Here is a 54969-nt window from a genome sequence, read left to right as displayed (position 1 = left end):
ACTTCCTTCTCTTGGTTGGTCAAGGCGGTTTGGCTGACGTGTTCAGCCACCCGCTGCTTCAGCGCTGCAAGGCGCTCCTCGACTTCTGAACCGTCGTCGTAGCTGATCTCATCCTGAATCGAGGTCAGCAGTTCGGAGCGCAAGTACGTAATTTCAAAGAAGAGGTCGGAATAGTTCCGCTCACGCTTGCCGCCGAAGCGAACTCCGGGACTTCCCAACTCAGGGCGTTGCTTTAAACAGAACTCAATGGGGGAGTAGAACGCATGGAGTACGCGCGCGCGGTTATAAATCAGCGCGGTTTTGACGATTTCCAGCAGGTCTTCGTGATCATTAGGAGCTGCAGGTAAGGGGTACTGAGCCTCCACCAGCTGCTTGGCCCGCTTCTCACGCGCCTCCCGGCGACGCTGGGCTTCCTTCTCGGTGCGTTGGCGCTTTTCTTTGGCATGAACGACGTTGTTGCCGACCGAGTCGATGAGGTGCGCAGCATCCAGCAGGAGGTGCCGTTGATCTGCGGTCAGATGCTCCCCAAGTCTGCCCAGTAGACCGGCACCCGAGGTCCAGCGTTGACCGATCTTGCGAAGTTCACTAGCCGCAGAGGTCAGCTTGGTCTGGACGTTACGGAGGTCCTTGGCGCTGTACAGCTTGCCCAGCTCGAGCACCACTTCGGCGGTGATCCCGCTCGCATGAGTGATATCGACAGGTTTTTTGGCCATCTCAGCGGCCTCCCTTGACGATCTGGGCGACCTTCTCCTCAGTCATCGCCTCGAAGCGGTCGCTCCACTCGGGGAAAACCTCGATAGCAAGGCTGCGGATGACGCTCAGCGCGGACGGTGCCTGGCGATTGGAAGGCTGGCTGTACTCCAGACGGTGGGCAGGAACGCCCTGGGAGGCGGCCTTTCTGAAGACGACTGCCTGGGGGATGGTGGTCTCCAGCACGGAGACATCTGCGTTGCCATCGAACACTTCGCGGACGGTTTTGTGGATCTCGCGGGCGTCGGCCGTTTGATCGAGGCCGTTGATGATGATGCGTATGTGGGGGATGTTCAGCCCCAGGCGGCTGTAAGAGTGGAGGCCCGCCATCATGTGCATGGTGCCGCGGTTGAATTCGCGGGCAGCCAGCATGTTCGGTGGCAGAGGGGAGAGGGCGACATCGGAGGCAAGCACGACCATTTCCAGCATGGCCGAGCGCGCGCCCTGGGTGTCGAACAGCACCAGATCATACTGGTCAGCGAAAGCTGGCATCAGATTGGCGAGTCGCAGCCGTCCGTCGGGAGCCTGGAGTAGGAGGTTGTTCAGCTGGTTGTTGCTGTCGTTCGAGACAACCACATCCAGGTTGGGGATGTTGGTGCGGGAAATTACCCGTTCCGGATCAGTGATATTGAAGGCTAGGAGGTCGTACAGACCACCAGGTGCCTCGTGTGTCAGGGGATAGTACGAAGAGCCGGAGGGTTGGACCGGATCGAGGTCGATCAGGAGCGTGCGCAGTCCAGCATCTGCGACAAAAGCGCCCAGGTTGGTCGAGCTGGTGGTTTTGCCGGTGCCGCCTTTGGTGGAAATAATCCCTGCTTTTTTCATTACAAATGCCTCTAATGTGGGTTGCATTAGAGGCTGCGTGCCTAGAGCTCTGGGCATTCACAGGGCCGGAGAACCCCTTCCTAGACGCTCCTAGTCCAATTGTCTTTTAACCAATTGGTCGTAGGTTCGAATCCTACACGACCCACCATCAAATCCTGTGAAAGCCCCGTGATCGAAAGGTCACGGGGCTTTTGCCATGTGCCGGAAAAAGTCCGCCGCGCGGCACTCCTCGGCCCGCCGCGACGAGGGATGGTGGTGATAAAATCGCCGGCATAATCAGACCGTGCCTGTTGAGGTTTCCACACGATGTCCCAGATTTCCGAACGCCTTCTGGTCCAGGCCCATCTGGCGGCGAAACAGCCGCGGGTGCTGAGCGCAGAGGAAGAGGCCGACTACCGTGCGGCCATCGCTGCCGAATTGAAGGCGCAGAACGCTGTGCTCGTCGCGCACTATTACTGCGATCCGGTGATCCAGGCGCTGGCTGAAGAGACCGGCGGTTGCGTTTCCGATTCGCTGGAAATGGCCCGCTTCGGCAACCAGCACTCGGCGCAGACCGTGGTGGTGGCTGGTGTCCGCTTCATGGGCGAGACCGCGAAGATCCTCAACCCGGAAAAGCGCGTGTTGATGCCCACGCTGGAGGCGACCTGCTCGCTGGACCTGGGGTGCCCGGTGGAAGAGTTCTCGGCGTTCTGCGACAAGCATCCGGAGCGCACCGTGGTCGTCTACGCGAACACCTCGGCGGCGGTGAAGGCTCGCGCGGACTGGGTGGTGACCTCCAGCTGCGCCGTGGAGATCGTTGAGCACCTGATGGACAACGGCGAGCCGATCCTCTGGGCGCCGGACCAGCACCTGGGGCGCTACATCCAGCGCGAAACCGGTGCGGACATGCTGCTCTGGGACGGTGCCTGCATCGTTCACGAGGAGTTCAAGGCCAAGCAGCTGGAAGACCTCAAAGCGGTCTATCCGGACGCCGCGATCCTGGTGCACCCGGAGTCACCGGAAGCGGTGGTTGAGCTGGCCGATGCGGTGGGCTCCACCAGCCAATTGATCAAGGCCGCGCAGACGATGCCGAACAAGCGCTTCATCGTCGCCACCGACCGCGGCATCTTCTACAAGATGCAGCAGCTGTGTCCGGATAAGGAGTTCATCGAGGCGCCCACCGCCGGCAATGGCGCGGCTTGCCGCAGCTGTGCACACTGCCCGTGGATGGCCATGAACACCCTGGAGCGCACCCTGGCATGCCTGAAGGAAGGCTCGGGCGAAATCTTCGTCGACCCGGCGCTGATTCCCAAGGCGATCAAGCCGCTCAAGCGCATGCTCGACTTCACCCAGGCGGCGAAGCTGAAACTGGCGGGCAACGCCTGACGCGCTCGGCACCATGAAAAAGCCCGGCAGATGCCGGGCTTTTTCTTTGAGGCTTTTGTCGGAGCGAGCTTGCTCGCGAACCTACCACGGGAATCAGTGGCATCAGGCTGTTCGCGAGCACAGGTAAGGGCTGCGTGGTTGCTCAGCGCCCCATCATCTCCTTGAGGATGCGTTCCTGGTCGCGGAACTCCTGCTGGCGTGCATCCAGGCGCGCAGCCAGGGTGAAGTTGCCGCCGGCGCGACGCTTGGCAAAGTCCAGTTGCTCGATCGCCTGCTTGTAGTCGCCGGTGAGCGCGTAGTACTCCGCGCGGGCCTGGTATACGCCGATGGCGTTGCCGCTCAGGGTGCAGGCATCGGCCAGGCGGTTCCACACGTCCGGGTCCAGCGGGCGGCGCTGGGACAGCTTGAACAGCGTCTTCTCGGCGTCGGCGGCGCGGTTGGTCTTCATCATCAGGTCGGCGTTGGCCTGGATCAGCGGATAGCTGTCCGGGTACTGGGTGAGCATCTTCTGCACGCGCGCCTGGGCATCGGGTAGCTTGTTGGCGGTGATGTCCAGGTCGGACATCGCCAGGTTGTAGCTGATGTCGTTGGGTGCCTTGGCCAGCAGTTGCTGAAGGTTGCTGCGGGCGTCGTTGAGCTGGCCGATCTTGGTCTGCGACAGCGCCAGGCCATAGCGGGCGGCATCGTTCTTCGGGTCTTCGTCGAGCTGCGCGCGGAACTGTTTGCTGGCCATGCCCGGGGTGTCCTCGAACATCTGCTGGACGCGGGCGCGCATCAGTTCGTAGCGCAGCGAGTCTTCCTTGCCGCCCTTGGGGTATTGCTCGGCGCGGTTGCGGGTATCGGCGATACGCGATTCGGTCACCGGGTGAGTCAGCAGGAATTCCGGCGGCTTGCCCTCGTAGCGGTACTGGCGCGCCAGGCGCTCGAACATGTTGGGCATGGAGCGCGGGTCGTAGCCGGCGCGGACCATGGTGGCGACGCCGACGCGGTCGGCCTCCTGCTCGTTCTGCCGGGAGAAGCGCAACTGGTTCTGGATCGCTGCGGCCTGGGTGCCGGCGATGGCAGCGATACCGGCGTCACCGGCACCCGCTGCGGCGGCAATAATGCCGGCCAGCATGGCGGCCATCACCGGTACCTGCATGCGCTGTTGCGCCTCGATGCCACGGGCGAAGTGGCGCTGGCTCAGGTGGCCGAGTTCGTGTGCCAGTACTGCGATGTATTCGCCTTCGGTCTGGGCATAGATGAACAGGCCGCCATTGACGCCGACCACGCCGCCAGGGGCGGCAAAGGCGTTGATCTGTTTGTCGCGGATCAGGATGAAGGCCAGGCGGTGGTCCTGCAGTTCACTGGACTCCGCCAGGCGGTAAACGCTGGACTCGACGTAATCCTTGAGTTGCGGGTCGTTGAGCGTATCGACCTGGTTGCGCAGCATGCTCAGCCAGGCGCGGCCAAGCTGGAACTCCTGCTCCGGAGAGACGATGGACGAGCTGGCATCGCCCAGGGACGGCAAGTCGTCCGCCAGGGCCGGCGTGGCGAGGGCGACAGCGAGCGACAGCAGGGCAGGGCGGAGTACTTTCATGTACACGAGGCTCGTTCCGAGAAAGGCTCTACTTTAGCCGCACGCTAACGCCTATGCCTAGTTTGCAGGGCGGAAGTGCGGCGCAATTCGAAATGGGTATTTTCGCTTGGTCTTCCTTTTAGGCCCTGATGCTGACGGCTTGATTAATGAACACCGTCTTGCCTGGGCCTGGTTACTTTTCCAAGGCTTTCGGTATTCTTGGGCGCCCTGACCGGAGTTCGTTTCAATGTCCGATTCCACGCCGTCCGTCCCCGCCTGTGACGCGGAGCTGGACGCCAGCGGTCTCAATTGTCCGTTGCCGCTGCTCAAGGCCAAGCTCGAGCTGAACAAGCTGCCCAGCGGGGCGGTGCTCAAGGTGATAGCCACCGACGCTGGCTCCCAGCGCGACTTCCGCGTTTTTGCCGATCTTGCCGGGCACTCGCTGCTGCATGAAGAGGTCGAAGGCGGCGTCTATCGCTACTGGCTTCGCAAGAAGTAGCTCTGAAGTTTCCGGGTAACCGGGACGTTACCCTTTGTCGTTTCGTAGGCCCTTACATGCTCAAGGTTTTGCAGGACTGGATGCAGCGCTATTTCTCCGACGAGGAGGCGATAGTGCTGGCGGTCATTCTCGGGCTCGGATTCACCGTCATCCTGGCTTTCGGCGGGATGCTCGCTCCGGTGCTGGCGGCGATGGTCATCGCCTTCCTGATCCAGGGCATGGTTGGTGTACTGGAGCGCCTGCGCGTGCCGCACCTATTCTCGGTGTGGCTGGTGTATTCGCTGTTCCTCGGCCTGCTCGCGGTGTTCCTGCTGGTGCTGGTGCCGCTGCTGTGGAAGCAGCTCTTCACCCTGTTCAACGAGCTGCCTGGCATGCTCGGCGAGTGGCAGGCGACGCTGCTGATGCTGCCTGAGCGCTACCCGGACATGGTGACCGAGGAGCAGGTGCTGCGCACCGTCGAGGCGGCGCGCAACGAGCTGGGGCAGCTTGGCCAGTGGGCGCTGACCTTCTCCCTGTCGGGCCTGCCGGTGGTGGTCAACATCATGATCTACCTGGTGCTGGTACCGATCCTGGTGTTCTTCTTCCTCAAGGATCGTCGGCGCTTCTACCACTGGTTCCGCCGCTACCTGCCGCGCGAGCGCGGGCTGATGAAGCAGGTGTGGAACGAGATGAACCAGCAGATTGCGAACTACATTCGCGGTAAGGTCATCGAGATCTTCATTACCGGCGTGGTGACCTACATCGCCTTCGCCGTGCTCGGCCTGAACTACGCGGCGCTCCTCGCCCTGCTGGTTGGTCTGTCGGTGGTAGTGCCCTACATCGGCGCAGTCGTGGTCACGGTGCCGGTCGCGATGATCGCGCTGTTCCAGTGGGGCTGGAGCGACCAGTTCATCTACCTGATGGCAGCCCACGCGATCATCCAGGCGCTGGATGGCAACGTACTGGTACCGCTGCTGTTCTCCGAGGCAGTGAACCTGCATCCGGTGGCGATCATCTGTGCGGTGCTGTTGTTCGGCGGGCTGTGGGGCTTCTGGGGAGTGTTCTTCGCCATTCCGCTGGCGACCCTGGTGAAGGCTGTCCTGGATGCCTGGCCGCGCCAATCGGCGGTGCAGCCGCAGGTCAGCCCGATGATGTGACGCCGGGAAAGGAAAAAGGCCGCTGATCAGCGGCCTTTTTCATGGAGCTGGCTGAGTGGCTTACTGGTTCAGCGCCTGGGCGGCGGCGAGCACGGCATCCACGTGACCGGGCACTTTCACACCGCGCCACTCCTGACGCAGCACGCCCTTGGCGTCGATCAGGAAGGTGCTGCGGTCAACACCCATGTACTCCTTGCCGTAGAGCTTCTTCAGCTTGATCACGTCGAACAGCTGGCAGACGGCTTCGTCCTTGTCGCTGATCAGCTCGAAGGGGAAGCACTGCTTGGCCTTGAAGTTCTCGTGGGACTTGATGCCATCGCGGGAAACGCCGAACACGAGAGTGTTGGCCTTGGCGAAGTCCTCGATCTTGTCGCGGAAGCCCTGGCCCTCGGTGGTGCAGCCAGGCGTGCTGTCCTTGGGGTAGAAGTACAGGACGACCTGCTTGCCCTTGAGCTCGGACAGGCGGAATTCGACACCGCTGGTGGCCGGGGCGTGGAAATCGGCGACGGGTTTGTTCAGTTCGACTGCCATTGGGCTCTCTCCTTACGGATGCTGCGGACGCCAGGGTTCGATCAGCGCGTCCAGGTTCAGCGCGTCGGCGAAGTCTAGGAACTGATCGCGCAGCCAACTGATCTGGGTGCCGGCCGGCAGCGTCACGGTGAGGGTGGCGTTGAGCATGCTGGTGTTGGTGTGCGGCGCCTGGTAGGTGTCGCAGGTGAGGTTCTCCAGCTCGATGTTGTGATCGATGAAGAACTGGCACAGCTCGTTGAGGATGTCCGGGCGATAGACGGCGCTGACATAGGCCACGTAGGGCAGGGCCTGGGCGCGGGTAACGTGGACATTGCTGCGGGTGACGCTGAGGGTGAAGCCATGGCGCTTGGCCAGCGGCGGCAGGCCGCCCTCCAGGCGGGCCAGGGCGTCCCAGCTGCCAGAGATCTGCAGGATCAGCGCGCTGAACTCGCCATGGCGGGTCAGGCGGCTGCTGACCACCGAGCAACGGTTGTCGACGCAGGTGCGGCACAGCACGCTGGTCAACTCCATCGGGTTCGGGCCCAGAGCGCTGATCAGGAGGAATTGTTCACGAGGGTGAGAGGCGGACATGCAGCTTTCCTGGAGTGGCGGCCAAGCGGGCCGCATCGACAAAGGAGGAAGGGTAGCGAAAAGCGCCGATGAGGGGAATGTCTGGTCGTTCGCGGGTCGCTGCGTCACCTTGTGCGTGGCCGGTGGCGACAGTACCATTACGGCTTTCTTTTTCCGGCAGGAGCGGTTGCATGATTGCGGGCAGTATGGTGGCGCTGGTCACCCCCTTCGATGCTCAGGGTCGACTGGATTGGGACAGCCTCGCTAAGCTGGTGGACTTCCACCTGCAGGAAGGCACCAACGCCATCGTAGCGGTCGGCACCACTGGTGAATCGGCCACCCTGGACGTGAACGAACACCTGGAAGTCATCCGTCGCGTAGTCGACCAGGTCAACGGCCGCATCCCGGTCATCGCCGGCACCGGCGCCAACTCCACCCGTGAAGCCGTCGAGCTGACCGAGGCCGCCAAGTCCGGCGGCGCCGATGCCTGCCTGCTGGTGACTCCGTATTACAACAAGCCGACCCAGGAAGGCCTGTACCAGCATTTCCGCCACATCGCCGAAGCCGTGGCCATCCCGCAGATCCTCTACAACGTGCCGGGCCGTACCGCCTGCGACATGCTGCCCGAGACCGTCGAGCGCCTGTCCAAGGTGCCGAACATCATCGGCATCAAGGAAGCCACCGGCGACCTGCAGCGCGGCAAGGAAGTACTGGACCGCGTCGGCAAGGATTTCCTCGTCTACTCCGGTGACGACGCCACTGCCGTCGAGTTGATGCTGATGGGCGGCAAGGGCAACATCTCGGTGACCGCCAACGTCGCGCCGCGTGCCATGAGCGATCTCTGCGCTGCCGCCATGCGTGGCGATGCCGCCGCTGCCCGCGCCATCAACGATCGCCTGATGCCGCTGCACAAGACCCTGTTCATTGAATCCAACCCCATCCCGGTCAAGTTCGCCCTGCACGAAATGGGGCTGATTCCAGAGGGCATCCGCCTGCCTCTGACCTGGCTCAGCCCGCGTTGCCACGAACCGCTGCGTCAGGCCATGCGCCAGACCGGCGTCCTGGCTTAAGGAGCTCCCTCGCATGAAGCGACTGGCAGGACTGACTGCGCTCGCCCTGGTTATCGGCAACACCTCCGGCTGCGGCTGGTTGTGGGGCCCGGAAGGCTACTTCCGTGACCGTGGCGACGATTATTTGAACGCCCGCGAAACGGCACCGATGAAGGTGCCCGAAGGCATGCAGAGCAAGCCGCTCGACCCGCTGCTGCCGATCCCGATGAACGTCGCCACCAGCACCGAGAAGGAAGGCGAGTTCGAAGTGCCACGTCCGCAGCCGCTGTCCGGTGCTGGTGAAGTCAGCGATTTCAGCCTGCAGAAGAGCGGTGATTCGCGCTGGCTGGTCGCCCAGCGCCCGCCGGCGGAAGTCTGGCCGGTCGCCCACCAGTTCTTCCAGGACAACGGTTTCTCCATCACCAACGAGCGTCCGCAGACTGGCGAGTTCAGCACCAACTGGCAGCCGCTGTCGCAGCTCTCCGCGCCCCTGGCGCGTCGGCTGAGCAGCCGTGTGTCGGGCGTCGAGCCTGACAGCGAAGCGCGCGTTCGCGTACGCATCGAACCGGGCGTGCAGACCAACACCAGTGAAGTCTACGTGCTGAGCGAAACCCGCCCGGCCGGCAGCACCGCCAGCGGTGACTGGCCGACCAAGCCGGCGGTGCCGAGCCTGGATGCTGCGCTGCTCGACGAGATGATCGCCAGCATGGCCACCAGTGCCGAGAAGGGCGGCTCCGTCTCCCTGCTCGCCGCCCACTCGGATTACGACACCCCCGGCGCCGTCCAGCTGAACAAGGACGGTAGCGGCAACCCGGTGCTGACCGTGGATTCCGACTTCGACCGCGCCTGGGTCAGCGTAGGCCGCGCCCTGGATCGTGCCGACATCCGTGTCGACGACCTCAACCGCAGCCTGGGCGTGTACTACGTCAACATCGCCGAAGGCGCGAAGAAGAAGGACGAAGACAAGCCTGGCTTCTTCAGCCGTCTGTTCGGCGGTGGCGAGAAGACCAAAGAAGAGGAAGACGCCAAGGCCCAGCGCTACCAGGTTCGCCTGACCAGCGTGAGCAATACCGTCCAGATCACCGTCGACAAAGACATCAACACCTCCGCACCGGCTGACGTGGCGCAGGGCGTGTTGGAGAAACTCCAGGAGAGTATGCGGAATGCACTTCGCGGTCCTGGGGAGCGGAAGCCGGGGCAATTCGGCCTTGGTGAGCAGTTCTGACACCCGGATACTGATCGATTGCGGTTTCCCGCTGCGTGAAACCATCCGCCGTCTGGCGCGCCTGGGCGTAGAGCCCGGGCAGCTGGACGCGGTGCTGGTCACGCACGAGCATTCCGATCACATCAACGGCGTCGAACTGCTGGCCCGGCACCATCGAATACCCGTGTATCTCAGCGCCGGCACCCTGCAGGGAATGCGCAAGCCGGTGACACCGGCGGGGCTGCTCAGATGCGGCGACCGACTGGTACTGAAAGACCTGGAAGTCACTGCAGTGAGCGTCTCCCACGATGCGCGGGAGCCCCTGCAGTACGTGTTTTCCGATGGCCGGAAGCGCTTTGGCCAGCTCACCGATCTGGGGGCCGCCACGGCGCAGGTGCTGGAATGCTATCGTGGCCTCGATGCGTTGATCATCGAGGCAAATCACGATACCGACATGCTGGCCCGCGGTCCGTATCCCTACCCACTCAAAGCCCGTGTTGGCGGCCAGTGGGGACATTTGAACAACCGGCAGGCTGCTGAACTCGTGGCCCAGCTGGGCTGGGAAAGCTTGCAGCACCTCGTGCTGGCGCATCTCAGCGAAAAGAACAACTCGCCGCAGCTGGCCCGGCAATGTTTCGTCGACACCCTCGGGTGCGACCCGGACTGGCTGCAGGTAGCCGATCAGCATTCTGGACTCGACTGGCGCACCATCGCCTGAGCCCACCCCCTAAGCAAGCGGAGCCCATCATGGAAAAACGCGAAGAACTCTATCGCGGCAAGGCCAAGTCGGTTTACACCACCGATGACGCCGACCGCCTCGTCCTGCTGTTCCGCAACGACACCTCGGCGTTCGACGGCAAGCGCATCGAGCAGCTTGATCGCAAAGGCATGGTGAACAACAAGTTCAACGCCTTCATCATGCAGAAGCTCGAAGCCGCTGGCATCCCGACCCAGTTCGACGCCCTGCTGTCGGACAACGAAGTGCTGGTCAAGAAGCTCGCCATGATCCCGGTCGAGTGCGTGGTGCGTAACTACGCCGCCGGCAGCCTGGTGCGCCGCCTGGGCGTGGAAGAGGGCCTGCAGCTCACCCCGCCGACCTTCGAACTGTTCCTGAAGAACGACGCCCTGGGCGACCCGTTCATCAACGAATCCCACGTCCAGGCCTTCGGCTGGGCGACCCTGGAGCAACTGGCCGAAATGAAGGCCTACTCCTTCAAGGTCAACGAAGTACTGGGCAAGCTGTTCGACGACGCCGGCCTGCTGCTGGTGGACTTCAAGCTCGAGTTCGGCCTGTTCCACGGCAAGATTGTCCTGGGCGACGAATTCAGCCCGGACGGCTGCCGCCTGTGGGACAAGGAAACCCGCAAGAAGATGGACAAGGACCGCTTCCGCCAAGGCTTGGGCGACGTCATCGAAGCCTACGAAGAAGTGGCCCACCGCCTGGGCGTGCCGCTGTAAACCGGCGAAATCACGCAAGCGCCTGATACCACGCAAAAAAATCCGAAAACAAAGCTTCGCGTTCGGACTTCAAGCTGGTATTATGCGCGCCGCACGGAGAGATGCCGGAGTGGTCGAACGGGACGGATTCGAAATCCGTTGAACCAGCAATGGTTCCTAGGGTTCAAATCCCTATCTCTCCGCCATTACATATGGCCAGAACCCCTGAAATGCCTAGCGTTTCAGGGGTTTTGTCTTTTCTACGTCATGAAAATCTCCACCCTGAGCTCCATCACCCGCAATACCTGTAAGCCGGCGCCGGATTTGGCACTTCTTTGTGCGATGTTTGGCACTGCCGGCGCCGACTGAATTTGCGGGTTGATTGGCACCACCCGTTTGCTGATAGCGCCTACTGAATCCAAACGAAGTCCCGTTCGATCAGCACGACTTGCCCCATGGGGGAGCGCGAGCCTTCGCCATCCTCTGCGGTGGCAGTCTGATTGTCGAGGACATAGGCTGTTTTGAGCAAATGGGCTCGGGTGAAGGTCCCATCATTCACCCATTGAAGCGCCTGCTCAACGGGACGCCGCACTCTCACCACCGCACCCCCATCTATCCCATCCGTATTATCTGCGTTCTCGATGGCTGCCCCGACAAAGATCAGGTCAGGCGCCTCTTGGCCTGGAATGCCGAACCCGGTCGCATTGAGCATGACGGCAGTCCCTTGATAAATCACCGCATCTGCCGCGAGGGGGATTACAAGTACATCGGCACCCCATCTTCCACAAGGGCGTTCTTTCGCAATACTGGCCATAAGAGCCTCCTAGTAGGTGTGAGTTGATCCAAATTTAATCGACGACATCCGAAGCGTTTCTTGGAAGGATTTGGCTTCGGCCTTGAAAGGGGGTAGTCGTTTTCCATCTATCGTTAGATGCACGGTTCCGAGAGGCTCGGGCTCACCTCGGCTTGCGGCCTTAAGGGCTCCAGTTGCTGCCGGGATGTTCGGAGCGAGCTGGCTACCGCCAACGAAGCCGCCTGTAGCGAACTTCGGCAAGCGTAGGCTGTTGATCTGCTGTAGCAGCGCTGGCCCGTAGTGCTGAACAGCTGCGGCCCGCATCACGAACTCGCCATTGGAAAGTCGAGCGAAGATTGAGTCAGTAGTGCCCGAGCCTGGCCCCTGGATAAGACCGCCAGTTGCAAAGCCAGGGAAGTTTGGTGTGGGCACCTGGGGAGCTACTGCGCTCATCTCAGGGGTGGGCTCTACGGTGTAGGGCACCATGCGGACAGGGATGGTTAGCGTCTGGCTCAGACTCCCTGCCAATTGCTGCATCTTAGAGATGAGATCGTTTGCCGCTCCGTCATTCATGGTCGGGCTGACCTTCACTTCCTTTAGCTCGTCGGCCTGGGACTTGAGCACCGCGATATTCATGGCGATAGTTGCCAGCTTGTTATCAGCCTCGGTGTTTTCCAGATCGTTGGCGGCTAATTCGATATCCCTTAGCTCTTTGGCGAATCCACTGAAGCCGTATGTGTTCTGACCTGCGGACTGGAGGTCTAGCAGCATCTGGCGAGCTGCTTCAGCTTGTCGCTTTGCTGTCTCGAAATCTCCGTTGCGAAGAGCATCCTTCGCCTGCATCTTTAGGGTGCTGGCGCTGGAGTAGCTGGACTGTTGGTCCGTAACTGGGGAATTCAGCTGCGCGATTGTCTTGGCATACTTTTGCTCGATGGCCAGGCGCTCATCCTTGACCTTCTTGCTCTCGGCAAGCGCTTTCTTTTCGGCAGCCTGCTGGGCTTTTACCGCAGTCTCGGTATCTAGGAGCAGTTGTCCCTGTAGCGACTTCAATTTGCCAACGTACTGAGTTTGAGCAGCCACTTCCCGCTGCCTCGACTCTTCGGAGGCGGCCTGTGCAGCAGCGGCAAGCGCTTTCATTTGAACGTTCATACCGGACTGCTGCTCAACAAGCTGGGCGCGCTCCTTTTGGAGGGTATCCAGCTTTGCCCTCAGTTCCTCGTCGGAATACAGCGCGTCAACCAGAATATCGCCGACACTCCAGCCATTGAGAGTCTTCTCAATCGCCTTGATTTCGTTATCTATTTCGTCCAAGTGGGTGATATTGCCGCTGGCTTGAGCGAGCCAGACGGCGATCTGGTTGCCTAGCGAGCCCAAATCCGAGACAGCGCCAACAGCCACGGAGCCAAGCCGCACAATAGCGGAGGTCACTTGCCCGACGCCCTCTGCGGTTGCCGGATCTTCGACCTGGTTGCGTATGGCGTTCAGTGAATCGATAAGGGGCTGTAGGTCGGCCTTCCCTACGGCATTGTTGATAGAGTCCGACAGCGCAGTCATTGCGCCGCCTACTGTCTCGGGTAGGTTGCTGGCTTCTGTCTTGAGCGTCTCCAACTGACCTGTCAGCGCGTCAGTGACGACATCGGCGGTCAACAATCCTTGGGCGGCCATGTCCTTCAATGCGGCTACCGGCACACCAATGCCTGCCGCCAAAGCCTGCATGAGTCGAGGAGCCTGCTCGGCCACTGAGTTGAATTCATCGCCTCGCAACGCGCCAGAGCCCAACGCTTGGGCGAACTGGATCACCCCGTTTTCTGCCTCCTGCGCACTGGCCCCTGATACACGGAATGCTGTAGCAACTGATTCCGTGAGTTTGATGATGTCGCTCTGGGACCGGCCAGCTTCTTTGAGTGGGCCACTAATTCGTCCATACAGGGTGTAGAGCGACGCCAGCGGCGATTGTGTCGATGTTGCTATACGAGCCAGTTCGCTCTGCGCGATGTTGTATTCATCCTGCGATTTGGTGGCCAGTCGTAACCTGGCATTCATCAGATTGTAGGCATCCGCCGCTCGCGCGATGGCGGCGATGGATTGGACGCCAGCATAGGTTCCGATGGCTGTACCAATACCTGAGCCGACGCTATCCGCTAGGGCGCTTCGTGCTCTTGAGATTTGTGCCTGCCGGCTTACCGCAGAAGTCGTTTGCGTAGTCTCATTGCGCAACTGACGTTGCTCAGAAGACAGTTGGCGTAGGGCGCTACTGGACTTTGTTTGCTGGGCGGCCAGGGCCGACAACGCGGCGTGTTGCCGAGTCACCGCTCCCTCAAGAGTTCGGGTGGCTTGGGCTGCGAGCTGTGTCTCCCCTTCGATCTGCCGCAGGGCGGAAGCTTGGCCCATCGGGCTCTTAAGCTGTTCGATGAGGGATTTGAAGTCTCCACGGAAACCTCGGGTGACACGCTGGGCTTGATCAGCATCAACGGAAATAGAAAGCCGAACGTCTGTCATTGTGTGGCCTCAATAGCCTTCAGCACGGCAAGAAAGAAGGACCATGGATAGTAGGGCGCATGTACATGCCCTAGCCGCACCAGGGCGTGTACAGACTGATCAAGATCCTTTAGGCCTCGACGCTCTTTCTGGCTGTGAGCATGATCTTTAGGCGGCGCAGAAAGTCGAAAAAATCCGGATTCAACTCCTTGCATAGTTGGATGACTTCACGCAGTTGACTTGGTCGAAGCGTGTCGAGCTGCGCGTCCGTCAGGCTGCTCATCCGCTTCAAGTCACTGAAAGCACAATCCTCGAAAAATGCTGTATCGATCAGACCTTCTCCGCCAGGCTCTTCGGAAAGCCAAGTACGAACCTGCATGACCGTCATCTCGCGGACAGTAATATGCAGGTCTCCGAAGACCAGTTCTTTGCTGTTGGTAGTGTGCTGAGTCATGGCGATATCCTGATTGACTTAGTGGTGCGTGCAGAGGTTTGACTAATCGCCGATGGCGCGATTGAGGGCGCGAATCTTGCCTTCCACGTCACGTAGTTGTGGCCTGAGCTGATCCAGTTCTAACTCTGCCTCATCGGCAATTTGCTTGCGGGCACTTGCAGGTGCTAGGTCGTCGTTACCCCAGCTGTCGCCATAGCGCGCTTTGAGCGCGTCCACTAGGCGCTTGTGGATGAGGTCCGGGAAGTAGAAACAGAGCTCACTGCCGCTAACTTCTGCACCTAGGGCTCCAGAGAGAACATTAAGATATCCAGAGTCGATATTCTTCCATTCGACTTTGCTGTGATGCTTGGCCAAACCGTAGTTTGGCGGTGTGTCGCGTATGCTCCACTTATTGGAGAATTCTTCCGCCTTGCGATCGATCTCGCGCTTTAAATAGTCCACGTAGTCATTCAGGCTGATAGGGTTGTGATGTGCCCCATTCTGTCGCGACATGGCTGCTTGGATTTTCAACTCCAACGCCTTTTTCTCTCCTAGCAATGCGTCGCGTTGTTTTCGCACGACTTCCATTGTGGCCTCATAGGACTCGGTGCTTTCTTTTTTCATGGTTTATTCCTTGGCGGGTATTTGTGTCGGTTAGTTTGACCAAGATATAAGCTCTATATATTCGTGGTCGGTCATTCCAAACAAGCGAGCTACCTCTTGCTCCTCAGGGCTAAGCCCTTCGTAACTTTTTGCTGATTCGAAGTTAATTGCCTTGATAGCGAGGTTGGGTTTGTTGACTAGGCCAAAGCTGCTGAATCGCTGAATTCGACCAGAGTTGTCGTAGAGAAAAACTGGGGAGACAAAGCGATACTCGCGGCTTGCTATGAGGCTTCTAGCTCTTGGTGTCCACTCAACCCGGGTCTCGATAGCCCCTCGATGATTTACGCGGTACTCCTTTACCCAGCCAGCGGCTGGTGCTTCCTCGCCGTTTTGAGCCTTGATTTCAGTTGCATGCATGTAGTCAAACGGTAGATCAACGCCATGAGCTAAGGTCGATGCGATGACTTGGCGCGGGTCGCAAGTCCATGACCGACCATCTCGCCCAAGTACTGTAGGTCCTGGAGGAAGAACCTCAACCCATTCTGGCGCTGTCTCTCCAAGCTCAAAACAAAAAGCTGTGTACCCTCGGAAATCAATGCTTTTCATATTGATTAGCCTTGATTTTCTGGTGGGGAGGGCTTTTCATGATTTTCCAGATTACTCTGTCGCATAGGTCGTATCTTCTCGATAAGGAGTCCACGACAGAGCGCATGGTTTTTCCTTCGGAAAGTCCGATTTCTGCTGCTTTATGTATTTCTGTGTCTCTGATCGCTCGGAAGAATTTGTCGCATTTGGAGAAGTAGATACTGTTGTCGCCAAATGTATTTATTAACTTTTCAGCAAGATCTTGGTTATCAAGTTTTTTGAACAGCTCATCTGCGGCACTTCCTTGGGTTTTTTTAGGAATGCGTAGAGATGTTCCAGAGAAGCAGGTGACTATGTGTAAGGCGTTTTCCAGTCCAAAAAAATCCGCAAGCTCTTGCACGCTGTCAGGTAATAGATGCCGAAACTGCTCGGCTAGGTGTTGGCGATTATGTTCTGTAGGAACTTCTTGCTGAGCCACTTCGCTTCTCCCAGTGATGCCTGCATCAGATGCAACTCATTGGAGCACTTGCTGAAATAGCTCACTATATGAAGCACTTCAGCACCTTGGTTAAAGGCTGTTTTGGGACTGAGCAGAAACTTGAGGCAGGAATGCCAATCAACAACGGCGTTAGAGGTGCGTTAGATTTGCGCAGGATCAACGATCTTAAAAAAGTTATGCGATGGTACTGCCTATCCATTAGCGCCCCTTCATGGGGCGCCTGCGTGGATTCTTGATGCTGAGCTTGGCAGGTGCCTAAAGCAGCGGGGGGAGGGATGAGCGTTGCTGAGGGGTGCCATGCTTGTAGGTAAAGGCTTCCATGGCTGCGGACAGCGGATGCTCTATATCAAAGTCACCATATCTCTCTAGAAATGCGTGCCAGCGCTCCAGCAGGACCCCACGCCTTCTCATGCTTGGTATCACCCATATCCAGTCCAGTGACCACCCTCCCTGACGTTTGACGAACGCACATGCGCCAATGATGGTGCCTGGAGGGAAGGTTCCCGTGTGGTCCGAAAATAGGTAGCCATGGACGTTCGATGTGACTTTCTTTGTGCTGCTCCCATTCCATTGTAAGAAGTCGTACCGAAATTCACGTTTGAACCTGATGGCTCGTTCTCTGACTTCATGCTGCATCCACAGCGGAGAGTTCTCGTTGACTTGCTCTGGTGTTGGATGATGCAGCAGGCGTTTAGCGAATTGACTCAGCGGTTTTGGTTCTAGTATCCGCTTAAGCCTAGCGTGCTCGGAGCGGTGTAAGAGGCTGGATTCTAAGTCACCTTTTAAATAGAAGAATCCACAATATTCGCAGGTGATTTCCTGTCGTGGCTTAAGATTTCTATACAGCGGGCCTGTTGCTTCGAGTCGATACGGCTTCTCGTCCACTAGCGTTAATTTGTAGCGATGGCCGTATGCCCCTTTGAATCTCTCTTCCTGCCATGGGCCTGACATAATGTTTATGTCCGACCTGAGTGTTATCTTTCCACGGTTGCGCTGTTTCTCGTAGCACCAGACGCTTAGTTCGCTTTCTGTAAGGATTTCTTTCGTCTTTAGGGTTTTTGCGAGTTTTGTTGCTAAAGGCTTTGGATTTACTCTAAAGCCCAGATCCTCAAGAATGATGATCAGGGCGACTGCATCGAATATAGGCAGTCCGCTGTATCCAGATGATGAACCATTGGCAAAGCGTGGTTTGCTAAAGAAGTTGCGTAGCGGAATGTTGTTGTATTTTGCAAGCTCTTCTAGTAGGTAGCTTAAACGGTAGTCCCCACGTCGCTCAGTAGAAGAAATATGATCTTCTAGGTCGATCATGTAAGCCATTCCGCTATTTATGAATCCTTGCTCCTGCGGTAGAAGTCGCATGGTTTCTATAATTGACTCGGCACTTTCCTTCAGTAGTTCGACCAATTGCGCCAGTGCGTCGGCAGGAAGTCTGTTTGACATAGCATCATCCATGAATTGAAGCGGCGGAGAGCTCAAGACTGCCAAGCAGTTCAGAAATGCGCAAGGAAGCTGCTGAGATGCTTGTTATGCAGGAAGCGTGAAAACGACTTCCCCGAGGTTTGGATCGTAGAGCTTGCCTCCGCGCTGAATCATCGGCGGGCGCGGGCCGCTGTAACGACTGCGGATCAATCGATATCGTGTATTCCGGTCTGCTGGTTTGTCAGCAAGCAACTCGACATAACCTGCGCGTGCCAACCACTTCAAATAGCTGCGAGCGCTCCAAAGGGACACGCTCACGCTGGTTGAGGCGTGTTCTGCTAGTTGCCTGGCACTGAGCGTGCCGAGGATGTGCAGGGTGCGCCACATCGCTTCATTACCTTGGCCTGCTGTACTGGCTTTGCCTTGCCGGGTTACAGCGGGCGCTTCAATGCCCACGTCCTTTATCAGGCGTAGCGTCTGCTCTTCAAAGTGGTCTGCCCCTGCAATACGTTCCAGGTAGCCGGCTTTCTCTAGGGACTGGATGTAACTGCGCACGGTTGCGTCATGGACGTTGGCGCGGCGGGCGACCTGATAGCCGGTAAAGCCTTCGGCATTTTCCCGCATGGCTTCCCACATGCGTTGCCGGTTGCTCTTGCCCCGGATCTGCTCTTTGTGTACGGGCTTTCGTCCTGGTTTAGCCATGGCTCAATTCCTTCTAAGCGGGGCATCGCCTGTGAACCACCCACGTTCACCCCATTGCGCCAGGCCGATGCTATCGAGGCAAAGAGCGGCGGCTTCGGACTGCACATGGTGAAGGTTGACGACGATGCGGCGCAGACAGCCGCGTACTGCTTTGCAGAGGTCTTGCAGTAGATCGTCCTGGATGTGCAGGTTTGGATAGTTCGCGTCAGCTAAGGCGCGCATATCATCAGGCGTGGCAGGTAGAGCGGGCACCCATTCGAGGACGCGATTGTGCAGACGTTCGCGCTTGAGCATGGACTGCGGCACCCGCTCTTCACCAATCAACACAATGGTGCCGTGGCTGGCGTTGTAGATATCGGAGAGAACGTTACCGATGGCCTTATCCAGAAGGTATTGCGCGTCATCTATAAGTAAGGGCCTGCGGCTACGGGAGAGCTGATCGGCAATCTGGTCGACCATCTCTGACATAGTGCGCAGAGGGATGATGGCCATCTCTTTCAGGATAGCGGCAAGGAAGGCCTTCTTTGTCCAGGTGTCCCGACATTCGATGTAGTAACCGCGGTAGATGTTGGCCGCGAAGTTGGCGCCCACCGTTTTTCCGAGGCCGCTGGAACCGTACATAACCACCAGCCCAGGCAGGTTGCTGGGGCGGTTTTGCGCGCGCTCTATGGCACTGGCCAGCAGCCCCACATTGGTCAAAGGTACGATCTTCGATTCGTTCATTGTCTTCTCCGTTTCGACCTGCTCACCGTGCAGGCACGGCGTGTTCGAAGACGCGCCGAATAGCCTGAAAGTCGGGGTGCTCTGGGTAGCGCTGATGCCACAGCGCCTCTTCGTCCGTGATGACTTCGCCGGCCTGCACGCGGGCCTCAAGGCGTTGCCAGAGTCGATAACGAGACATGGCGTCACCTGGTACGCTGAAGGCATCAGGCACAGGTGCCGCCAGGCGTGCCGCATGTTGGCGGGCGGCGGATAGCCGTTCCTGGCTGTAATCAACGACAGTTTCGGAAACCAGCTCCACGCGCTGGCCGGTCAGGTTCTCCAACTTGGCCACAGTCTTCTTGAACTGGCCCTTGGCCTGTTTGGCATAGCCTTGCTCGACTATCGACGGAGCTATGTAATCGCTGGCGTTACCGTTCAGCTTGGCTTCGCCGATCAGCTCGCCACTCATGGTGCGTACCCACACCCGAGAGGCGTCGCGCACGTCATAGGCAACCCGTACCTGCTTGCCATGTAGGTCAGCCAGGGCATCGAGTGCATAGCGTTCGCCAGCCCAGGCGATTTCGCCGCGCATGGTCTTGCGGACGATCTGCGGGCGGAACAGGTCGTTCACCACTTCGGGCGGTGCCGTGAGTGGTTTCCAACCCTTGGCAATGGCGGTATCCCAAGCTTCCTGCGGCGTCATGTGTCGGCGCTGGTATGTCTGTGGGTCGCGTATCTTGGGCAAGCCCCGGTGCGGCTTCCGGTTGTAGGCTTCTAGTTCTGCCTCTGCACCGGCCAGGAACTCTGCGAAGGTGGGCATCAGGCTTGTACGGCCAGCGTCGCGCAGTTGTTGCCGGGTGATCTTATGCACCTTGTTGCCTGCATGCCGATCCATATCGGCACCCAGGTAGCTCGGGATCTTCTTTGCCGCGTTCACCCATATGGTTTGATGGGCGCGCTCGATCAATCCACGGGCCTGGCTGTTGTAAGGCAAGGCGTGGATCATGCTGCCGCCCAGGCGTTCTACGACTTCCAGGACGGTGTGGTTCTTGTAGCCGGGCCCGTTGTCGACGTAGAACATCACGAACATGCCGCCCCGCTGCACGGCATCACGCAGGGCATCGAGCACCACGATATGCGACTCGGCTTCACCGACCGAGAAGCCAAGTGCGCGGCGTGTAGCTACATCTATTACCGTGGTGATTTCGGGGCGGTAGGGTTTGCCGGTGCGAGGGTTCAGCACCTCGGCATCAAAGGTATGGCCGTCGGCGGTGTAGACCTCGCCAGGCAGCATTTTCAGCGTGTTGCGCCGGTTGAATGTCTTGTGCGCTTTGCCTTCCTGAGCGCTGCAGCGGCCAAGCTCGCGAGCATCGACGCTCAGCTTATTAAGGAAGCGGCGCACCTGGTGAATACTCGGGTGCTCGCCAGAGTGTTTGCCTGCAAACTCTGCATAGCTGGCCTCTACGCTGGGCTTGGTCGGGCGCTGATAGCAGCGCAGGAAGTCCGCCGCCCATTCCGGCACGCTCACATCGGCTTTACGACGAATTGGTGCCAAGCCGGCCTCGCCATGCTGCCTGTAGTCGGCAAGCCAACGCTTTAGCGTTCGCTCGGATAGGTTGCAGCCGCTGCTCTTGCGGTCGTTGGCACGCTCCAGGCGTTCAGTCAGGTAAGGGGAAAGCTCTCCTGCTTTAGCCTGAGTAAGCAGCAGAGCAATGGCCTGGCGCTGCGAGGTAACTTTGCTCAGGTGCTCTATCTCTCGGATGAACGCCAGGCGTGCGGCCATGACTGAGCGTTGTTTATCGTTTAAGCGTGACGACGAATGCGCGTCACGCTCTGCAATTTCCGCTGACGTGGACGCGCCCACAGCTTTGGCCAGCAAGGCCTGCTGAGTCACTTTAGGTAGTGAGGCGAAGGCATATTCGCTGGCCTTGCTACCGATCCGGCGCTGGCTACTCCAGCACGCGCGCAGGGCGAAGCTGCGGATCGCACGGGGTGTAGTGGGCAGACCTGGCAGGCCAGCAAGTTCCTGGGCGGTGTACCAAGTATTCATAGGCACCTCTATATGTGCCTGCCGGCCCAACCAGTTGGCTGGGCCGGCATGGGCAATCAAGCTGCTTGGCGGGCGGCTTGGAACAGGGCTTCGGCGTCGTCGACCAGCAAGAGAAGCGCACGGGATACCTGTGCAACATCGCGGCGTCCGCCATCCTCGGCAATGCAGGTGCTGAGAAAGGTCAATAGCTCATGGACTGCGCCAAGTCGCCATTCGGCAGCATCCATCAGGTCGCTTTGAGCTGCATGCCTATCCACGTACAGAACCGCCTTTCGTCCACAGCCTTGGGAGCCGGATTCTAGTGGCTTGAAGTTAGCCATGGGCCACCTCCTGAGCATCCAGGGCACGGGCCTTTGCCATGGCGGCGTTGTAACGCTGAAGACGAACGGAGAGGGACGAGTCGGCGTGCAAGGCGGCGAAAGCAATAGCGCGGAACGCTGCGGCACGATTACAGAGCGGACGGGGGGCGTGATGGCTCTTCATAAGTGGTGCTCCAAGTTTGGTTTGGAGCTGCCACCAATCGCCGTCAAACGATTAAGGGTGGCAGCTGTGCGCGGGTTGACGGACCGGGAACTTGGTACCCGGCGCACCCGAAGGTGCCCCACGCACAGCCACCATAAAACGAAATGACAGGCATAAAAAAAGCGCCTGCTATCGGATGGGGCGCTTGTGCGCCAAGTTTCTCGGGCCGTCAAACCCGGCCGCTGAATTTGCAGCGACAAGGGAACCTTAGCGATTTGTTTGGCACAGAGCAAGGGCTAACGTGTCCAACCGGATAGTAAGGACAGGGTGGAAAAGGACGTTGGAGACTTTCATCTTGCGTCCGATTGTGACGCGCATCAAGACGGGCATGATTTCTATTTTTTACTTCTAAATCAAAGCGTTATTTATATTCGGCCACATTCGGACGTATTGAAAGCGCAAGTTCGTTTTCTTTCAACCTAATGGGAAGCTGTTGGTATGGCTTGAAAGTCGCTAAAGCCACGAATATCAAGGCATTAGTGGCTGTTCACAGGCTTTTATCGTGGGGTCACATATAATGCAAAAACGGCCATTTTTGGCCGTTTTAGGGGTTCGGGATATTTGGCACTGATTTGTGTGGAACTAGAGTGCAGATCGGGCTATTTGCATCCGTGCTCTTCCAGGTTAGGTGTAGCCTATCTCCTCCAGGCGTCGGAGGATTCGATACTCCTTCACCCGCAGCGCTCCAAGCTCCAGGAGTAGGTCGACGGTTTCCCGGTCGCTCAGGTCTTCCTGCATACCCTTTGCTATCGTCACTGCGGCCTTATCCTTGGCTTTCAGATTCAGCGAGTACTGCCCTAACGCAGACTTTCCGATGAACGTTCCGTGCGTTTGCTTCAGCCACTGGGACAGTGCGATCAGATCGGCATAGCCGTTATCTCGTAGCTTCTGATCCAACTCGTCACGCACATTCTTCGGCAGAAGCTCAACTTTCGAGCGAGGGGGCATGGTTCAATCTCCTTCCGGCTTTTCCGGGAATATACCCGGAAGAAGTTGTCCGGCCTAGCCCGGTTTAGCCCGCTCTCATCCGGCATCCTCCGCCCCTCCTGGTAGTGCCAAAGCTCCAGCTAGCTCACAATACCCATCCATCTTCTCTCGATTCTTCTGCGTCGGATCCGCTTGATACTGCTGCAGCCAGAACTGACATGGCGCGCTGTTGAAGCGTTTGTCCCGTTCCGCTTTTTCGAGCTCACGATTCTGCTGCTCCTGCGTAGCCTGCTGGCGTTGCAGGTATTGCTGGAACATTTCTTCGTTGCTGCGGGTTGGCGGGGGCGCCGTGGGTGTTGGCGTTGATGATGGAGCGAGGTGGGGGACGAGAGCGAGCGGAGTGTTGCGCCAGGCCAGCCACGCGGTGGTGGCGACGGCCAGGCAGCCGAGCCAGATGCCGACGGCGATGGCTAGGGTGAGTTTCCAGAAGCTGAGGGTAGGCTGGGGCATGGGCAACGGCTTTGGTTGGCTGAGCAGCACAGATAACCCATCGCACCCCTCAAGGGAAAGAGGCAGGCCCGCGGCGCCGAAGCGCCACGGGTGCAGGGCTCATTTCGGAGCGGCGGCAGACTCGTAGGCTTCGAGGGCGCGCAGGGAGTAGATGTAGGCGGCGCCGGCATTGAGCGAGATGGCGGTGGCCAGGGTCTGGGCGATCTCGGCTTCGGTGGCGCCAGCCTTGCGGGCAGCCTCGGCGTGAACGCCGATGCAGCCGTCGCAGCGGGTTGTGATGGCTACGGCGATGGCAATCAGTTCGCGGGTCTTGGCATCCAGGGCGTCGCCGTCAGCGGCGGCGGCTTCCAGGGCCTGGTAGGCGGCGATCATTTTCGGGTGTTTCTTGCCCAGGGCGCCGAAGGCTTTTTTCACGGCGGGGACGTACTCGGACCAGTTGAACAGCATGATGCTTCTCCTTGAGGCCGGGAGTGGGTGTGGCCTTGAAGCTTAGTCTGCGTCAGTCCGCGTGCCGGGTATTGTCTGTTCCGCTCAGATTTTTCATCGATGCGCTCGACTGCTGCTTTGCAGGGCGCAAGCGTCAACAGACGTCGAGGATTTCATAGCGCTGGCGTGCGCTGCCGGTTCCCACTTCGACTTCATCGCCGGGGTGGCGCTGAAGCAGGGCACTGCCCAGTGGGGCGCGGGTGGTGATGACCAGGATTTCGGTGCCTTCGTGCTGCACCTTGAGGCCGGCTCCGTCCGGGCCGAGGAATACCCAGCGCTGCTGGTCGCGCTCGTTGATCAGCTGCACCAGGGCGCTGGTCTGGATGCCCTGTTCCTCGTCGAAATCGCGCAATTGAAGGTTTTCGAACAGCGACAGGGCCTGGCGGATCTCTTCCACGCGCCGTGATTGGCCGGCAGCGAGGTAGGCCGCTTCCAGACCGAGGGTGTCGTACTTGTTCTCGGCGATGTTTTCCTCGTGGGTCGCGGTCTCGTGGGCCGTCCGGGCGGCGCGCACGGCGACCTTCAGGTCTTCGGCGAGGCGGGCGAGGATCAGTTGGTAGGCGCGTTTCTTGTCCATGGCGGCGGGCTGGAAATAAAGCCGCCTATCCTAGGGCCTTTGCCCAGCCCTGCGAAGGCGCTTTCAAGATTTTCCGGCAGCAGCCGATAGAGCGGCTGAATTCCCGGTACAAAGGACATCCGGCATGAGCCTTTCGATTACCTCGGCGAACCAGGCTTTCGCCAGTCAGCTACGCGTTGCCACTTCAACCACCACGAGTACGCAGGCCGACAGTGCCAATGAAGGCTCCGGCAGCCCGCGTCTGCAGGCCGGCGGAACGGCGCAAAGCGAGAAGAGCAGCAGCTCCGCCAGTTCCGGCAAGGCCAGCACCACCGTTGAGCAATTGCAGAAGCGCCTGAAGGAATTGCAGAAGCAGTTGCAGCAGGAGCAGCGGGAGCTGGCCGACGCACAGAAGCGTCACTATTCCTCGGATGCCGAGCGCACCGCGGCGCTGATGGCCCTGCAGAGCCGCATCGCCAGTACCAGTGCGGCCATGCAGCAGACCGCCGCGGCGTTGGCCGAGGCGATCCGCAGGGCTGGTGGCAGTGGCGCCGGCTCGATGCTCAGCGCCAGCGCCTGACGTGGATTAATAGCCGGCCAGGATGTTGACGATCAACCCGCTGGCGATGGCCACCAGGATGTAATCGCCGTTGACGTACAGCCAGCGATGGTCGCGCGGCGGTGCGTACAGGTGGCGCGCTTGCCAGTCGGTGACCCAATAGCGGTCGCCGCGATAGTTCGGCTCCACGATCACGCCGCGGCGCCAGTCACGGTGGGGCACGGGCATGCCGGCCTGAGGGCGGTAGTCCGGGTTCCTGTAGTAGCGCGGATCCGCGTGGCCATTGCGCCCCTGGTTGTAGTTGCCGTGAGGCTGCTGTTGCTGTTGGGGCCGTTGTTGATAGTGCTGTTGCTGGTCCGGCCGTTGCTGTTGCTGCTGGGGCGGCCGCTGCTGTTGTTGCGGCGGTCGATTATCCGGATGGTTCGGACCATAGTCCGGGCCGCCCCCCGGCTGGGCGAAACTCGCCAGCGGGCTGCCGAGCATCAGGGCGGCACAGAACAGGGCGACAGACTTCTTCATGGTGTTTCTCCTGGCGCAGCCGGCGTTGCCGGTGCGTGATTCCTGCTTTCATCTCCCGGACGATCCGGGTACTTCATGAGACCGCGTCGTCGGGTCAATGAATGCCAAGCCTAAGTAAATGTTCGGTAAAGAAATTCTCTGCTTTGTCAGCGCTTTGATACGGGGCTGCTGGGGGAGGGCGGCAGGTGACTTTTCGAGCACTGCAGTCTTTGTGTGGTTACAGCATTTGGTGATATGTTTGCAGCAAATGCACTTGTTGGAGCTTTGCCATGAGCGCACTGCTGAAGGAAAACCCGGCTGCCGATACTGTCCTCGCGAAGGCGGTGTTGACTGCCCGCGAGCACCTGGCGATGACACAGCAGGAGCTGGCTGCCATCGTCGGTGTGGACCGCAGCGCGGTGAGCCGCTGGAAGCAGAATGGCCTGCGCGTGGACAGCAAGACCGGCGAGCTGGCGTTGCTGCTGGTGCGCATCTACCGTGCGCTGTTCGCTCTGTTCGGCGGCAATCATGAGGACATGCGCCACTTCCTGCGCACCGAGAACCGCCACCTGGGCGGTGTGCCGCTGCAGTTGATGGAGCGGGTGCAGGGGCTGGTCGCAGTGGTCGAGTACCTGGACGCCATCCGGGGCAAGGTCTGAATGTCCTTCGAAGCCGGCGCTCGTCTGTGGGCGAAGTATGAGGACTCGGTTGTTGCGCCCATCCGTGGGCGCCTGGTGCGACTGGTGGAGAGCCAGGGCCAGGTGGCGACGTTGCAACTGGTGGACACTCTGGAAGAGCAGGCTCTGCTGGAGGAGTTGCTGGAAACCAGCAAACCGCGCATGCCGTCCAGCGCTGAGCCACTGCATTACCTGCTGAAGACACCGTTCCGCTACCCGCCGCTGCGCTGGGGCTCGCGCTTTGGTCGGCGCCATGAGCCGAGCCTGTTCTACGGCGCGCTCAAGCTGGAAACGGCGATGGCGGAATCGGCGTTCTACCGCTTCGTGCTGTGGGAGGGGATGGCCACGCCGCCGCCCAGTGGACGGATCCTTTCCGAGCACGCTTCCTTCGAGGCGCGCTTCCAGGTACAGAAGGGCGTGCGGCTGCACCTGCCGCCGTTCCGCGAGCACGCGGCCCTGCTCGATCCACAGGATTACAGCGTGACTCAGGGGATGGGCAGTGCGATGCGCGATGCGGGGGTGGAGGCTTTCGAATATCGTTCGGCGCGTTGTCCGCAGGGAGGCATCAATGTGGCGTTGTTCGTGCCCTCAGCCTTTACCGAGAAGCGCCCGCGCAACCTGATGCCCTGGCTCTGCGAGACGACTTCGGAGTATGTCGCCTTCAAGCATGCCCAGGTGCCCGACAGCCCACGCATTTACCGCCGCGAGCAGTACCTGGTGGACGATAGGCTGCCCCATCCGGCCTGACCGTTCATCGTTTCGCCACTTACGCGTCATGTTGTGCGGTGTATGTTGCGGGATGGCCAAGCAGGGAGTGCCAGACCATGGATATACGGATAGCTGTCCATCCCAGCGACGATCGTCGCTGGCGTGTGTACCTCAATCAATTCTTCTATGACTGCAAGAGCCGCAGTTCGGCCGAGCGTATTTATGCGCGGGTCTGCGCCGCGGAGCAGTTGGCGATTCAGCTTCCCGAACCACCTCGCATCGTCCGGCCGCAGCGTGTGCCACGGCGCCAGGTTCAGATCGCCTGAAGTTTGCCGGGCATCGGCGTCGGAAAACGGAACTTCCGACCCGTGCATTGCCCGGCAGCAAGCACTACCTGCCTGAGAACACTTCTTATCCACTGCCCTGAAACGGGGCGGTCGGCTGCTGCGTGGCGCGCACTTGTGCACAATGCTGACGCACTCTGTCAAGCCCCCGAAACATTGCACTTGGCCACCCTCTGAATTTCCTTGCGTTTTTTAACTTATTGAAAAATAAAGAGAATTTTGATTGGTGAAAAAATCACCAATCTGTCACACGGCCCCAGTTCACTGGGGGTATGGGCGGTTTTCAGCAAGTTCTCCACCGAGTTATCCACAGCTTCTGTGGATTGTCCCGAGCGCTTGCTCAGGAGCCTTGTGCCAGGGCCTTTACGGCGGACGAGGCCGCTCCCGGCGAGCGGCTGGTAGACTGGCGCGATCCTTTGCCACACCTCGGAGTCCTGCATGCCCCTCGATCTGTCCGCCCTGTTGATCGGTGCGCTCGCCGGATTGCTGCCCATGGCTGCGCTTGCCTGGCGTCTGCAAGCGCGAAGGGTGGAGGTGGAGCAGGAGGCGACCCTGCTGCGCGAGCGGCTGGCGACGGCGCAACTGGCGCAGGACGGGCTGTCCGCGCGGGCTGAGGCGGATCGTGATGCTTTCCAGCGCTTGAGTGGCCGGCACGGCGAACTCTCCGCCGAGGCGGCGGCGCTACGCCGCGAAGTTGAACTGGGCAAGGAGGAGCGGGCCCGCCTGGGTAACGCCGAGCAAGACTGGCAGGCCGAGCGCGCCGACAAGGAAACCGAGCTGCGCCGTCTTTCCGCCGAGCACGCGGCGCTCTCCGCCGAGCTGCGCGAGCAGCAGGACAATCACCAGCAACGACTGGGCGACCTGCAATCGGCGCGAGACGATCTGCGGGCGCAGTTCGCCGAGCTGGCCGGGAAGATCTTCGACGAACGCGAGCAGCGTTTTGCCGAGTCGAGCCAGCAGCGCCTGGGGCAGTTACTCGACCCGCTCAAGGAGCGCATCCAGTCCTTCGAGAAGCGCGTGGAAGAGAGCTATCAGGCCGAGGCCCGTGAGCGCTTCTCGCTGACCAAGGAGCTGGAGCGCCTGCAGCAGTTGAACCTGCGCCTGGGCGAGGAAGCCACCAACCTGACGCGCGCACTCAAGGGTCAGAAGACCCAGGGCAACTGGGGTGAGCTGGTGCTCGAACGCGTGCTGGAACACGCCGGCCTGGAGAAGGGCCGCGAGTATGAAACCCAGGTCAGCCTGCGTGCGCCGGATGGCGAGCGCTTCCAGCCGGACGTGCTGATCCGCCTGCCCGGCGACAAGCAGGTGGTGGTGGACGCCAAGGTCAGCCTGACGGCTTACCAGCAGTTCATTGCCGCCGAGGACGAGGTGATTCGCCAGCAGGCGCTCAAGGCCCATGTGCTGTCACTGCGCAACCATGTGAAGGGGTTGTCCGGCAAGGATTACCGACGCCTGGAAGGGTTGCACAGCCTCGACTTCGTGCTGCTGTTCATGCCGATCGAAGCGGCTTTCTCGGCGGCACTGCAGGCCGAGCCGAACCTGTTCCAGGAGGCCTTCGAACGCAACATCGTGATCGTCAGCCCGACCACCCTGCTGGCCACGCTGCGGGTGATCGACAGCTTGTGGCGCCAGGAGCGGCAGAACCAGAACGCCCGCGAGATCGCCGAGCGCGCCGGGGCGCTGTACGACAAGTTCGTGCTCTTCGTGCAGGACCTGGATGAGATGGGGACCCGCCTGCAGCAGTTGGACAAGACCTACGCCGCTGCGCGCAACAAGCTCTGCGAAGGGCGCGGCAACCTGATCAGCCGCGCCGAGCAGGTAAAACTGCTGGGGGCGCGGGCGAGCAAGAACCTGCCGACGGAGTGGCTGGAGCGGGCATTGAGTGACGATGCGCCGCTGGTGGAAGAGGGCGAGTAGGCCCGGCTTGCAAACGGACCTGTAGGAGCGAGCTTGCTCGCGAACCCCTATCTCTCGTACACATCCATGTGGCCGACGGGTCCTGTTCGCGAGCAAGCTCGCTCCTACGAAGAGCCCGGCGTTGTTTCCGCGGTGGGGCGTATGCGCTCCGTCAGAACAGCGAGTAGGGCTTGCCCGCCGTGCCATCGGCGAATCGCTGCAGCCGGAAGGCGTGCAGGTCCATTCCGGGATCGCCCTTGTGTATCCACTGGCTCATCAGTTGGCCGGCGATCGGCCCCATGGCGAAGCCGTGGCCGCAGAAGCCCGTGGCGATCAGCAGTCCGGGTACTTGCGCGGGTGCATCGAGCACCGGAATGCCATCGGGCAGCACGTCGATCAGTCCCGCCCAGCTTTCCACGACTTTCACATCGCGTAGTGCCGGGAAGGCTTTCGCCAGATTCTGCTGTGCCGTGAAGACACGCGCGGTGTTTGCCTTTACCTGCGGATCGCGCTCGCCGAGTACCGGGCCGTTCACGCTCCTTTCCGAACCGGGCAGGCGCTGGCGCAAGTCGTGGAACAACGCGCCGTTGAGCTTGAAGGAGAAGCCCGCGCGGTGCTCCGGCAGGTTTGGCAGGTAGTGCCTGACGCCGCGCAGGTAGTCGAGGTTCAGGTCGATGTCGGCCTGGGTTTCGTCAGCGAGGTTGATGCTGCCATCGGCACGCTGGCGGAAGCCGATGCCGTGGCCGATGAAGCTTTGAGCGCCCACGCCCGGGCCGGGGCTGGTGCGCGAAACGGTGCAACGTACGGCCTGTTGCGGCAGTTCCAGGCCGAGGCTCTGCACCAGGCGCCAACTGCTGGCGCCCGCGCAGATCAGCAGGTGTCGGGTTTTCACATAGCCGCGTTCGGTTTGTACGCCGCAGACGGCGCCGGCGGCGCGGTCGATGCCGGTGACGCCGCAGCCTTCGACGAACACGGCGCCACGCTCAATGGCACGCAGCGCATAGCCGGGCGCCACGCGGCGCGGCTCGGCCTGGCCGTCATTGGCGGTGTAGAGGGCGCCCAGTGCCGGGTCGCTCAGGGCCGGCATCAACTGCGCGACTTCCGCGCGGCTCAGCAGTCGGGTGCCGAGGTCGAAGTTGGCGGCGACCTTCAGCCAGTCTTCGTACTTGCGCTGCTGCTCGGGTGTTTCGGCCAGGTACAGGCAGCCGCCCTGGCGCCATTCCAGCGGCAGTTGCAGTTCTTCTTCCAGGCGTTCCCACAGCGGAATCGCCGCCATCATCAACGGCACTTCCGCCGGATCGCGCGCCTGCTGGCGGACGAAGCCCCAGGCGCGGGTGGATTGCTGGCTGGCGATCCCGGCCTTGTCCAGCACCAGTACGCTCAGGCCCCGGCCGGCGAGCTGCCAGGCGGTGGCGCAGCCCATGATGCCGCTGCCAGCGATGACCACGTCCACCTGCTCTGGCAGGCGCTCCACGCGGGAGGAAAGGGCGGGGTGAAGCGGATAGGTTCCCATCGGCATACGGCGGCATCCCTGAGTGGAGTAACGGATGCCGCAGTATGCGATTGACGTGCGCCGCGCATCCACTGCGCGGGCGCGCCGACAGGCGCTACGAAGCGCGCGCGGCCCGGCTGGCGGCCGGCGAACGGGCCAGGTAGTCCAGCGCTTCCTGGGTGTTGGCCTCGTGGTCCGGGTGGTACCAGGGCTTGAAGTAGCGCAGGAAGCTGGTGGCCAGGGAGCTGATCTTCGGCAGCACGCCGGACTTCGAGCCATCGCGCCAGATCGCGGCGAAGGAGCGTGGTTTGGCGATGGTCGGGTCCTGCCGCGACAGGGTGCGGGTGCCGAAGGCGAACAGATAGATGATCAGCGGCCACACCACGAACATCCACAGCTGCCGGCTGACGAAGGTGCCGCCCAGGTGCACGTGCAGGTCATGGGCGACATTGCGGTGTTCTACTTCCTCGGCGCCGTGCCAGCGGAACAGGTCGAGCAGCACGGGATCGGCCTTGGCGCGGTCCAGCGCATCGGCTTCGAGAATCCACTTGCCGAGGATGCAAGTGAAGTGCTCCACCGCGGCGACGATGGCGCAGCGCTGGCCGATCCACCAGCGCTTGAGCCAGGGTGTGCGGTTGAACAGTTCAGTGCCCAGCGGCGTGTCGCTGAGCAGTTGTTCGAACAGGTAGTCCATGACCTTCAGATAGCGTGTGGAGTCGATGCCGTGGTGATTCAGGTAACGCTCCAAGGCACCCGAGTGGGCGCGGGCGTGCATGGCTTCCTGGCGGATAAAACCCTGCACATCCTCGCGCAGCCGGCCTTCCTTCACGAAGGGCAGTGCCTTGTTGTACAGCCGGCAGAACCACAGCTCGCCCGCCGGCAGCATCATGTGGATGACGTTGATCGCATGGGACGCCTCGGGCTCGCCGGGAATCCAGTGCAGCGGCGAATCGGTGTAGTCGAACTGCACCTTGCGTTGCACAAGCTTGTGATGATGGTCGTTCATGGCAGTTCTCAGGCAGTGAGATTGAGGCGGGCGAACAGGCGCGACAGCCAGGGCATGAAGCGCCATTGCAGGGCGCCCAGGTGCACTTCGCTGCCGACTTTCACCACCGGCAGGTTGCGTTCCACCGCGCGGGCGATGCGTTCGCCGACGGTGTCCGGGCTGAGGCGGCGCCGGCGGTAGAAGCGCTGCACCTTGGCACGGTGTTTCGCCTGTTGTTCGTCATCCAGGCCGGCGAAGCGCGTGGCCTGGACGATGCCGGTATCGACGAAGCCCGGGCAGGCGGCGCTGACGCCGATGCCATTGCCCGCCAGTTCGGCGCGCAGGCACTCGCTGAGCATCAGCACCGCGGCCTTGCTGGTGGCGTAGGCCGGGTAGTTGCGTGACGGCGCGAAAGCCACGCCGGAGGCGACGTTGACCAGGTGCCCCGGCTTCCCGGCCTCGACCATCTGCTTGCCGAACAACCGGCAACCGTCGATCACGCTCCACAGGTTGATGCGCAGCAGGCGCTCCCATTCCTGCGGGGTGGTCTTGAGCATCGGCCCGGCCATGCCGATGCCGGCGTTACTGACCACCACGTCGGGCACGCCGAGGCTGCTCTTCACCCACTGCGCGAAGCGCTCCATGGCGGCGCTGTCGCCCACGTCCACGCAATAGCTGTGAGCCGTGGCGCCGACTGCGCGGGCCAGCTCGGCACTACGTTCGGCAGCGGCCGGGTCGATATCCGCGGCCAGCACGCTGGCGCCGCGTTCGGCGAAGCTCAGCAGGGTCGAGCGGCCGATACCGCCGCCCGCGCCAGTGACCACCACCAGCTTGCCGGCAAAGGGGCCGGCGCCGGGCTTCAGTGCCGCGCGCTGCAGCTCCGGCGGGGCTTCGCCGCCCTCGATATGGCTGACGAATTCGTCGATCCACTTGCCCAGCCGGGCCGGTTCGGCGAGCAGTTGCCAGTGTCCAGCAGTGACATCGCGGCGCCACAGGCGCGGCGCCCACAGCGAGAGCTGCTGGAAGAGTTGCTGGCCGACATAGCGGTCGCGGGTCGGCACGATAAGTTGCACCGGCACCTCGGTGTGGCGCTTGCGCGGCTTGAAGATCGAGGTGATGAAGTTGGCCCGATAGAGCTTCACGCCGTGCTCGCCATCGCTGGCCTGGTGCGGGTTGCGCACCGGGTTGCGGATGCCTTCGACCTTGCGCAGGTACTGCGGCCACGCCTTCGCCGCGCCGAAGCGCCAGGACAGCGAAGGCAGCAGCGGCAGGTGGAAGTAGTAGATGTACCAGGAATGCAGCAGCTGGCTGGCCATCTGCAGCAGCGCGCGCGGCGTCTTGCGGCGCAGGCGGTCGCGCATCCAGAAACCGACGTGGTCCAGGCAGGGACCGGAGACACTGGTATAGGACGCGATGCGGGCGCGCAGTTGTGGATCGGTGACGCTTTCCCAGGTCTGGATCGAGCCCCAGTCGTGGGCCACCAGATGCACCGCGCGCTGCGGGCTGACGGCATCGAGCACGGCCTTGAGGTCCTGGCTGAGCAGTTCCAGGCGGTAGTCGCGGGTCTTGCGCGGCTTGTCCGATTCGCCGGCGCCGCGCACGTCGTAGGCCACCAGTTGGAAGCGCCCCGAGAGGTGGCGGATCAGCGGCAGCCAGGTTTCATGGTTGTCCGGGTAGCCGTGGACGAACAGCACCATCGGCAGGTGCGCCTCGCCCCAGCGCCAGACGGCCAGGCGTACGTTGCCGGACTGCACGTCCAGCCGTTCCGGCGCCGGCAGGGTCTTCTCCAGCATGGCGTTCATGCCACCTCCCGCCGCGCCGGGGCGCTGATCAGGCCGCGCTCGGTCCAGCGGCGCACGTGGGGCAGGTCGTCGTCGAGCCAATAGGCGTCGCCCTCGGTGACCACCAGCAGCTCCTCGAATTTGGCGCCCACGCCGCGCAGGCCCAGGTGCGGCTCGACGGCCCAGAGGCCGGGCGTGGGCGCATGTTGCGAACGATCATTGCTCGACCACAGCGGCGACCAACCCTCGCGGCGGCCGGTGATCAGGGCGTTCTTCATCAGCGTGGCGATGTTGCGCACGCCAAAGCGCGCGACCGAAGGGCCGGTGTTGCGCGCGCCGAGTTTTTCCACGCGGTGCGCCAGCACTTCGAAGGGATAGGCCTTGTGCCGCGGCAGGGTGCCCTGGCGGTGGCAGAGGCGGTCCACCGACTGGCTGACCTCGGCCAGCGGCAGGCGCTGGCGCACTTGTTCGACGATCAGGTTGCGGTGTGCCAGCAGGTCGTCCATCAGGCGCTCCACCAGCAGGTTGTGGCCCAGTGCGCCGGAGTAGCCGACGTCGGCGGTGTAGGCGCCCAGGGTCGGCGCGCAGTCGAGGATGAAGGGCATGCCTTCCTCCAGACGTTGTTTGCCGGGGTAGAAGGCCAGGTTGAAGCCGCCCAGGTGGCGCAGGCCGTCGAAGCCCTTGAAGGAGGTGCGGCTGCCGAACCAGGCGAAGGGCTGGTGGAACCAGTCGCGCACGCCGTGATCGAGCAGCCAGGTCTTCATCAGCGCGGCGGTCTCGCGCTCGCTGATGCCCGGGCGCAGTTCGCCGGCAATGGTTTCGCAGCAGCGGTAGGCCAGTTGCTGAATCTCGCGGAAGTGCCGCAGGTCTTCGGGGGTGGGCACCCAGGCGCCTTGGGACATGACTTTCTCCAGGCTGGTTGTTGTTATCGTTACATCGGGCGATGTCACGATCGATGCTGACCCATCGGTTGCCATTGCGCCATGCGTGCGTCGCGGGCCTGGAGTGTTACCGGAGCGGGGAGCTGCTAGCGGCGCGGGTTGTGGGCGGGAGCGGGGAATCCGGTGGGTGCAGTTCCCGTCTTTGGTTGGGCTTCGGGGATGAGAAGGGGATCACCGAAGGATTAATCCTTCCGATTGTTCCGCGGGCACGTCGATGGCTATCATCCGGCCATGAGCACACCCCTGAACCTCCTGCAGCGCCTGCTGCAGCGCCCGGACGACGCGCCTTCCGCGCTGGAAGACGAGCGCGAGTATTCCGTGGATGAACTGGCCCGCGAGGGCGGCACCACGGTACGCAACCTGCGCGCCTACCAGGATCGTGGCCTGCTGCCGCCGCCCGAGCGCCGGGGCCGCGCCGGGGTGTATTTCGCCAGCCACCTGCGCCGCCTGCGGCTGATCAACCGGCTGCTGGAGCGCGGCTACAACATCGCCAATATCAAGGAGCTGCTGCAGAGCTGGGAAAGCGGCCATGACCTGGACCATGTGCTCGGCCTCGACGAAGCCATCGTCGGGCCATGGAACCTGGAATCGCCCGGCAGCATCGAGTTCAACGACCTGCAGGCGTTGTTTGGCGATGAGCTGAACGACGCAGTGATCGACCAGGCGCTGGCGCAAGGGCTGCTCGCTTTCGATGGGGAGCGCATCAGCATTCCCAGTCCGCGTCTGTTCAATGCCGGTGTCGAACTCTACCGTGCGGGTATTCCGCTGGCGTCGTTGCTGGATCATCTGGCTGTATTGCGCAGCGATACGGAACACCTGGCCGCTGGCATCGTGCGCCTGGTGGTGACCCATCTGGTGGACAAGCCCGGTGCCGACCTGCTGCCCGGCGCGGCCGATCTGGAGCGCCTTGCCGAAGTCTTCCAGCGCTTGCGTCCCGTGGCCGAACAGGTGGTGCTGGTGGAGCTGGCGCGAGGCCTGAAGCGCTCGGCCAACGAGATGCTCGGCGAGCGCGTCGGGGAAATCCTCCGTCGCCTGGAAACCCCGGAATAGGCGGTCAGCTGGCTGCCTGGGCCAGCTTGCCACGCAGCCAGCGCCGCGCCGGGTCGTCCTCGCTGGCCTCCGACCAGATCTGCACGAAATCGAACGGTGCCAGTTTCAGCGGCGGCTCGAAGCTGGCCAGGCCGTGGCTTTCGAGATCGTCCGGCAGCATCCGCGCAGCAATCGTCAGCACCAGATCGGTACCCGCCAACAGGCTGGGCGCCACGCTGAAATGCGGCACGGTAGAGGCCACCTGACGGCGCCGGCCGAGTTTTTCCAGATGGCTGTCGATCTCTTCCGCTGGGCTCTGCTGCAGGGCGACCCGCAGGTGCGGGGCGGCGAGGTAGTCTTCCAGGTCCAGGCGCTTGCGGCCGCCCAGGGTTTCGCGCGAGCACAGGCAGACAAAGCGTTCCTCGAACAGGCGTTGCACGCGCAGCCCTTCCGGCAGCATCGGGAAGACCCCGAGGGCGCCATCCAACTCGCCACTCGCCACCTGCTCGGCCATGCCCCCGCGCGAAGCCTGGCGGACGTCCAGGTGAATGCCCGGCGCCTCGCGACGCAGGACCGGCAACAGCCTCGGCAACACCACCCAGGCGCCGTAATCGGACATGCCCAGGCGTAGCTCCAGCTCGGCGTGGGCCGGATCGAAATCATCGCCCAGTACCAGCCGACGGACGCCACCGAGGATTTCCCGCAGCGGGCCAGCCAGCTCGAAGGCGCGGCGGGTCAGCTGCATCTGGTTGCCGGCGCGCACCAACAGCGGGTCATCCAGCAGGTCGCGCAGGCGGTTCAGCGCGTGGCTCACCGCCGGCTGGGTCATGGCCAGCCGCTCGGCGGCGCGGGAGACATGGCGCTCTTCCAGCAGGGCGTCGAGGATCACCAGCAGGTTGAGATCGATGCGGCGCAAGTCATGAATCGAGTGCATTCAGGTTGTACCAATCATTCATTTCCATGCGCTGGATGGATAGCAGAAGCTGAGCCCCATCGACAAGCCATGGAGAATCTTCGATGTCGAAACTGCTTCTGTTATTGCCTGCCATCGCTGTGGGCGCGCTGGTTGCCTTGCAGGCGGGCAGCAACTCGTTGCTGGGGCGCCAGTTGGGTCATCCGCTGAGTGCCAGCCTGACCTCCCTGGGTGTCAGCCTGGCGGCGGTGATCATTGCGCTACTCGCGTTTCGCGTGCCGCTCCCGGCCGCCGCCGGAATTGCCGCCACGCCCTGGTGGGGTTGGCTGGGTGGGCTGTTCGGTGCGGCGTATCTGACGGTGGCGGTGATGCTGGCGCCGCAGTTGGGCGCGGCAACGTTCCTCGCCTGCGTGGTGGCGGGGCAGATGCTGATGTCGGCGCTGTGCGACCAGTTCGGCTGGGCGGGATTTGCGGTGCGGCGGTTGTCGCCGGAAGGTTATCTGGCCATCGGGTTGATCATTGCCGGGGTGGTGTTGTTGCAGTGGCGGGGGAGGGTGGCGTGAAGTATCGCTGGCTGCTGGTTTGGGGCGGGTTCGCGAGCAAGCTCGCTCCTACAAAAAGCCACTTGAAGTTAGGGCTGACTGTAGGAGCGAGCTTGCTCGCGAACCGACGCCGCTGCCAAGGCGCGGCTAGACGAATTATCTCAGGCTCAGATGCCGACTCAACAACGCCCGCAGCGCCGCCGGCTTCACCGGCTTGGGCAGGAAATCCAGCCCGGCCGCGTGGATCTGCGCCACCAGTTCGGGGCGGGCGTCCGCGCTGATCACCACGCCTGGCACCGGCTCGCCCAGGCGGGTGCGCAGCCAGGCCATGAGGTCGGTGCCCAGTTCGCCGTCGTCCAGGTGGTAGTCGATCAGCGCCAGTTGCGGGCGAGCATCGCCGTCCAGCAGGGCCTGGCATTCCTCGCGGCTGCGTGCGGTGAGCACGCGGCAGCCCCAGCGGGTCAGCAGGCTGTTCATGCCGGTGAGGATGCTGTCTTCGTTGTCGACGCAGAGCACCTGCGCGCCGTTGAGCTGTTCCGGGGTTTCCACCTTGTGCCCGTTCAGTGGCGCCGGGGCGGGTTGGCGAGCCAGTGGCACGCTGACGCTGAACACGCTGCCCTTGCCCGGCCAGGAGCGCACTTGCAGGCGGTGGCCGAGTACCTTGCACAGCCGGTCGGCGATGGCCAGGCCCAGACCCAGGCCCTTCTCGGCGCGGGTCTGGTGGCTGTCCAGGCGTTTGAATTCCTCGAAGATCACCTGCAGTTTGTCCGGCGGAATGCCTGGACCGTGGTCCCAGACTTCCAGGCGCAGATGGCCAGCCTCACGGCGTACACCGAGCAGCACGTGGCCCTTGGCGTAGCGGAAGGCATTGGTGAGGAAGTTCTGCAGCACGCGGCGCAGCAATTTGATGTCGCTCTCCACGCGCAGCTTGCTGCCGCGCACGTGGAAGTCGATGCCGTGCTCCTGGGCCAGCACGCGGAATTCCACGCCGAGGGTGTCGTACAGGTTGCTCAGCGGGAAGGCCGCGACGTCGGCGCTGACGCGGCCGCCTTCCAGCCGCGAGATGTCCAGCAGGTCGGTGATCAGGTCTTCCGCCGAGCGCAGCGACGAGTCCAGGTGGCGCACCAGTTCGGTGGCCTCCTCGGGCAGTTTTTCCTGATGGGCGAGGGCGGCGGAGAACAGCCGCGCGGCATTCAGCGGTTGCATCAGGTCGTGGCTGACCGCGGCGAGGAAGCGAGATTTCGACTGGTTCGCCGCCTCGGCCGTGCCCTTGGCCTCGGTGAGCGCCTGGTTCAGCTGCGACAGCTCGAAGGTGCGCTCCTGCACGCGCTGCTCCAGGCCTTCGTTGGCGTCCTTCAGGCCCTGCTCGGCGTCGCGGTAATTGGTGATGTCGGTGAAGCTCATGACGAAACCGCCGCCAGGCATCGGGTTGCCGATCAGCTCGATCACCCGGCCGTTGGGGAACAGCCGCTCGGAGGTGTGCGGCGTGCCCTGGCGCATCCAGTACAGGCGCTTGGCGACGTGCAGGTCCGGGTCACCCGGCCCGCACAGGCCGCGCTCGGCGTTGTAGCGGATGATGTCGGCGATGGGCCGGCCGACGTAGATCAGCCCGTCCGGGTACTCGAACAGTTCGATATAGCGGTGGTTCCAGGCGACCAGACGCAGCGACTGGTCGACCACGCTGATGCCTTGGGTGATGTTCTCGATGGCGCCCTGCAGCAGCGCGCGGTTGAACTGCAGTACTTCGGAGGCTTCGTCGGCGATCTTCACCACGTCCTCCACCTGCATCTCGCGGCCTTCGATGGCGGCCTTCACCACGGCGCGTGCGGACGAGGCGCCGAGCACGCCAGCGAGCAGGCGTTCGGTGTGGGCGATCCATTCGTCGTTGGCGTTCTGGCTGGGGGTGAAGCCCTTGCCCTGGCGGTAGGCGAAGCGGATGAAACTCTGCCGCGCGCGCTCCTCGCCGACGAAGCGCGCGGCGAGCATCAGCAGGTCTTCCAGTTGCACCGCGAGCATCGAGCGCGAGCTGAGCTTCTGCGAGATTTCCTGGCCGATGAAGCGGCTGGCCTGCCAGTGCTCCGACACGCGGGTGCGGGAGAACACCGAGACCAGCCCGAACAGCGCGAAGTTGCCGATCAGCGAGAGCAGCACGCCCAGGGTCAGCGGTTCGATGGACAGGCCGAACGGGCGGCCGGCGAGCCAGGCCAGGCCAGGGAAGGTTTCCAGCGGCCAGCCCAGGCCCTTGGCGACCACCGGCAGCACCAGGGTATAGGCCCAGAGGAAGGAACCGGCGGCCAGACCGGCGAATACGCCGCGGCGGTTGGCCTGCTTCCAGTACAGCGCACCGATCATCGCCGGGCCGAGCTGGGCGATGGCGGCGAAGGCGATCTGGCCGATGGTGGCCAGGCTCGCGGTGGAGCCGAGTAGTCGATAGCTGACGTAGGCCAGCAGGAGGATCAGCGCGATGCTCACCCGGCGCACAGTCAGCAGCCAGTGGCGGAACACCTCGAAGGGCTGCTCGGCTTCACCTTTGCGGCGCAGCAGCCACGGCAGCAGCATGTCGTTGGAGACCATGGTAGACAGCGCCACGCTGGCGACGATGACCATGCCGGTGGCCGCCGAGGCGCCGCCGATGAAGGCCAGCAGCGCCAGTGCCGGGTGGGCTTCGGCCAGTGGCAGGCTGATCACGAAGGAATCGGGCATCACGCCCGCCGGCAGGTGCATCTGCCCGGCCAGGGCGATCGGCACCACGAAAAGGGCGGCCAGCACCAGGTAGATCGGGAACACCCAGCGCGCCAGGTTCAGGTCGCGCGGCTCGATGTTCTCAACTACCAGCACGTGGAACTGCCGTGGCAGGCACATGATCGCGGTCATCGCCACGCCGGTCTGCAGCAGCATGGCCGGCCAGTGCACGGTTTCCTTCCAGTATTCGTTGAGCTGCGGGGCGACGCGGGCCTTGTCCACCAGGTCGCCGAAGCCGTCGTAGAGGCCGTAGGTGACGAAGATGCCGACGGCGAGGAAGGCGGTCAGCTTGACCAGCGACTCGAAGGCGATGGCCAGCACCATGCCGCGGTGGTGCTCGGTGACGTCCAGGTTGCGGGTACCGAAGACGATGGTGAACAGCGCGAGGATCAACGAGACGATCAGCGCCGTGTCCTGGGCGCGAATGCCGGTGGAGTCGGGGCCGGCGCCGATCAGCAGGTTCACCCCGAGGACGATGCCCTTGAGCTGCAGGGCGATGTAGGGCAGCACGCAGACCACGCAGATCAGCGCCACCACGACCGCCAGCGCCTGGGACTTGCCGTAGCGCGCGGCGATGAAGTCGGCGATGGAGGTGATGTTCTCCTGCTTGCTGATCATGATCATCTTCTGCAGCACCCAGGGCGCGAAGAGCATCAGCAGCACGGGGCCGACATAGATCGGCAGGAACGACCACAGCTGGTCGGCGGCCTGGCCGACGGCGCCGAAGAAGGTCCAGCTGGTGCAGTACACCGCCAGCGAGAGGCTGTAGACCCAGGCGCGGACACGCGGCGAAAGTGGGGCGCGACGGCGGTCGCCATAGAACGCGATGGCGAACAGGACCGCCATGTAGAGCAGGGCGACCGTTGCGATCAACCCACTGGACAACGACATGCTGACTCCGGAAATGAACTGGCTCCCCCGCAGGAGCGCTGGCAGCAGTTTCGCACCAAAGTCCGGAACTGTCAGACGCCTGCTACCAATGTCTCAGTGGCGCTGTGTCGCGCTTCTCACTTGAGGGGCAGGCGCGGTACTGGTAGCTTGCCGGGCTTTTCGCGGTCCGTCCGTCGCGCCCGGCTGGGTACGCGGCACTTCGCCGGGCCGCTACGCTCTGATGTGAGCGATGATTTCGCGTCGTGTTTCGAGGAGGGCGCCATGTTCAGACCGTTACCCATCACCTTGCAGCGCGGGGCCCTGCGCCTGGAGCCGATGGTGGAGGCCGACGTGCCGGATCTGGTGACTCTGGCGGAACAGAACCGCGATGTCTTGCAGTTCATGAGCGCTCCGGGGCGTCCGGACTGGTACCGCCAGGGCCTGGCCGACCAGCGCGAGGGCCGGGCGCTGCCACTGGTAGTGCGCCTGGGCAACCAGATCGTCGGCACCACTCGGTTCATGGACTTCCTCCCGGCGCTGCCGGCCTGCGAGATCGGCGCTACCTGGCTGGACCAGGGCCAGCATGGCAGCGGCCTCAACGCCACCATGAAGTACCTGATGCTGCGCCACGCCTTCGACAGCTGGAAGATGGTCCGCGTGCAGTTCAAGACCGCCGCCAGTAACGAGCGCTCCCAGCGCGCCATCGAGAAACTCGGGGCGGTGCGTGAGGGGGTGTTGCGCAACCATCGGCGCCTGGCCGGCGGCCGGCTCGACGACACCATTCTCTACAGCATCACCGACCAGGAATGGCCGCAGGTGAAGGCTGTGCTGGAAGCCGGTTTCGTCGGCTGAATGGTACTCTGGTCGCGGCTTCAGAATCCCTCTCCCCAGAGGAGAGGGGGCTGATCGGCGCAGGATGAAGCCATTGTGTCAGCCAGCACGGACGGCCCCCTATCCCTCTGAGCGGGGCGCGTAGCCAGGGCTGGGGTGAGGGGAAAGCGCTGGCACCGTAGTAGCTCCCGAATGGCACAGCGCTCAGAGAATCGATTGGCGGAATGACCCATGGCAGAACACGACGCAAGCGGCGAACGCACCCGCTTCTGGCGCGCCCAGGAGCTGGGCGGCGTCGAGCTGCTGCACGCGCGCTACATCGAGCAGGTGTTCTCGCCCCACGTCCATGAAGGCTTCGCCTTCGTCATGATCGAGCAGGGCGCGCAGCGCTTCCACCATCGCGGCGCCGAGCACTTTGCCCCGGCCGGCAGCGTGGTGCTGATCAACCCCGACGAGGTCCACACCGGCTCCAAGGCCGACGAGGCCGGCTGGCGCTACCGCGGTTTCTATCCGGAGCTGGCGCAGGTTTCCGGCGTGCTGGAGGAGCTTGAACTGGGCAAGGGTGGCACGCCGTCTTTCGATGCCAGCGTGGTGAATGATCCGGAACTGGTGCAGGCGCTGTTCGCCGCTCACCGGCTGGTGGATTCCGACGCTACTGTGCTGCAGCGTCAGACCTGCTGGCGCGAGGCGCTGCTGTTGCTGTTCCAGCGCCACGGGCGGATTCCCGAGGCGCCGCTCGCGGGCAATGAACCGCTGGCCGTGGCGCGCGCCCGCGAGCTGCTCGGCTCGCGGCTGATGGAGCCGCCGTCGCTGGAGGAACTGGCCGCCGCCGTCGGGCTTTCTCCGTTCCACTTTGCCCGCGTGTTCCGCAAGGCGACCGGCCTGCCACCCCATGCCTGGCTCAAGCAGCGTCGGCTGGAGCAGGCGCGTGCCCTGCTCAAGCAGGGCTGCATGCCGGTGAACGTGGCGATGCAACTGGGCTTCGCCGACCAGAGCCATCTCAGCAGGCAGTTCAAGCAGGCATACGGTGTCGGCCCTGGCGAATATCGCCAGGCTTGTGCACGGTCGTTCCGCCAGGCCTGACGTTTCCGCCGTATTCCCCTGAAGAACCTTGCCCTTGATGGGGTGCCGGCTTTTTATCGACACGCCATTGAGCGATCGTTCGATACGACGGAAAGAGAATCTGAGTCAATCGGAATATTTTTTCATTTGCGATACATTTGCATTTACAAAATTTACAATCGGCTTTAATTTGCCGCCCCTTCACGAAGTACCCGGGGAGGGGGAAGCATGTCGCACGTTCGTTCGTGGTCGCGCCTGGCGATCGCCGTTGCCCTGGCCACGCCGCTGCTGCCGGCGCAGGCTGAAGAAGACACCAAGGAACTGGAGACCGTCACCGTCGTCGGTGACTGGCTCGGCGAGGCCGATCAGCAGGTAGTGCAGAACCACCCCGGCGCGCGCACCGTGGTGCGTCGCCAGCAGATGATCGAAGAGGGCGCGCAGAACGTGCGCGACGTGCTGCGCGGTATTCCCGGCGTGCAGGTGCAGGACAACAACGGCACCGGCGGCAGCGATGTTTCCCTCAACGTCGGCGTACGCGGCCTGACCTCGCGCCTGTCGCCACGCTCCACCGTACTCATCGATGGCGTCCCGGCCGCCGTGGCGCCCTATGGCCAGCCGCAGCTGTCGATGTTCCCGCTGTCGGTGGGCAACCTCGACAGCGTCGACGTCGTACGTGGCGCCGGTTCCGTGCGCTATGGACCGCAGAACGTCGGCGGGGTGATCAACTTCGTCACCCGGGCGATTCCCAAGGAGTTCTCCGGCGACGTCGGCAGCACCGTGGAAACGGCTTCCCACGGTGGCTGGAAGAAGCTCTACAACGCCTTCCTCGGCGGCACCGCTGACAACGGCATGGGCGCTGCGCTGCTGTATTCGGGCGTGAAGGGCGCGGGCTACCGCGACAGCAACGACGCCACCGACATCGACGACGTGATGTTCAAGACCCACTGGGCGCCCACCGACGTTGACGAGTTCTCCGCCAACTTCCACTACTACGACGGCAGCGCCGACATGCCCGGTGGCCTGACCCAGGCGCAGTTCGACAAGGACCCGTACCAGTCGGTGCGCGACTACGACAACTTCACCGGTCGTCGCAAGGACGTCTCGCTCAAGTACAAGCGGCAGATCGACGACCTCACCCAGGTCGAAGTGCTGACCTACTACAGCGACAGCTTCCGTGGCAGCAACATCGCCAACCGCGACCTCAAGACCCTGGCGTCCTACCCGCGCGACTACCACACCTTCGGTATCGAGCCGCGCGTGTCGAAGATCTTCATGGTCGGCCCGACCACCCAGGAAGCCAGCATCGGCTATCGCTACCTGAAGGAGGCGATGCACGAGCGCGCCAGCCAGGTCGGCCTGGTGAACAACATCCCGACGCCGATTCCCGGCGCCGACGGCCACACCTATCAGGACCGCACTGGAGGCACCGAGGCGAACTCCATCTACCTCGACGACAAGATCGACGTGGGCAACTGGACCGTCACCCCGGGCATCCGCTTCGAGCGCATCTCCACCGACTGGCACGAGCGCCCCGTGCTCGACAACAAGGGCAAGCCGGTCCAGGAGAAGAGCCGCAGCAAGGACTACAACGAGCCGCTGCCGGCGCTGGCGGTGATGTATCACCTGTCGGACGAGTGGAAGCTGTTCGCCAACTACGAGACCTCCTTCGGCAGCCTGCAGTACTTCCAGCTCGGCCAGGGCGGCAGCGGCAACGACACCGCCAGCGGCCTGCAGCCGGAGAAGGCGAAGACCTACGAAGTGGGCACGCGCTACGACAACGGCACCTGGGGTGGCGAAGTCACGCTGTTCTACATCGACTTCGACGACGAGCTGCAGTACATCAGCAACGATGTGGGCTGGACCAACCTGGGCGCCACCAAGCACCAGGGCATCGAGACCTCCGCGCACTACGACATGGCTGCGCTGGACCCGGTGCTCGCCGGCCTGACTGCCTACGGCACCTTCACCTATACCCGCGCTACCTACGAAGGTGAGATCCCGTCGTTCAAGGGCCGCGACCTGCCGCTCTACTCGCGCCAGGTGGCGACCATCGGCCTGCGCTACGAGCACGACCGCTGGACCTACAACGTCGACGGCTTCGCCCAGTCGGGGCAGCGCGCGCCCGGCCCGACCACCAACTCCAACGGCAGCTTCACCGGCAACTACATCACCGAGCCGAGCGCCGATGGCCAGTACGGCGACATCCCCGGCTACGTGCTGTGGAACGCCCGCGTGGGCTACGACTTCGGCCCGCAGGCGTCGAACCTGAAGGTCGCCGCCGGGGTGAAAAACATCTTCGACCAGATGAACTACACCCGTTCCAGCGACAACAACGCCGGTATCTACCTCGGCGAGCCGCGCACCTTTTACGTGCAGGGCAGCGTCGGTTTCTGACGTCGCCTACGGCCAGGAAAAGCCCGTCCCGCGTGACGGGCTTTTTCTTGCCGGAATTTCGTCACTGGAATGGATTTGTGCGGAAAATGTGGCTTTTCTTCACGCTGTTGCCGTCATATCCGTGCTGTTATTCCGGCTCAAGGCCGCTACGCAGGTAAACAAGGACGATGTCTCAACACTCGCAATTCGCCCTGCTGGGCACCAAGCGATTCCTGCCCTTCTTCATCACCCAGCTGCTGGGTGCCTTCAACGACAACATCTTCAAGCAGTCGCTGATCCTGGCGATCCTCTACCACCTTACCGTCGGCGGTGACCGCAACCTGCTGGTCAACCTCTGCGCGCTGTTGTTCATCCTGCCGTTCTTCCTGTTCTCCGCCCTGGGCGGCCAGTTCGGCGAGAAGTTCAACAAGGACGCGCTGATGCGCGCGCTGAAGCTGGCCGAGATCGTGATCATGGCAGTGGGCGCTGCGGGCTTCGTGTTCGGCAGCCTGCCGCTGCTGTTCCTCGCGCTGTTCGCCATGGGCACGCACTCGGCGCTGTTCGGCCCGGTGAAGTACTCGATCCTGCCGCAACACCTGCGCGAGGACGAACTGGTTGGCGGCAACGCCCTGGTGGAAATGGGCACCTTCCTCGCCATCCTCTGCGGCACCATCGGCGCCGGCGTGCTGATGTCGCGGCAGGACTATGCGGCCGGCGTCGGCATCGCCGTGGTGCTGGTGGCTGTCTGCGGTTTCCTCGCCAGCCGCAACATTCCCCGTGCGGCGGCCGCGCTGCCGGACCTGAAGGTCGACTGGAACATCTTCCGCCAGTCCTGGAGCATCCTCCTGCTCGGCCTGCGCCAGCGCCCGGCGGTGTCGCGCTCGCTGGTGGGCAACTCCTGGTTCTGGTTCCTCGGCGCGGTTTATCTGACGCAGATCCCGACTTACGCCAAGGAGCTGCTGCACGGCGACGAGAGCGTGGTGACGCTGATTCTCACCGTGTTCTCGGTGGGCATCGCGCTGGGCTCGATGCTTTGCGAAAAGCTCTCGGGCAAGAAGGTGGAGATCGGCCTGGTGCCCTTCGGCTCCATCGGCCTGAGCCTGTTCGGCATCCTCCTGTGGTGGCATTCGGGCGGCTTCCCGCAGGGCGTGCAGCCCTACAACTGGTTGGCGGTGCTGGAGCACTCGCAGTCCTGGGCAGTGCTGGCTGACATCCTTGGCATCGGTATCTTCGGCGGCTTCTACATCGTGCCGCTGTATGCGCTGATCCAGGCGCGTACCGAGGAGGACAAGCGCGCGCGGGTGATCGCGGCGAACAACATCCTCAACGCGCTGTTCATGGTGGTGGCGGCGATTGTCTCGATCCTGCTGCTGTCGGTGGCGAAGCTGTCGATCCCCGAGCTTTTCCTCGTTCTGTCGCTGATGAACGTCGCGGTGAACGTGTACATCTTCAAGATCGTGCCCGAGTTCACCATGCGCTTCCTGGTATGGCTGCTGACCCACTCGATGTACCGGGTCGACCATCGCAACCTTGAAGCCATCCCCGACGAGGGCCCGGCGGTGCTGGTGTGCAACCATGTGTCCTTCGTCGACGCGCTGCTGATCGCCGGCTCCGTGCGGCGCCCAGTGCGTTTCGTCATGTACTACAAGATCTTCCGCATTCCGGTGCTCAACTTCATTTTCCGTACCGCGGGCGCGGTGCCGATCGCCGGGCGTAACGAGGATCCGGAGACCTACGAAAAGGCTTTCGCCAGAGTCGCCGAGTACCTGCGCGAGGGAGAGTTGGTGTGCATCTTCCCTGAGGGCATGCTGACCCTGGACGGCGAGATGAACGAGTTCCGCGGCGGCGTGGAGCGCATCATCGAGGAGACGCCGGTGCCGGTGATCCCGATGGCGTTGCAGGGCCTGTGGGGCAGCTTCTTCAGCCGTGACCCGCAGAAGGGCTTCTTCCGCCGGCTATGGTCGCGAGTGTGCCTGGTGGCTGGTCAACCGGTCGCACCGGAGGAGGCCAAGCGTCTGGCGCTGCAGGAGCAGGTCGCGATGCTGCGCGGCGCGGCGCGCTGACTTTATTGGCAGCAAAGAAAAAGCCCCGGCAATGCCGGGGCTTTTTCATGGGCGTGTCGCGGTTCAGATGACCTGAACTTCGTCAGCCTGCAGGCCCTTCTGGCCTTCAACCACGATGAAGGAGACCTTCTGGCCTTCCTGCAGCGACTTGAAGCCGGTGCCCTGGATGGAGCGGAAGTGCACGAAGACATCGTTGCCGCTTTCCGGAGTGATGAAGCCGAAGCCCTTGGCGTCATTGAACCACTTGACGGTGCCGGTCTGACGATTCGACATGGAGATACACCTTGAACAATTGAATATTGTTTTGCGGAAAGGTCCGCGCTCGTCCTGAGTTGCAAGGTGCAGTCGAAGCCGGGTGGTGGGGAATGGCCCCACCAGGTCACGAGCCACAGTGACCCAAGCAAACACAGTGGCCCGCAGCATACCGACAAATTTTCGGGAAAGCGACAGCCCGCCGGTATCGAGAACCGATACAGCGTCAGTGGCTCATTTTCAGTCCGACCAGTCCGCACAGGATCAGCGCAACGCTGAGCAGGCGTACCGGCGCCATGGACTCGCCGAACAGCACGATCCCGACGATGACGGTGCCGACGGCGCCGACACCGGTCCAGATGGCGTAGGCGGTGCCCAGGGGCAGATTCCTCATGGCCACGCCAAGCAGGCCCATGCTGGTGATGATCGCCAGCACGGTGAGGATGGTCGGTATCGGTCGGGTGAAACCTTCGGTGTATTTCAGGCCGACGGCCCAGCCCACTTCGAACAGGCCGGCGACGAACAGAATGATCCAGGACATGGAGCTCTCCAGACGGTGGATGGAATGGAGGGCCGTCCCCGCTGGAGCACCGGAAGGTGGTGAGGTCGTCCTCACAATGTGCATTATTTTGCACAAAAGCGGTGCGCCGGGCAACCCGGCGCGAGATGGTTGCCCTATTGCGGGGCTTCTTTCTGGGCGGGTGGCTCATCGGTCATGCGTCGGAACCACGTGGAAAGCGTAGCGCCGGAAATGTTGTGCCAGACGCTGAACAGCGCGCTGGGTACGGCTGCCAGCGGCGAGAAGTGCGCGCTGGCCAGCGCGGCGCCGAGCCCGGAGTTCTGCATGCCGACTTCCAGCGCCAGCGATTTGCGCTGCGCCAGCGGCAGCCCGAAGACCTTGGCGGTGAAGTATCCGAGCAGGAAGCCGAAACCGTTGTGCAGGATCACCACAGCCATGATCAGCAGGCCGGATTCGGCGATCTTCGCCTGGCTGGCAGCAACCACGGCGGCGACGATGATCACGATGGAGACCACCGAGACCAGTGGCAGCACGTCCACCACATGGCTTACTCGTGCGCCAAGCACGCGCTGGGCTACCAGGCCGAGCACGATGGGGACCACGACGACCTGCAGGATCGACCAGAACAGCGCGCCGAAAGAGACCGGCAGCCAGGCCGAGGCCAGCAGCCAGATCAGCGCCGGTGTCAGCAGCGGGGCGAGGAGGGTGGTCACGCCGGCGATGGCCACGGAAAGCGCCAGGTCGCCGCGCGAGAGCCAGGTCATCACGTTGGAAGCGGTACCGCTGGGGCAGCAGCCGACCAGGATCACGCCCACGGCGATTTCCGGCGGCAGGTGCATCAGTTGGCAGAGCAGCCAGGCCATGCCGGGCATGATCACGAAGTGGGCGATGACGCCGAGGGTGACGCGCCAGGGATGCCGGGCGACTTCGGCGAAGTCCTCGACCTTGAGTGTGAGGCCCATGCCGAACATCACGACGCCGAGCATGGGGACGATGGCGACGGTGAGCGGAGTGAAGAGAGAGGGGATGAGGAACGCCAGGATGGCGAAGAGCAGCACCCAGAGGGCGAAGGTGTTGCCCATGAAGCGGCTGAGCAGGATGAGAGCACGCATGGGCCGTCCTTCTTTATGTGGGCCTTATTGTCAGGACAGGCGCCGCGAGGGCGCGGCGCCTGTCACGGCATCAGATGCCTTCGGGCATCGCCTCGCCACCGAGCGCTTCGATCAGCGCCGGAAGGAATTCGGCGAAGGTCAGCATCATCAGGGTGAAGCTGGCGTCGAGCTGGCCGAGGGCGTCTTCCCCGCCGTCCTGCTCTGCCTTCTCCTGCAGCATGTCTTCGAAGCGCAGTCGCTTGATCGCGACCTTGTCGTCGAGGACGAAGGACAGCTTGTCCGACCAGGCAAGGGACAGCTGGGTGACCAGCTTGCCGGCAGTCAGGTGCAGCTGGATTTCCTCGCTGGTCAGGTCCTGGCGCTTGCAGCGCACCACGCCGCCGTCTTCGTGGGTATCACGCAGCTCGCACTCGTCGAGGACGAAGAAGTCACCGGCGGCTTCCTGGGTCTTCACCCATTCGGTCAGGGTGGCGGTCGGTGCGGTCTTCACGGTCAGCGGGCGTACCGGCAGCGAGCCCAGCGCTTCGCGCAGGGTGGACAGCAGGTCTTCGGCCTTCTTCGCGCTGGAGGTATCGACCAGGATCAGGCCGAGGCTCGGGGCGATGGCGGCGAAGGTAGCCGAACGACGGATGAAGGCGCGCGGCAGCAGGGTCTGGACGATTTCGTCCTTGAGCTGGTCGCGCTCCTTCTTGTAGACCTTGCGCATCTGCGTGGCTTCGATCTCGTCGACCTTCTCCTTGAGCGCGTCACGCACCACGCTGCCGGGGAGAATGCGCTCTTCCTTGCGGGCGCTGATCAGGAAGAATCCCTCGCTGGCGTGAACCAGCGGCGCGTCCGGGCCCTTGCCGAAAGGAGCGGAGAAACCATAGGTAGTCAGCTCCTGGCTGGCGCAGGAGCGCGCCGGTTTGCTGGCCAGGGCCTTTTCCAGGGCATCGGCGTCGATCTGCAGATCCTGGGTGAGGCGATATACGAGCAGATTGCGGAACCACATGAGGGGCTAACTCCTGGACACAAAGGAGCCATTATTCCGTTCGGCGCGGTTCAGGCCAACCCCGTTTCGTCATTCGCCCTCTTCATCTAAGCCTTTGGAACATCTAAAAATTTTTTTCATCGAGGGGCTTGCCAGGTGCAAATGTCCTCCGTAGAATGCGCCCCACTTCGAGACGAAGGGTGATTAGCTCAGCCGGGAGAGCATCTGCCTTACAAGCAGAGGGTCGGCGGTTCGATCCCGTCATCACCCACCACTCGAGKTMCGACGCAGCGGTAGTTCAGTCGGTTAGAATACCGGCCTGTCACGCCGGGGGTCGCGGGTTCGAGTCCCGTCCGCTGCGCCAAATTTTGAAAAGCCCTCAGGTAGCGATACCTGGGGGCTTTTTCTTTTCCTTCCGTTTCTTGTCTGCAAAAGCCTTTCCTGCGAAAGCTTCCCGTCAAAGTTGCCCGCTTCGATCACAGTGATTGCGTGCTGGCCGTCTGTCTTATCCTGTTAATTTTCTTATAAGTTTGCTGTGGGAACTTCTCTCTCGGCAGTGGTTCCTATTGCCCATAGCCACTGGCCACGAGCGCCTGATAAGCTCGCGGCTTCATTACTTAAGCCATGACGGCGCAAAGACAAGGATTCAGCATGAAACAACATCGGTTGGCGGCAGCGATCGCGCTGGTCGGCCTGGTTCTCGCGGGCTGTGACAAACAGGCCGCCGAAGTGGAACTCAAGACCCCTGCGCAGAAAGCTTCCTATGGCATCGGCCTGAACATGGGCAAGAGCCTCGCCCAGGAAGGCATGAATGACCTGGATTCGAAAGCCGTCGCCCTGGGTATCGAAGATGCCGTCGGCAAGCAGAAGCAGAAGCTGACCGACGAAGAGCTGACCGAAGCCTTCACCGCCCTGCAGAAGCGCACTGAAGAGCAGGTTGCCAAGAAGAATGCCGAGGCTCTGGAAGCCGGCAAGAAGTTCCTCGAGGAAAACGGCAAGCGTGATGGCGTGGTCACCACCAAGTCCGGCCTGCAGTACGAAGTCGTGAAGAAAGCCGATGGTGCGCAGCCCAAGGCTACCGATGTCGTCACCGTTCACTACGAAGGCAAGCTGGTCGATGGTACTGTCTTCGACAGCTCCATCCAGCGTGGCAGCCCGATCGACCTGCCGGTCGGCGGCGTGATCCCTGGTTGGGTCGAAGCCCTGCAACTGATGCACGTCGGCGAGAAGATCAAGCTCTTCATCCCGAGCGAACTGGCCTACGGCGCGCAGAGCCCGAGCCCGACCATCCCGGCCAACTCGGTTCTGGTGTTCGACCTCGAACTGCTGGCCATCAAGGACCCGAATCAGCCTGACGCGGCTGAGGCTCCGGCCGCTTCGGCAGAGCAGCCCAAGAAGTAACTGAGTACCTTCGTACCAGTGGAAACGCCCCGTAACCTGCGGGGCGTTTTCGTTTGTGCGGGGAACGCTCTGGAACGGCGCGCTGACCGTCGGGTCTGAATGGGAGTAACCTTCAGCTCGGTGTTACCCTTATGCACATATTTGACGCAGTTGAAACAATCTCCTCCCCTTGACATTGTCGGGCCCTTCGCTTAGCCGCAACTGCATGATTTTTAACGCATTTGTAGGGGTGAACAAAAAATCGCCGATCTGTCTCCAGCCCTCGTGGCGCGGGCGTTTGGGCGGAATCGAGGGTGTCTTTCAACAGAGTTATCCACAGGAAAGGTGGATAACCTGAACCTGCTCTGTACGAATCTTCCTATCGAGGTAAATCGATGAAAAAGCCTCCGGGATTTGACCGTTTCCTCAAGCTCGCCAGTCGTTTCATCGCGGGTGGGCGAGTGCCTGCGCTGCTGTTCGCCGTCGCTCGCAAGAGTGGCCGGGTGAAGCTGGCCAGGACCGATCTGAAGCTGCTGCAGGAGTTGCTGGTGGCCTGGGTGCGCGGCGATTACCGCGGCATCAGTTCCCAGGCGCTGGTTTCCGTGGTGGCGGCGCTGCTGTATTTCCTTTCACCCGTGGACCTGGTGCCCGACTGGCTGCTGGGCGTCGGTTTCCTTGACGACCTGGCGGTGCTGGCCTGGGTGGTACGTCGCTGGCAATCGGAGATCGATGCCTTCAAGGTCTGGCGCGACGCGCAGGGCGTGGAAACCCGCGAAGCCCTGAAGCAACTGCCGCCGCCGGAAGCGATTCAGCGTCTCTGACGCAGCCGTGCGCTCTGCTCGCCGAGCAGGCGCTGGATGGAGCCGTCGCTCACCATTGCCTGCAGCACGGCATCCAGTCGTTCGGCGGGTAGTGGCAGCGTTGGGCTATATGAGCAGTAGATCGAGTAGCGCTGGACGTTGTTGCTGTGGACCGCCACTGGCAATTGGTGGTGCTGGGCAAGGAGAAACTCCAGCGGTCGGCGCATCTCGATCAATGCATCCAGGCGGCCGGCTTCCAGCATGTGCAGGCGTGTATCGAGGTCGCGTACATCGGCGCGCTTCACCCTTCCTTCGGCGAAGGCCTGCATCAGCGGGGCGGGGTAGACGTAGCCCAGGCTGGTGCCGATGCGGATGTCGTGCAACTGCGCGAGGTTCTCCACAGGCGGTGCATCCGCCCGTTGGGCCAGGGCATCTTCTTCCTCGAACAGGCTGGGAGACCAGTGCAACTTCTCCGGCGCTTTCATCCACTGCGGATTGTTGATGCACAGCAGGTGGATTGCGCCCTGGGCGAGGGCAGGTTCGGCGCGCTTGTCCGGCATTTCCACGAAGCGAATCTCGAGCCCCAGGCGCTGCCCGACGGTTTCGCCCAGATCGCGGATGAAGCCAGGTGCCAATTCATGGTCGATACTTTCCGCATAGGGCATGCCGTTGCTTGGCGAATAGCCCCAGCGCAATTCTTCGGCGCCACACAGGGCACTGGCCAGGCATAGGCAGAGTGGAATCAGGCGCTGCAAATCGTTCCCCCGATTTGTGGGCGTGACGGCGAGCGCAGTATAGCCGGCACAGCCCGGCGCCAGGCTGTTAAGATGGCCGCCTGCAAGGAGTGTTGTCATGAACGTTCAAGTCATCATGCGTGACGGCGAAGCGGAGTACGCCGTGGTTCCCTGGGCTGAGTACCAGGCGCTGCTGGCGGCTGCCGGCCGAGGTGCCGCTCAGCTCGTCAAGCCGGATGCGACCCCGGCATTCGACGAGAAGCCGGACTGGAAAGCCCTACGGGAAGCCCGTGGCATCGCCATCGAAACGCTGGCGCGTGCGGTGGGCATCAGCCCGTCCTACCTGGAGCTGATCGAGAACGGCGAGCGCGAAGCCAGCGACGCCATCCAGCATGGCCTGCGTCGTGCCCTGGGCACTGGGGAGTCTGCTTCTTGAGCGTGCAGATCAGTCGCAAGCATTGGGAAGGCCTGCTCGGCGAGCTGGAAGATGCCCGCCGCCAGCGCCACCTGCTCACCTACCGGGCGCTGATCGAGCGCCTGCAATTGCCGACTCCGGCCATGACCGTGCTGACCGCCGCGCTGGAACACCTGGCTGCGCTGGATGCCCGTGCGGGGCGGCCGATACGCAGCTCGCTGGTGATCAGCCAGGGTGCCAGCCGTCTGCCCAGAACCGGCTTCTTCGAGCATGTCGAACGCCTGGGCCGATTCTCCGGTGCGCCGGATGGTCCTGCTGCTGCCGGCTGGCATGCGGCGGAAGTGGTGCGCGTGTTCGAGTTCGAGTACCCCGAGGAACTCTGACGTGGTGACGCCTCGCGAGCAATTCTGGCGTCTGCGTGCACGGCTGAGCTATGCCGTGGCGCGCCGCCTGATGGGGTGGTCGTGGATGGTCCGCCAGCCGCGTTCCTGGGCCTGGATGCAGGGCCAGTTCGCACGCATGGCCGCGCTGGGGGACGTCGGCGCACAGAGCTTCTACGGACACCTGCTGTTGTTCCGCGGGCAGGGCTTCGGCGCCCGCGAGGAAGGCTTGCGTCTGTTGCGCCTGGCTGCCACGGCAGGCGACCACAAGGCGGCGTACCAGTTGGGCGTGCAATCCCTCAAGGGCGATACCCGCCATGCCGGCGATGCGCAGGAAGCGGCGCGTTACTGGGGGCAGGCCGCCGAAGCGGGGCATCCGCTGGCGGCACGCAAGCTCGGCGAGTTGTACCGTAGCGGCGGCCCCGGTCTTGAGCCCGATGAGGCCCAGGCCGAACGCTACGAGACGCGCGCCCGCCAGTTGGGGCTCTGAGTCATTCAGCTGTGAGAATGTGCAGGCTGTAGCCAGGCATGTTCTTCGCGTGGCGCTTGGCCTCCGAGGCCAGCCCGGCCAGTTGACTGGCATCCAGGCGCTGACCGGCGCCACTCTTCACGTGCACCACGCCGATCGACAGGGATAGCAGCGGATATTCCTCGCGCCGCCCCTGGCGGTTGTGCGCGACGAAGCAGCCCGCGTCCAGGTGCTCGCGGCTGTAGAAGCGCCGGCACTGGCCCTGGAAATCCTCCAGCAGGTGATTGAGCCGCTCGCGCCAGTCCTGCGTCCCCAGCACCAGCATGAAATCGTCGCCGCCGATATGGCCGACGAAGTCCCGCGTCGGGTCCACGCGCTCGCCCAGGCACTGCGCCAGGCACAGCAGAACTTCATCGCCACGGGCATAGCCGTAGAGGTCGTTGAAGGGCTTGAAGCTATCGATGTCGACATAGCACACCACCGCTTCGCGCCCTTGCTGCAGCAGGCGCGACAGGCATTGCTGGATCGGCACGTTGCCCGGTAGCAGCGTCAGTGGGTTGGCATGCCGGGCCTGGCGGATCTTCAGTTCGGTGATCAGCTTGAGCACGTCGATCACCCGGCCCAGCCCCAGGTAGCGACCGTTCAGGGTGATGATAAAATCTTCCTCGATGCGCTGCCGCGCGCGGCTGGTGAGCAGCCGGCTGACCTGCTGCAGCGACTGGCTGCGCTCCACCGCGAGAAAGTCTTCGCTCATCAGCCGGCTGATCGGCTTGCGCGCATACAGCTCCGGCGCGAACGGCTTGAGCAGGGTGTCCGAGAGTGCATGGCGATGGACGATGCCGACTGGTTGATCGTGACCGTCGAGCACCGCCAGGGAGTTGAGGTTGGCCTGGGCGCGGAAGGCTTCCAGCACATCAGCGATCGGCGTGCTGTCGCGCACCGCCGGTTGCTCCAGCAGCAGGGGCTCGAGATCCGCTTGATCTTCGGCCAGCAACGCGCCAGCACTGTCCACCTCCGGTAGCAGGGCACGAGCGTCGCGGGGCGGAGTTTCGTTGGGACGGCCAAGCAGGTAGCCCTGCACCAGGTCCACGCCCATCTCGGAAAGCACGGCCAGCTCTTCGGGGATCTCGATGCCTTCGGCGATCACCTGGGCGCGGGAGGCGTGGGCCATCTTCAGGATCGAGCCGACGAATTCGCGCTTCACCGCATCCAGGTGGATGCCCTCGATGAAGTGGCGGTCGATCTTCACGTAGTCGGGCCGCAGCTCGGACCACAGGCGCAGGCTGGAGTAGCCGGCGCCCAGGTCATCCAGGGCGATGGAAAAGCCCATGGCGCGGTAGTGGTGCAGCGCGGTGTCGAGGAGGGTGAAGTCCTCGATGGGCGTCTGCTCGGTCAACTCGATCACCACGTCGCTGGGCGAAATGCCGAAAGTCTGCAGCAACTGCAGTGTGCGGCCGGGCTGG

General features: G+C 62.4%; 54 protein-coding genes, 3 tRNA genes and 1 pseudogene (2 of these 58 running past the window's edge). 25 read left to right on the top strand and 33 right to left on the bottom strand.

The window, feature by feature from the left end; genetic code table 11:
* On the bottom strand, window positions 1-713 hold the 5' portion of the coding sequence (locus A6723_RS15450) for a hypothetical protein (protein ID WP_054910353.1). Its footprint begins 76 nt before the window's first position; only the first 713 of its 789 coding nucleotides appear in the window; it begins with the start codon at window positions 711-713; its stop codon lies off the left edge, out of view.
* A gap of 1 nt (window position 714) precedes the next feature.
* Entirely contained in the window at window positions 715-1575 is an 861-nt protein-coding gene (locus tag A6723_RS15445; protein ID WP_054910354.1) for a ParA family protein, read from the bottom strand.
* A 306-nt stretch (window positions 1576-1881) separates the two neighbouring features.
* Between A6723_RS15445 and nadA the strand changes: the two genes are divergently transcribed.
* Window positions 1882-2940 carry a quinolinate synthase NadA gene (gene nadA / locus A6723_RS15440; RefSeq protein WP_024763373.1) on the top strand — a complete coding sequence of 353 codons (1059 nt, stop codon included), beginning with the start codon at window positions 1882-1884 and terminating at the stop codon, window positions 2938-2940.
* Window positions 2941-3082: 142 nt separating this feature from the next.
* On the opposite strand, the gene A6723_RS15435 is transcribed toward nadA, so the two are convergent.
* The gene (locus A6723_RS15435; protein WP_024763374.1) at window positions 3083-4519 is read right to left on the bottom strand and encodes a M48 family metalloprotease; all 1437 of its coding nucleotides are present in this window, start codon (window positions 4517-4519) and stop codon (window positions 3083-3085) included.
* 226 nt (window positions 4520-4745) lie between these two features.
* Here A6723_RS15435 and A6723_RS15430 point away from each other — a divergent pair, with 226 nt between their 5' ends.
* Window positions 4746-4997 (top strand): sulfurtransferase TusA family protein, encoded by a 252-nt coding sequence (locus A6723_RS15430; RefSeq protein WP_037016457.1) that lies wholly within the window; start codon window positions 4746-4748, stop codon window positions 4995-4997.
* A 56-nt stretch (window positions 4998-5053) separates the two neighbouring features.
* Complete coding sequence (locus A6723_RS15425) at window positions 5054-6133, top strand: AI-2E family transporter (protein ID WP_024763376.1); 1080 nt, start codon at window positions 5054-5056, stop codon at window positions 6131-6133.
* A gap of 60 nt (window positions 6134-6193) precedes the next feature.
* Here A6723_RS15425 and A6723_RS15420 read toward each other — a convergent pair whose 3' ends face one another.
* Window positions 6194-6664, bottom strand: coding sequence for a peroxiredoxin (locus A6723_RS15420; RefSeq protein ID WP_054910997.1), 471 nt, complete (start codon window positions 6662-6664; stop codon window positions 6194-6196).
* Between the two features lie 12 nt (window positions 6665-6676).
* On the bottom strand, window positions 6677-7234 hold the full coding sequence (locus A6723_RS15415; protein WP_024763378.1) for a glycine cleavage system protein R: 558 nt from the start codon (window positions 7232-7234) through the stop codon (window positions 6677-6679).
* A gap of 170 nt (window positions 7235-7404) precedes the next feature.
* Here A6723_RS15415 and dapA point away from each other — a divergent pair, with 170 nt between their 5' ends.
* From dapA to A6723_RS15390, 5 genes are all read left to right on the top strand, one after another.
* A complete protein-coding gene (dapA, locus tag A6723_RS15410) occupies window positions 7405-8283 on the top strand; it encodes a 4-hydroxy-tetrahydrodipicolinate synthase (RefSeq protein ID WP_024763379.1) in 879 nt (292 codons plus the stop codon).
* Between the two features lie 13 nt (window positions 8284-8296).
* Window positions 8297-9487, top strand: coding sequence for an outer membrane protein assembly factor BamC (bamC, locus tag A6723_RS15405; RefSeq protein WP_054910996.1), 1191 nt, complete (start codon window positions 8297-8299; stop codon window positions 9485-9487).
* Window positions 9426-10184, top strand: a complete 759-nt coding sequence (locus A6723_RS15400; RefSeq protein WP_054910995.1) for an MBL fold metallo-hydrolase — start codon at window positions 9426-9428, stop codon at window positions 10182-10184. The genes bamC and A6723_RS15400 overlap by 62 nt, the downstream gene beginning before the upstream one ends.
* 29 nt (window positions 10185-10213) lie before the next feature.
* Window positions 10214-10924 carry a phosphoribosylaminoimidazolesuccinocarboxamide synthase gene (purC, locus tag A6723_RS15395; protein ID WP_054910994.1) on the top strand — a complete coding sequence of 237 codons (711 nt, stop codon included), beginning with the start codon at window positions 10214-10216 and terminating at the stop codon, window positions 10922-10924.
* 95 nt (window positions 10925-11019) lie between these two features.
* A tRNA-Ser gene (locus A6723_RS15390) sits at window positions 11020-11109 on the top strand.
* A 203-nt stretch (window positions 11110-11312) separates the two neighbouring features.
* Here A6723_RS15390 and A6723_RS15385 read toward each other — a convergent pair.
* The 15 genes from A6723_RS15385 to A6723_RS15330 all read right to left on the bottom strand — a co-directional run bounded on the left by A6723_RS15385 (window position 11313) and on the right by A6723_RS15330 (window position 24189).
* A complete protein-coding gene (locus tag A6723_RS15385; RefSeq protein WP_064979792.1) occupies window positions 11313-11717 on the bottom strand; it encodes a hypothetical protein in 405 nt (134 codons plus the stop codon).
* 9 nt (window positions 11718-11726) lie between these two features.
* Complete coding sequence (locus tag A6723_RS15380) at window positions 11727-14195, bottom strand: tape measure protein (RefSeq protein ID WP_065348196.1); 2469 nt, start codon at window positions 14193-14195, stop codon at window positions 11727-11729.
* A 109-nt stretch (window positions 14196-14304) separates the two neighbouring features.
* Window positions 14305-14628 carry a hypothetical protein gene (locus A6723_RS15375; RefSeq protein WP_064979788.1) on the bottom strand — a complete coding sequence of 108 codons (324 nt, stop codon included), beginning with the start codon at window positions 14626-14628 and terminating at the stop codon, window positions 14305-14307.
* Between the two features lie 42 nt (window positions 14629-14670).
* Complete coding sequence (locus tag A6723_RS15370; protein WP_064979786.1) at window positions 14671-15231, bottom strand: hypothetical protein; 561 nt, start codon at window positions 15229-15231, stop codon at window positions 14671-14673.
* A 30-nt stretch (window positions 15232-15261) separates the two neighbouring features.
* Window positions 15262-15816: a phage protease gene (locus A6723_RS31295; RefSeq protein WP_083192866.1), complete on the bottom strand. Its 555-nt coding sequence runs from the start codon at window positions 15814-15816 to the stop codon at window positions 15262-15264.
* On the bottom strand, window positions 15803-16273 hold the full coding sequence (locus tag A6723_RS31290; protein ID WP_175405556.1) for a Mor transcription activator family protein: 471 nt from the start codon (window positions 16271-16273) through the stop codon (window positions 15803-15805). Before A6723_RS31290 ends, A6723_RS31295 begins: the two co-directional genes overlap by 14 nt.
* 276 nt (window positions 16274-16549) lie before the next feature.
* Complete coding sequence (locus tag A6723_RS31785) at window positions 16550-17734, bottom strand: hypothetical protein (RefSeq protein ID WP_139092995.1); 1185 nt, start codon at window positions 17732-17734, stop codon at window positions 16550-16552.
* Window positions 17735-17818: 84 nt separating this feature from the next.
* Window positions 17819-18415 carry an HTH domain-containing protein gene (locus tag A6723_RS15365; RefSeq protein ID WP_064979784.1) on the bottom strand — a complete coding sequence of 199 codons (597 nt, stop codon included), beginning with the start codon at window positions 18413-18415 and terminating at the stop codon, window positions 17819-17821.
* 3 nt (window positions 18416-18418) lie between these two features.
* The gene (locus A6723_RS15360) at window positions 18419-19138 is read right to left on the bottom strand and encodes an AAA family ATPase (protein ID WP_064979782.1); all 720 of its coding nucleotides are present in this window, start codon (window positions 19136-19138) and stop codon (window positions 18419-18421) included.
* A 22-nt stretch (window positions 19139-19160) separates the two neighbouring features.
* The gene (locus A6723_RS15355) at window positions 19161-21167 is read right to left on the bottom strand and encodes a Mu transposase C-terminal domain-containing protein (protein WP_064979780.1); all 2007 of its coding nucleotides are present in this window, start codon (window positions 21165-21167) and stop codon (window positions 19161-19163) included.
* Window positions 21168-21223: 56 nt separating this feature from the next.
* Window positions 21224-21487 carry a hypothetical protein gene (locus A6723_RS15350; protein ID WP_064979778.1) on the bottom strand — a complete coding sequence of 88 codons (264 nt, stop codon included), beginning with the start codon at window positions 21485-21487 and terminating at the stop codon, window positions 21224-21226.
* Window positions 21488-22313: 826 nt separating this feature from the next.
* A complete protein-coding gene (locus A6723_RS15345) occupies window positions 22314-22637 on the bottom strand; it encodes a phage protein Gp27 family protein (protein WP_064979777.1) in 324 nt (107 codons plus the stop codon).
* A gap of 75 nt (window positions 22638-22712) precedes the next feature.
* Entirely contained in the window at window positions 22713-23126 is a 414-nt protein-coding gene (locus tag A6723_RS15340) for a hypothetical protein (protein WP_064979775.1), read from the bottom strand.
* A gap of 99 nt (window positions 23127-23225) precedes the next feature.
* A complete protein-coding gene (locus A6723_RS15335; protein ID WP_017522075.1) occupies window positions 23226-23573 on the bottom strand; it encodes a carboxymuconolactone decarboxylase family protein in 348 nt (115 codons plus the stop codon).
* Window positions 23574-23706: 133 nt separating this feature from the next.
* Window positions 23707-24189 carry a GreA/GreB family elongation factor gene (locus A6723_RS15330; RefSeq protein ID WP_054910910.1) on the bottom strand — a complete coding sequence of 161 codons (483 nt, stop codon included), beginning with the start codon at window positions 24187-24189 and terminating at the stop codon, window positions 23707-23709.
* Window positions 24190-24313: 124 nt separating this feature from the next.
* On the opposite strand from A6723_RS15330, the gene A6723_RS15325 reads away from it, so the two are divergent.
* The gene (locus tag A6723_RS15325) at window positions 24314-24748 is read left to right on the top strand and encodes a hypothetical protein (RefSeq protein ID WP_054910909.1); all 435 of its coding nucleotides are present in this window, start codon (window positions 24314-24316) and stop codon (window positions 24746-24748) included.
* Window positions 24749-24754: 6 nt separating this feature from the next.
* Here the strand turns inward: A6723_RS15325 and A6723_RS15320 are convergent, their stop codons facing one another.
* Entirely contained in the window at window positions 24755-25246 is a 492-nt protein-coding gene (locus A6723_RS15320) for an RcnB family protein (protein ID WP_054910908.1), read from the bottom strand.
* Between the two features lie 269 nt (window positions 25247-25515).
* Here A6723_RS15320 and A6723_RS15315 point away from each other — a divergent pair, with 269 nt between their 5' ends.
* From A6723_RS15315 to rmuC, 3 genes are all read left to right on the top strand, one after another.
* Window positions 25516-25884 (top strand): antitoxin Xre/MbcA/ParS toxin-binding domain-containing protein, encoded by a 369-nt coding sequence (locus A6723_RS15315; RefSeq protein ID WP_024763405.1) that lies wholly within the window; start codon window positions 25516-25518, stop codon window positions 25882-25884.
* Entirely contained in the window at window positions 25885-26649 is a 765-nt protein-coding gene (locus A6723_RS15310; RefSeq protein WP_054910907.1) for an RES family NAD+ phosphorylase, read from the top strand.
* Window positions 26650-27506: 857 nt separating this feature from the next.
* Entirely contained in the window at window positions 27507-28871 is a 1365-nt protein-coding gene (gene rmuC, locus A6723_RS15305) for a DNA recombination protein RmuC (RefSeq protein WP_175405557.1), read from the top strand.
* Between the two features lie 151 nt (window positions 28872-29022).
* Here rmuC and A6723_RS15300 read toward each other — a convergent pair whose 3' ends face one another.
* The 4 genes from A6723_RS15300 to A6723_RS15285 form a co-directional block, all read right to left on the bottom strand.
* On the bottom strand, window positions 29023-30369 hold the full coding sequence (locus tag A6723_RS15300) for an FAD-binding oxidoreductase (protein ID WP_082450904.1): 1347 nt from the start codon (window positions 30367-30369) through the stop codon (window positions 29023-29025).
* Between the two features lie 88 nt (window positions 30370-30457).
* Window positions 30458-31348 carry a metal-dependent hydrolase gene (locus tag A6723_RS15295; RefSeq protein WP_054910904.1) on the bottom strand — a complete coding sequence of 297 codons (891 nt, stop codon included), beginning with the start codon at window positions 31346-31348 and terminating at the stop codon, window positions 30458-30460.
* Between the two features lie 8 nt (window positions 31349-31356).
* The gene (locus A6723_RS15290; protein ID WP_054910903.1) at window positions 31357-33129 is read right to left on the bottom strand and encodes an SDR family oxidoreductase; all 1773 of its coding nucleotides are present in this window, start codon (window positions 33127-33129) and stop codon (window positions 31357-31359) included.
* Window positions 33126-34010 carry a M24 family metallopeptidase gene (locus A6723_RS15285; RefSeq protein WP_054910902.1) on the bottom strand — a complete coding sequence of 295 codons (885 nt, stop codon included), beginning with the start codon at window positions 34008-34010 and terminating at the stop codon, window positions 33126-33128. Before A6723_RS15285 ends, A6723_RS15290 begins: the two co-directional genes overlap by 4 nt.
* Before the next feature lie 270 nt (window positions 34011-34280).
* Here A6723_RS15285 and A6723_RS15280 point away from each other — a divergent pair, with 270 nt between their 5' ends.
* Window positions 34281-35099 (top strand): MerR family transcriptional regulator, encoded by an 819-nt coding sequence (locus A6723_RS15280; protein WP_054910911.1) that lies wholly within the window; start codon window positions 34281-34283, stop codon window positions 35097-35099.
* Window positions 35100-35103: 4 nt separating this feature from the next.
* On the opposite strand, the gene A6723_RS15275 is transcribed toward A6723_RS15280, so the two are convergent.
* Window positions 35104-36012: a LysR family transcriptional regulator gene (locus A6723_RS15275; protein WP_054910901.1), complete on the bottom strand. Its 909-nt coding sequence runs from the start codon at window positions 36010-36012 to the stop codon at window positions 35104-35106.
* Between the two features lie 83 nt (window positions 36013-36095).
* Here A6723_RS15275 and A6723_RS15270 point away from each other — a divergent pair, with 83 nt between their 5' ends.
* Window positions 36096-36554, top strand: coding sequence for a DMT family transporter (locus tag A6723_RS15270; protein WP_054910900.1), 459 nt, complete (start codon window positions 36096-36098; stop codon window positions 36552-36554).
* 135 nt (window positions 36555-36689) lie between these two features.
* Here the strand turns inward: A6723_RS15270 and A6723_RS15265 are convergent, their stop codons facing one another.
* Window positions 36690-40166 (bottom strand): PAS domain-containing hybrid sensor histidine kinase/response regulator, encoded by a 3477-nt coding sequence (locus A6723_RS15265; protein ID WP_054910899.1) that lies wholly within the window; start codon window positions 40164-40166, stop codon window positions 36690-36692.
* Window positions 40167-40395: 229 nt separating this feature from the next.
* Here A6723_RS15265 and A6723_RS15260 point away from each other — a divergent pair.
* From A6723_RS15260 to A6723_RS15245, 4 genes and pseudogenes are all read left to right on the top strand, one after another.
* A pseudogene (locus A6723_RS15260) lies at window positions 40396-40997 on the top strand (GNAT family N-acetyltransferase).
* Between the two features lie 210 nt (window positions 40998-41207).
* Window positions 41208-42059 (top strand): AraC family transcriptional regulator, encoded by an 852-nt coding sequence (locus tag A6723_RS15255; RefSeq protein WP_054910897.1) that lies wholly within the window; start codon window positions 41208-41210, stop codon window positions 42057-42059.
* A 207-nt stretch (window positions 42060-42266) separates the two neighbouring features.
* Window positions 42267-44432 (top strand): TonB-dependent receptor family protein, encoded by a 2166-nt coding sequence (locus A6723_RS15250; protein ID WP_054910896.1) that lies wholly within the window; start codon window positions 42267-42269, stop codon window positions 44430-44432.
* 167 nt (window positions 44433-44599) lie between these two features.
* Complete coding sequence (locus tag A6723_RS15245) at window positions 44600-46474, top strand: MFS transporter (protein ID WP_054910895.1); 1875 nt, start codon at window positions 44600-44602, stop codon at window positions 46472-46474.
* A 63-nt stretch (window positions 46475-46537) separates the two neighbouring features.
* Here A6723_RS15245 and A6723_RS15240 read toward each other — a convergent pair whose 3' ends face one another.
* The 4 genes from A6723_RS15240 to rdgC form a co-directional block, all read right to left on the bottom strand.
* Window positions 46538-46747, bottom strand: a complete 210-nt coding sequence (locus A6723_RS15240; protein ID WP_024763416.1) for a cold-shock protein — start codon at window positions 46745-46747, stop codon at window positions 46538-46540.
* Between the two features lie 205 nt (window positions 46748-46952).
* Complete coding sequence (gene sugE / locus A6723_RS15235; RefSeq protein ID WP_054910894.1) at window positions 46953-47267, bottom strand: quaternary ammonium compound efflux SMR transporter SugE; 315 nt, start codon at window positions 47265-47267, stop codon at window positions 46953-46955.
* A 134-nt stretch (window positions 47268-47401) separates the two neighbouring features.
* Window positions 47402-48358: a bile acid:sodium symporter family protein gene (locus A6723_RS15230; RefSeq protein ID WP_054910893.1), complete on the bottom strand. Its 957-nt coding sequence runs from the start codon at window positions 48356-48358 to the stop codon at window positions 47402-47404.
* A 70-nt stretch (window positions 48359-48428) separates the two neighbouring features.
* The gene (gene rdgC / locus A6723_RS15225; RefSeq protein ID WP_054910892.1) at window positions 48429-49349 is read right to left on the bottom strand and encodes a recombination-associated protein RdgC; all 921 of its coding nucleotides are present in this window, start codon (window positions 49347-49349) and stop codon (window positions 48429-48431) included.
* Window positions 49350-49526: 177 nt separating this feature from the next.
* On the opposite strand from rdgC, the gene A6723_RS15220 reads away from it, so the two are divergent.
* From A6723_RS15220 to A6723_RS15205, 4 genes are all read left to right on the top strand, one after another.
* Window positions 49527-49602, top strand: a tRNA-Val gene (locus tag A6723_RS15220).
* A gap of 13 nt (window positions 49603-49615) precedes the next feature.
* Window positions 49616-49692 (top strand) — tRNA-Asp (locus tag A6723_RS15215).
* Between the two features lie 287 nt (window positions 49693-49979).
* Entirely contained in the window at window positions 49980-50729 is a 750-nt protein-coding gene (locus A6723_RS15210; RefSeq protein WP_054910891.1) for an FKBP-type peptidyl-prolyl cis-trans isomerase, read from the top strand.
* Window positions 50730-51103: 374 nt separating this feature from the next.
* The gene (locus A6723_RS15205; protein ID WP_024763421.1) at window positions 51104-51529 is read left to right on the top strand and encodes a YkvA family protein; all 426 of its coding nucleotides are present in this window, start codon (window positions 51104-51106) and stop codon (window positions 51527-51529) included.
* Here the strand turns inward: A6723_RS15205 and A6723_RS15200 are convergent.
* On the bottom strand, window positions 51517-52263 hold the full coding sequence (locus A6723_RS15200; RefSeq protein WP_054910890.1) for an ABC transporter substrate-binding protein: 747 nt from the start codon (window positions 52261-52263) through the stop codon (window positions 51517-51519). The genes A6723_RS15205 and A6723_RS15200 overlap by 13 nt on opposite strands.
* Window positions 52264-52360: 97 nt before the next feature.
* Between A6723_RS15200 and A6723_RS15195 the strand changes: the two genes are divergently transcribed.
* The 3 genes from A6723_RS15195 to A6723_RS15185 all read left to right on the top strand — a co-directional run bounded on the left by A6723_RS15195 (window position 52361) and on the right by A6723_RS15185 (window position 53527).
* Window positions 52361-52678 carry a helix-turn-helix domain-containing protein gene (locus A6723_RS15195; RefSeq protein WP_054910889.1) on the top strand — a complete coding sequence of 106 codons (318 nt, stop codon included), beginning with the start codon at window positions 52361-52363 and terminating at the stop codon, window positions 52676-52678.
* Window positions 52675-53040, top strand: a complete 366-nt coding sequence (locus A6723_RS15190; protein WP_024763424.1) for a hypothetical protein — start codon at window positions 52675-52677, stop codon at window positions 53038-53040. Before A6723_RS15195 ends, A6723_RS15190 begins: the two co-directional genes overlap by 4 nt.
* Before the next feature lie 70 nt (window positions 53041-53110).
* Window positions 53111-53527, top strand: coding sequence for a tetratricopeptide repeat protein (locus A6723_RS15185; RefSeq protein ID WP_256236045.1), 417 nt, complete (start codon window positions 53111-53113; stop codon window positions 53525-53527).
* A 1-nt stretch (window position 53528) separates the two neighbouring features.
* Here A6723_RS15185 and A6723_RS15180 read toward each other — a convergent pair whose 3' ends face one another.
* Window positions 53529-54969 carry the 3' portion of a bifunctional diguanylate cyclase/phosphodiesterase gene (locus A6723_RS15180; RefSeq protein WP_054911159.1) on the bottom strand. 308 nt of this gene lie beyond the right edge of the window, so only the last 1441 of its 1749 coding nucleotides appear in the window; the start codon falls outside the window, past its right edge; its stop codon occupies window positions 53529-53531.

The sequence above is a fragment of the Pseudomonas sp. AU11447 genome, assembly GCF_001672555.2.
In the GTDB taxonomy this organism is placed as follows: Bacteria; Pseudomonadota; Gammaproteobacteria; order Pseudomonadales; family Pseudomonadaceae; genus Pseudomonas; species Pseudomonas nitroreducens.
This window is presented reverse-complemented; position numbering and strand designations above follow the sequence as displayed.

Excerpts from the sequence above, each read along its gene's own strand:
- A6723_RS15295 (WP_054910904.1), bottom strand. The coding sequence starts at position 31,348 with ATGAACGACCATCATCACAAGCTTGTGCAACGCAAGGTGCAGTTCGAC.
- A6723_RS15360 (WP_064979782.1), bottom strand. The coding sequence starts at position 19,138 with ATGAACGAATCGAAGATCGTACCTTTGACCAATGTGGGGCTGCTGGCC.
- A6723_RS15270 (WP_054910900.1), top strand. The coding sequence starts at position 36,096 with ATGTCGAAACTGCTTCTGTTATTGCCTGCCATCGCTGTGGGCGCGCTG.
- A6723_RS15445 (WP_054910354.1), bottom strand. The coding sequence starts at position 1,575 with ATGAAAAAAGCAGGGATTATTTCCACCAAAGGCGGCACCGGCAAAACC.
- A6723_RS15435 (WP_024763374.1), bottom strand. The coding sequence starts at position 4,519 with ATGAAAGTACTCCGCCCTGCCCTGCTGTCGCTCGCTGTCGCCCTCGCC.
- A6723_RS15365 (WP_064979784.1), bottom strand. The coding sequence starts at position 18,415 with ATGGCTAAACCAGGACGAAAGCCCGTACACAAAGAGCAGATCCGGGGC.
- A6723_RS15400 (WP_054910995.1), top strand. The coding sequence starts at position 9,426 with ATGCACTTCGCGGTCCTGGGGAGCGGAAGCCGGGGCAATTCGGCCTTG.
- A6723_RS15335 (WP_017522075.1), bottom strand. The coding sequence starts at position 23,573 with ATGCTGTTCAACTGGTCCGAGTACGTCCCCGCCGTGAAAAAAGCCTTC.
- A6723_RS15185 (WP_256236045.1), top strand. The coding sequence starts at position 53,111 with ATGGGGTGGTCGTGGATGGTCCGCCAGCCGCGTTCCTGGGCCTGGATG.
- A6723_RS15315 (WP_024763405.1), top strand. The coding sequence starts at position 25,516 with ATGAGCGCACTGCTGAAGGAAAACCCGGCTGCCGATACTGTCCTCGCG.
- A6723_RS15275 (WP_054910901.1), bottom strand. The coding sequence starts at position 36,012 with ATGCACTCGATTCATGACTTGCGCCGCATCGATCTCAACCTGCTGGTG.
- A6723_RS15250 (WP_054910896.1), top strand. The coding sequence starts at position 42,267 with ATGTCGCACGTTCGTTCGTGGTCGCGCCTGGCGATCGCCGTTGCCCTG.
- nadA (WP_024763373.1), top strand. The coding sequence starts at position 1,882 with ATGTCCCAGATTTCCGAACGCCTTCTGGTCCAGGCCCATCTGGCGGCG.
- A6723_RS15380 (WP_065348196.1), bottom strand. The coding sequence starts at position 14,195 with ATGACAGACGTTCGGCTTTCTATTTCCGTTGATGCTGATCAAGCCCAG.
- rdgC (WP_054910892.1), bottom strand. The coding sequence starts at position 49,349 with ATGTGGTTCCGCAATCTGCTCGTATATCGCCTCACCCAGGATCTGCAG.
- A6723_RS15265 (WP_054910899.1), bottom strand. The coding sequence starts at position 40,166 with ATGTCGTTGTCCAGTGGGTTGATCGCAACGGTCGCCCTGCTCTACATG.
- A6723_RS15285 (WP_054910902.1), bottom strand. The coding sequence starts at position 34,010 with ATGTCCCAAGGCGCCTGGGTGCCCACCCCCGAAGACCTGCGGCACTTC.
- A6723_RS15230 (WP_054910893.1), bottom strand. The coding sequence starts at position 48,358 with ATGCGTGCTCTCATCCTGCTCAGCCGCTTCATGGGCAACACCTTCGCC.
- A6723_RS15245 (WP_054910895.1), top strand. The coding sequence starts at position 44,600 with ATGTCTCAACACTCGCAATTCGCCCTGCTGGGCACCAAGCGATTCCTG.
- bamC (WP_054910996.1), top strand. The coding sequence starts at position 8,297 with ATGAAGCGACTGGCAGGACTGACTGCGCTCGCCCTGGTTATCGGCAAC.
- A6723_RS15195 (WP_054910889.1), top strand. The coding sequence starts at position 52,361 with ATGAACGTTCAAGTCATCATGCGTGACGGCGAAGCGGAGTACGCCGTG.
- A6723_RS15210 (WP_054910891.1), top strand. The coding sequence starts at position 49,980 with ATGAAACAACATCGGTTGGCGGCAGCGATCGCGCTGGTCGGCCTGGTT.
- A6723_RS15385 (WP_064979792.1), bottom strand. The coding sequence starts at position 11,717 with ATGGCCAGTATTGCGAAAGAACGCCCTTGTGGAAGATGGGGTGCCGAT.
- A6723_RS15205 (WP_024763421.1), top strand. The coding sequence starts at position 51,104 with ATGAAAAAGCCTCCGGGATTTGACCGTTTCCTCAAGCTCGCCAGTCGT.
- A6723_RS15355 (WP_064979780.1), bottom strand. The coding sequence starts at position 21,167 with ATGAATACTTGGTACACCGCCCAGGAACTTGCTGGCCTGCCAGGTCTG.
- sugE (WP_054910894.1), bottom strand. The coding sequence starts at position 47,267 with ATGTCCTGGATCATTCTGTTCGTCGCCGGCCTGTTCGAAGTGGGCTGG.
- A6723_RS15325 (WP_054910909.1), top strand. The coding sequence starts at position 24,314 with ATGAGCCTTTCGATTACCTCGGCGAACCAGGCTTTCGCCAGTCAGCTA.
- A6723_RS15375 (WP_064979788.1), bottom strand. The coding sequence starts at position 14,628 with ATGACTCAGCACACTACCAACAGCAAAGAACTGGTCTTCGGAGACCTG.
- A6723_RS31785 (WP_139092995.1), bottom strand. The coding sequence starts at position 17,734 with ATGTCAAACAGACTTCCTGCCGACGCACTGGCGCAATTGGTCGAACTA.
- A6723_RS15310 (WP_054910907.1), top strand. The coding sequence starts at position 25,885 with ATGTCCTTCGAAGCCGGCGCTCGTCTGTGGGCGAAGTATGAGGACTCG.
- A6723_RS15415 (WP_024763378.1), bottom strand. The coding sequence starts at position 7,234 with ATGTCCGCCTCTCACCCTCGTGAACAATTCCTCCTGATCAGCGCTCTG.
- A6723_RS15280 (WP_054910911.1), top strand. The coding sequence starts at position 34,281 with ATGAGCACACCCCTGAACCTCCTGCAGCGCCTGCTGCAGCGCCCGGAC.
- purC (WP_054910994.1), top strand. The coding sequence starts at position 10,214 with ATGGAAAAACGCGAAGAACTCTATCGCGGCAAGGCCAAGTCGGTTTAC.
- A6723_RS15255 (WP_054910897.1), top strand. The coding sequence starts at position 41,208 with ATGGCAGAACACGACGCAAGCGGCGAACGCACCCGCTTCTGGCGCGCC.
- A6723_RS15350 (WP_064979778.1), bottom strand. The coding sequence starts at position 21,487 with ATGGCTAACTTCAAGCCACTAGAATCCGGCTCCCAAGGCTGTGGACGA.
- A6723_RS15420 (WP_054910997.1), bottom strand. The coding sequence starts at position 6,664 with ATGGCAGTCGAACTGAACAAACCCGTCGCCGATTTCCACGCCCCGGCC.
- A6723_RS15240 (WP_024763416.1), bottom strand. The coding sequence starts at position 46,747 with ATGTCGAATCGTCAGACCGGCACCGTCAAGTGGTTCAATGACGCCAAG.
- A6723_RS15370 (WP_064979786.1), bottom strand. The coding sequence starts at position 15,231 with ATGAAAAAAGAAAGCACCGAGTCCTATGAGGCCACAATGGAAGTCGTG.
- A6723_RS31295 (WP_083192866.1), bottom strand. The coding sequence starts at position 15,816 with ATGAAAAGCATTGATTTCCGAGGGTACACAGCTTTTTGTTTTGAGCTT.
- A6723_RS15300 (WP_082450904.1), bottom strand. The coding sequence starts at position 30,369 with ATGCCGATGGGAACCTATCCGCTTCACCCCGCCCTTTCCTCCCGCGTG.
- A6723_RS15330 (WP_054910910.1), bottom strand. The coding sequence starts at position 24,189 with ATGGACAAGAAACGCGCCTACCAACTGATCCTCGCCCGCCTCGCCGAA.
- A6723_RS15340 (WP_064979775.1), bottom strand. The coding sequence starts at position 23,126 with ATGCCCCAGCCTACCCTCAGCTTCTGGAAACTCACCCTAGCCATCGCC.
- A6723_RS15425 (WP_024763376.1), top strand. The coding sequence starts at position 5,054 with ATGCTCAAGGTTTTGCAGGACTGGATGCAGCGCTATTTCTCCGACGAG.
- A6723_RS15320 (WP_054910908.1), bottom strand. The coding sequence starts at position 25,246 with ATGAAGAAGTCTGTCGCCCTGTTCTGTGCCGCCCTGATGCTCGGCAGC.
- A6723_RS15290 (WP_054910903.1), bottom strand. The coding sequence starts at position 33,129 with ATGAACGCCATGCTGGAGAAGACCCTGCCGGCGCCGGAACGGCTGGAC.
- dapA (WP_024763379.1), top strand. The coding sequence starts at position 7,405 with ATGATTGCGGGCAGTATGGTGGCGCTGGTCACCCCCTTCGATGCTCAG.
- A6723_RS15430 (WP_037016457.1), top strand. The coding sequence starts at position 4,746 with ATGTCCGATTCCACGCCGTCCGTCCCCGCCTGTGACGCGGAGCTGGAC.
- A6723_RS15345 (WP_064979777.1), bottom strand. The coding sequence starts at position 22,637 with ATGCCCCCTCGCTCGAAAGTTGAGCTTCTGCCGAAGAATGTGCGTGAC.